The sequence below is a fragment of the Pedobacter heparinus DSM 2366 genome (assembly GCF_000023825.1).
GTDB lineage: Bacteria > Bacteroidota > Bacteroidia > Sphingobacteriales > Sphingobacteriaceae > Pedobacter > Pedobacter heparinus.
The window spans coordinates 1-57,671 of sequence record NC_013061.1; the positions used below are offsets into that span (position 1 = coordinate 1).

Sequence of the window (57,671 nt, forward strand, 5' to 3'; positions counted from 1 at the left end):
AGTTTTATGATGTTGTTAATGAGCAGGATTAATTTCGGTAAACTTATCTTATTCCAGCTTATCCTGGCCTTTCAGATCGGCATCGCAATTCCTGCCCGGGCACAGCAGTTCCATTTCACAGAAAACAAGATCAAGGATGCTATCCGGTTTACGATGGTAAAGAACCTGGTGATCATCCCAGTTTACCTGAACGGCCAGGGGCCCTTTAATTTTATTCTAGACACCGGCGTTGGCCCGCTGATCATCACCGATCCGGCATTGATTGATAGTCTTGGCCTGAAGGTTTCACGTTCCATTAAAATCTCGGGCCTGGGAAAGGGGGAAGAAATTGATGCATTTGTTTCAAACGAAATCTCTGCAAACGTGGGGAAGGCGGCGATTGAGCATATCCCTGCAGCGATCTTAAAAAAGGATATTTTCGGTTTATCCAATTACCTGGGCACAAAGATCTACGGACTGCTGGGGTATTATTTTTTTAAAAGTTTTTTGGTACAGATCAGGTACTCCCAAAAAAGGTTATTGTTTAGCTACCCTGCTGCGGTCCGTAAAATCAAGGGAGAAAGGGTGTCCATTGAAATTGTAGGTTATAAACCTTATGTCAATATTGACATGGAGACCGCTGACCATAAAAATATAACGATAAAAATGCTGGTAGACAACGGGGCAAGTCATGCCATATCTTTGGAAAGGCTCAATGAGCGCCCTTTCCCCGTGCCTTCAACGTCTATTCCCGCCAGTCTTGGTGTAGGCATGAGCGGGCCTATCGACGGCAGCATTGGCCGGATCCCTTCCTTAACCATTGGCGGGGTTGTGCTCAAAAATATTTTGGCATCTTACCCCCACTACGATGATGTAGCTGCCAAAGTGATACTGAAAGACCGCAATGGTAATTTAGGGGCCGATGTATTGAGCCGTTTTAACATCACTTTTGATTACGAAGACAATTCTGTATACCTGAAAAAGAACAGCCTGTTTAACCGGCCTTTCGAACATGACATGTCGGGCATAGAGGTATACCTTCAGGAGGGCAAGAAAAAACATTATTTCATCAGCAGGATCGAACCCGGGTCACCAGCCGAAAAAGCGGGGATACAGGTAGATGACGAGCTCATTTCCATCAATCTTATGCCTGTTATGAGTTATAAACTGGATGAAATCAGCAACCTGTTCAAAGCTGCCGACGGCAAACAGATGATCCTCACCATTGTAAGGAACAATGAGCTGATGATTAAGGTTTTTAAGCTTAAACAAAGAATTTAAAGGATTATTTTACCTTTGTGTATATGCTTAAAAAATCTTTCCTTACTCTTGTTGTGCTTTGTGGCTACGGTTTAGCTTTTGCACAAAATACAGACTCACTTAACCTGGTCCATACCAAATGGGATAAACAGCGCCTGGCCCGGAAAATCAAACTGGTTACCCACCATTTTAATGCTAAAGATCTTTTTCTGGCCAACCAGAACATCAGCTACCTGGAAATTAAAAACAAAGGCAGATCGCCTGTACTGGCCATCTCCGCAGAAGAAAAAGTGTTAAAAACGACCAGTACCTTTGGCACAGAAAACAATGCGCTGGCCGCTGTTAACGGTTCTTTTTTTGATGTTAAGAATGGCGGGTCGGTAGATTTTATAAAAGTGGGGGGCAAAGTGCTGGCCGAAAACCGGCTCGAAAAAAATGATAGCCGCGCAAGGCACCAGCAGGCAGCTGTAGTGATCAGCAATGGTAAACTGGCCTTAAAAAAATGGGACGGTACTGCCGACTGGGAGCAACGCTTAACAGAAGAAAATGTTTTGCTGAGCGGCCCCCTGCTGATGTTAAACGGTACGGACGAGGCGCTCGACTCTACCAGTTTTTCACGGTCACGGCATCCGAGAACTGCCATCGGCATTAAGCCGAACGGAAGAATCCTTTTACTGACGGTTGACGGCAGGAACAGCAACTCGGCAGGAATGAGTTTAACAGAACTGGCCAAAACGATGAAATGGCTGGGCTGTACCAGCTCCATTAACCTGGATGGCGGGGGCTCTACAACCTTATGGGTAAGTGGTTTTCCCGGGGGTGGAGTGGTGAATTACCCAACGGACAATAAACTTTGGGACCATGCCGGACAACGGAAAGTAGCAAATGTGATCCTGGTGAAAAAGACGCGCTGATATGACAAAAACCAGTATCCTGAATGTGCTGGCGGTTGTGGCGCTACTGCTTGGCAGCTGCAACAGCGCAGGGGACAAGCCTGCAAACAGCAAAAAAATTACCGGGAAGCAGCCTTTTGATGCCGTTATTGGCATTAAATATTATGAAGTAAAGCGTCGTTTTAGTACCGGCCTCTCTTTTAATGAACTTGGCTTTCAGCAGGAACCTTCCTGGATCATACAGTTCAAATCCAGGGACACGATAATGGCTTATAGCCCTCAGTATAAAAGGATGCAGTCCTTTTACCTGCATTACGACCATGGTGATGTGTATAATTTTGCCAAAGAGTGGTTCAGGATCAAGAAGGTAAGTAAAGACAGCCTGGTCTTTCAGCGCCTTCATTTAACGGCAAGGGAGATTTCTAAAGACATCCGTTCTGACGTAAACCTGACCTGGTATGCTGAAGATTATATCAACAAGACACTTAAAACGTCGGTAGAAAAGCTGCAACGCCCTACCAGGGCAGATACGCTGTACATCCAAAAGCTGGCAGAAAAAACGAACAGGAATCCCGACAACCGTGACAGTGCCTTTGGGGCCCGGCAACCCGTGGAATTGATCCCCCTAAGTAAAATGATTAAAGTAGAAAAGATCAGCAGTGTGGATAAGCTTTTGGGCAAGACTGAGGCTTATGATTATCTTTTCCCGAGATACCGGGTCGACATTTCAAAAGCTTACGCCGATTTTGGCTACGATTTTTCGGCTGTAGTTGATGCAAAAGGCCGCATACATTTAGGCGCTTTTCATACCAATTTTCCGGAGAATTATGAGCCGCGTAAAAAAACGCTGGAGGCCATTATTGATGTTTATTTTCAGCATCTTTTAAAGGTTGTTCCGGGAAAAACACTCGGAATTCCGCATTCAAGTGAAATAAACTTCTCGGTAATAGGCCGGAAAAACAGCAAATAAAGCCTGTTTTATTTTATATTTATCAAAAAATGAAGCATTTGCATATTATAAAAAAATATTATGTACCTTGCACACTTAATTTTTAATAAATAATACAATGCAAGAAGGAACAGTAAAATTTTTTAATGTAACTAAAGGTTTCGGTTTTATTATCCCAGCTAATGGAGATAGCGAAATTTTTGTACATTCAACAGGCCTTATCGACGAAATTCGTGAAAACGACAAAGTTGAATATGACGTTGAAAGCGGCAAAAAAGGGTTGAATGCGATTAATGTTAAAGTAATCTAGATTATTAAAAACATAAATTGTACAGCATCGCGGATAACCCGCGATGCTTTTTTGTTTATAAGCCTTTTCTATTTGTGGTTTTTGATCACCTCGAAAAGCAATTCCGGCTCATTGGTGGTAATGAACTCTACCTTATTGTCGAGCAGCCATTTCATATCCGCTTCCGCATTTACAGTCCATGCGTTAATGGTCAGGCCCAGCGCTTTAGCTTTATTAAACCACTCCCCTTTCTGATAAACGCTGTAATTATAATCAGCACCATAAAAACCATCCTGCTTCATCTTTTCAAGCGAAACATCTCCTTTTAAATAGGCGACATGTGCATCGGGCTGGATCTGTAATACCTGTTTCAGGATGTCGTAGCTAAAACTGATATAGTCTACCCAGGCAGTAGCATTCAGTTTGTGTACCATAGCCACTACTTTAGCTGTTAAGATCTTGTCAAACTCTGCCCCTGCCTTAGAGGGTTTGACCTCAAGGATCAGCCGTGTTGTTTTTTGCTTCATTCCAGCTTTTAAATAGGCTTCTAAGGTTGGGATGCCCTCTCCATTGGAAAGTTTTTTACCCAGCAGCTCCTTATAGGTAGATTTTTCAATATGCATGCCCTGAAAATCAGGATCGTGGTTCACCACCAGCACACTGTCCAATGTCATATGTACATCAAATTCAGATCCGAAACAACCGATTCTTATGGCCTCTTTTAAAGATGCGATAGAATTTTCAGGAAGATTGTTCTTCTTCCAGGCCCCCCGGTGTGCAATAACCTGATTCTTGTTCCAGCTGTTGATCGTTTTGATTTTCTTTTGTGCAAATGCGCCATTTAATGTCATCACCATAAGGACAATGAGTAAAGATACCTGTTTCATATTGTTATGTTTTTTTACTAAAGTAAAAATTATAAAAACAAATCGAAACATTGTTGTTGTTAATAAAATGTAATCCCTGCATAAAGCCAGGGTTAATGTTCGTATTTTTATTAAAAAACGTGGCTGATTCTTATCTTTAAGCTATATTCACCAGCAATGAGCAGCAATTACGAACTTTTAATTTCTAAAATTAATGAGTTTACGCAAAAGTTTTACCTCAATAAACTTTTGCGGGGCAGCATTTATACGGCTGCGCTCCTGCTGGCTTTATACCTGGTACTGTTTGTCCTGATCTATTATACCCAGCCTGGCACAGCTACTAAAACCGCCTTGTTTTTTGGATACATTGCCCTTGGCCTCCTCGCCATTGTACTGCTGGTGATCAGCCCTGCCCTGTCCTATTTTAAACTTGGTAAAAATTTAAGCATAGAACAGGCTTCGGCGCTTATCGGCGATCATTTTTTTAATGTGAAAGATAAGCTGCTCAATACCCTTCAACTGAAAGCAATGGCCGAAAAATCGCCCGGTAACAGTCAGCTCATCCTTGCCGGGATAGACCAGAAGATTTCAGAACTGAAGCCCATTCCCTTTTCGAGTGCCATTAAACTGGCAGACAACAAAAAATACATCAAATATTTTCTGGCGCCAGCTTCCCTTATTCTGCTGATTGCGATCATTGCCCCGGCCATATTGCGGGAAGGTACAAGCAGTTTTGTCCAGTACAATAAGGAAATTTTGCCAAAAGCCCCCTTTAATTTTGTGCTGCTCAACTCCGGGCTCAGGGTGGCGCAGGGCGATGATGTAAAGCTGCAGCTCAAACTTACCGGCGATGAAATTCCACAGGAAGTCTATGTCTCGGACGGAACAAACACTTATAAACTGGAAAAGGAAAGCACTACAAGGTTCAGTTATACATTTAAGAACATTCAAAAAAGCCAGAAAATAAGTTTCATGGCCGGGGGCTTTAATTCGGCAGCCTTTGCCATTGAGGTAAAGCCAAGGCCATCCATCCTTGCCCTGACGGCCCGGTTGCTTTATCCGGCCTATCTGAACAAAAAGCCCGAAAGCATTAAAAATGCGGGCGACCTGCTGCTGCCTGAAGGAACAAATGTAACCTGGACAATGGAAACGCAGCACAGCGACCAGCTTACTTTTACATTGGGCAACAAATCGCAGGTTTTAAAGGCCATCAACAATTCCTTTTCCTATACGGGCACCATCCGCGAAAATTCGACCTACCGTATTGTACCCAGAAACAATTTTGTAGTCAGTAAAGACTCCCTGACCCATCAGTTAAATGTAATCAAGGATGAGTTTCCCGCCATTTCTGTTACCGAAACACCAGATTCCCTGAGCAGTAAGGCGCTTTATTTTTCAGGCAAGATCAATGACGATCACGGTTTTACTTCACTAAAATTTAAATACAGCATTAGGGAAGGCGACAAGATAAAAAGTACTGTCAGCAGCCTGGTCCCGTTCAAAAATGGACGACAGGACTTTGCCTTCTTCTATTTCTGGGATTTAAAAACGATAGCCGTAAAACCTGACCAGCGTATGGAGTATTACTTTGAGGTTGCCGATAATGATGGGGTAAACGGACCAAAGACCACAAAATCAGAAATTAAGGTCTTTACCCCCCCTTCTTCTCAGCAGGTTGCCGAGAAAATAAACGAAAGCAGCCAGGTACTCAAACAGAAAATGGGAAAAGCAATTAAACTGGCCGCACAGATAGAAAAAGAAAGTAAAAAGCTGGGGGAAATCCTGCTGGACAAGAAACAGCTTACTTATGAAGATAAAAAGCAGGTTGAACAGCTGCTGGACAAGCAAAAGCAATTGGAAGAGGCCGTAAAAGAAATCAACAGCCTGAACAAAAAGAACACTTTTGAAAAAGAAGAAAATAACATTCTTAAACAGGAACTTGCCGAGAAACAAAAGCAGATCGACGACCTGTTTAACCATGTTCTGGATGAAAAAACGAAGACCCTGCTGGAAAAGCTGCAGCGCCTGATGGACCAGAACAACAAGGACCAGACCCAGAATGAATTGTCTAAAATGCAGCTGGACAATAAATCGCTTAAAAATGAGCTGGACCGAATCCTTGAACTTTACAAACAGCTGGAATTTGAACAAACCCTTCAACAGACGACAGACCGGCTGAAAGAACTGGCCAAAGCACAAAAAGAACAGGCCGACAAGAGCCTGGCCAAAGATGCAGGGCTAAACGAACTGAAAAACAAGCAGCAGCAATTGTCGGAATCTTTTAACGACCTGAAAAAAGAAATGAAAAAGCTGGACGAAAAAAACCAGCAGCTTGAACGGCCCAACCCTTTTCAAAACCCTGAAAAAGAAACCAAGGACATTGAACAACAGCAAAAAGGGGCTGAAGTGCAGCTGGATAAAAACGACCGGAAAAAAGCTGCTGAACAACAGCAAAAGGCGGCCGACCAAATGGAGCAGCTGGCCCTTAAAATGAGTGAAATGCAGCAGGAATCGGCCGAAATGGAAAATAACCTGAATGCAAAAGAACTGCGCCAACTTTTGGAAAACCTGTTAAAGACCTCATTTGACCAGGAAAAAGTAATGTTGAATTTAAGACGCTTAAATAGCAATGATTCCCAATATACCAGCAATGTTCAGCAACAACGCCTGATCAGAGACAACATGAAGACCATTGGCGACAGCCTATTTTCGTTGAGCAAACGCGTACCACAGATTGAGACTGCAGTAAATGAGGAGCTACAAAAGATCAATTTTAATATGGACAAGGGGCTGGAAAACCTGGGTGAGCGGAACACAGCCGCTGCAAATAAAAACCAGCAGTATGCGATGACCTCTATCAATAACCTTTCTTTAATGTTAAATGAAGCGCTGGACCAGTTACAGAAGAGCAAAGCAGGCAAGGGGGCTGGAAAAGGAAAGAAACAAAGCCTTGGGCAGTTACAGAAAATGCAGCAGCAACTGAATGACAATATGCAAAAGGCCCGTGAGCAGATGCAAAAGGGAGGCAATAAAGGCAATGTCCCAAAAGGCGCGATGAGTGAGGAATTTGCGAAAATGGCCCAGCAGCAGCAAATGATTAGGGAAGCTCTACAGAAAATAAACAGTGAAGAAAACAAGGATGGAAAAGGAAAGCTCGGTAACCTCAACAAAACCATTGAAGACATGAAGGCTACGGAAACGGAACTGGTGAACAAACTACTGGAACAGGAAACCCTGAACCGCCAAAAGGAAGTGTTGACCAAGCTGCTGGAAGCGGAGAATGCCGACCGGGAACAGGACGAAGATGCCAAAAGAGAAAGCAAAGCAGGTAAAGACCTGCCTCCTTCGTACAGACAAATGCTGGAAAAGTTTAAAACCCTGCAAAAAAGCGAGACCGAATGGCTGCAAAAAATGCCCCCCAGCTTAAACCACTATTACAAAAATAAAATTGCAGAATATTTTAAATTGTTAAATTCGGGGCAATAATTCTGATCAGATGAGTAAAGCCAGCATCCATTTTTTTACTGAAGACACCAGTTATCGCCTCAAAAATAAAACACAGATCAAAGACTGGATCCGATCGGCCATTGCCGAAGAAGGTTATGTCTTAAGGGAACTAAATTTCATTCTTTGCTCTGACGAATATTTATTGCGTATAAACCAGGATTACCTTCAACATGACACCTATACCGATGTAATTACTTTTGACAACGCTGAAGAGCTTAAAACAATTGTGGGCGATATATTTATCAGCATAGAGCGGGTCCAGGAGAACGCCCGGGCGCTAAAGCTGCCGGTAGCCGAGGAATTGTGCCGGGTGATGATCCATGGCACATTGCATTTACTGGGTTATAAAGACAAGGGGAAAGCAGCGAAAGCAACCATGACAACACGGGAAGATCATCATTTGGCCAAACTTTCCTGAACTGCTTATCAATCTGCAATTTACCTGCTGCTGTCAAATTCCGCCTGCGGTAAAGCGATGCAAAAGAATTAATGTTTACTTTTGTGGTAATTTCTTATCTATAATATCTTAAACACAGAATTGAGCACACTTATTGCAGCCGAAAACTTAGGCCATGCTTATCACGACGAATGGCTATTCAAAAATTTAACCCTGGGTATCCAGACCGGGCAACGCGTAGCGTTGGTAGGAATTAATGGTGCCGGAAAAAGCACCTTACTGAAACTCCTTGCGGAAAGGTTCTCTCCTCTTGAAGGAAAAATTGTAAAGAACAAATCTGTAAAAATTGGCTTTCTGGATCAGGAGCCCAGTTTTCCGGAGAATTATTCTATCAGCGATTTCATCTTTTCCCTCGAAAACAAACAGCAGCAGCTGATCAAAGAATATGAGGAACTGATAGAAGATCCGAACCCTGATGAAAAGACTTTAAACCGTTTATATGAGGAGCTGAGCGAGCACAATGCTTGGGAATACGAGCATGAGATCAAAACCATTCTGAGCAGAATGGGCATTAACCACCTGCAGCAAAAGATCGCTACCTTATCAGGCGGACAAAAGAAACGCCTGGCATTGGCCAAACTTTTGATTGAAGACCCTGAGATCTATGTACTGGACGAACCCACCAACCACCTGGACATTGATACCATAGAATGGCTGGAGAAATTACTAACTTCAGGCAACAAGACCATTCTGCTGGTTACCCATGACAGGTATTTTTTAGACAATGTATGCAATACTATTGTAGAGCTTGACCGGGGGAAGATCTACAACTATAACGGAAATTATGCCTATTTCCTGGAAAAGAAATCGGAAAGGGAGGCTGCGGATGAAAGCACATTTCAAAAAAACAAAAACCTGCTGAAGAAAGAGCTGGAATGGATGAGAAGGATGCCGGCAGCACGTACCACCAAATCGCAATCCAGGATAGATGCTTTCTATGACTTAGAGGAAAAAACGAAACAAAGAACTGATAATCAAAAGGTTACATTAAATGTAAAAATGTCCAGACAAGGTAATAAAATACTTGAACTGGATCATATCGGGCAGTCCTTTGATGGCAAAAACATCATTAACGACTTCAGTTATACTTTTAAACGCGCGGATAGAATTGGACTGGCTGGTAAAAACGGGACCGGAAAATCAACTTTACTGAACATCATTACCGGATACTTGCAGCCTGAAAAAGGAAAGGTTAGTACCGGCGATACAACCGTGTATGGTTATTACAAACAGGGCGGACTCGCATTTAATGAAAAAGAGCGTGTAATTGATATTGTGAAATCAGATGCAGAATATATTAAAATGGCCGATGGGCAAACCATCTCTGCTTCGCAACTGTTAACCCTCTTTCTCTTCCCTCCTAAAAAACAACATGGGATGGTAGAGAAGCTGAGCGGTGGTGAAAAGAAAAGGTTGCACCTGATGAAGGTGTTGATGCAAAACCCGAATTTCCTGATCCTGGATGAGCCGACCAATGATCTGGATATTGATACCTTAAATGTACTGGAAGAATTTTTGGAAAACTTTCCGGGCGTATTGATCCTGGTTTCTCACGACCGGTACTTACTGGACAAAATGAGCGAACAATTGTTCATCATGGAAGGCAATGGAGCGGTAGCCATTTACAATGGAAATTATTCGGAATACAGAATAAGTTTAGATATACCTAAAGAAAAACCAGAACAAAAACAGAAACAAACTACAGCCAGCCCCGCTCCTGCAGCTGCAGTAAAAAAATTAAGTTATAAAGAACAACGGGAACTGGAAGAACTGGAGAACAGAATAGCAGCAGTGGAAACTGAGCTCGGTACACTGAATGCTTCCCTGTTGAAAACAGATACATCAAACTATCTAAAGCTGCAGGAACTGACTAAAACTATAGAGACGTTAAACGCGGAGCTGGAAGAAAAAACAGAACGGTGGTTAATACTTTCTGAAGCATAAATCAAATTAATTATTTAAATTAAAACAAATGTTCCACGTGAAACAAGACCAACAAGAGTTCAATACTAAGCTACTGTTTCACGTGGAACATCTATAAATAAAAACAAAATGTTTAAAGAATATGATGTAATTGTGGTGGGCGGAGGCCATGCCGGTTGCGAGGCGGCAGCGGCAGCGGCCAATCTTGGATCATCTGTTTTATTGATTACGATGAACATGGAAACCATCGCGCAGATGAGCTGTAATCCGGCCATGGGCGGCGTTGCCAAAGGTCAGATTGTACGTGAAATTGACGCTATGGGGGGTTACTCTGGTATCATTAGCGACAAAACAACACTCCAATTCCGTATGCTCAACCTTTCTAAAGGACCTGCTATGTGGAGTCCAAGAACGCAAAACGACAGAAAAAGATTCGCAGAAGAATGGAGGCTTGCGCTGGAACGCACGCCGAACGTAGATTTCTGGCAAGATATGGTTGGTAGTTTACTGATCAAAGACAATAGGGTTATTGGGGTTAAAACGGCAATAGGTGTTGAAATAAAAGGTAAAGCCGTAGTGCTTACCAATGGCACATTTTTAAATGGGCTGATCCATATAGGAGAGAAAAAGTTTGGCGGCGGCAGAACAGGAGAAAAAGCTGCAACCGGATTGACTGAACAACTTACAGCATTTGGGTTTGAGGCCGGGAGAATGAAAACCGGTACCCCACCCCGTGTAGATGGACGGTCGTTAAATTATAGTTTGATGGAAGAACAATGGGGAGATGAAAATCCTGGTCGTTTCTCCTTTACAAATGCAGAACTTCCAAAAGAACAGCGCTGCTGCTGGATCACCTATACCAATGCAAATGTACACGAAACTTTAAAAGAGGGATTCGAAAAATCGCCCATGTTTACCGGCCGGATCAAAGGTCTTGGGCCAAGGTATTGCCCTTCTATAGAAGATAAGATCAACCGCTTTGCTGAACGGGAAAGACACCAGATCTTTGTAGAGCCCGAGGGCTGGAACACCTGCGAGATTTACGTAAATGGGTTCTCTACTTCATTACCTGAAGATGTACAATACAGGGCGCTTACCCAGATACCTGGTTTTGAAAATGCCAAAATGTTCCGCCCGGGGTACGCCATAGAATACGATTATTTTCCACCTACGCAGCTGTCTTTAACGCTGGAGACCAAATTGATCAGCAATTTGTTCTTTGCAGGTCAGATAAATGGCACAACTGGTTATGAAGAGGCTGCTAGTCAGGGTTTTATAGCCGGAATCAATGCCCATCAGAAGGTAAGTGGCCAGCAGGAACTCATCATGAAGCGTTCAGAGTCGTACATTGGTGTATTGATCGATGACCTGGTCACTAAAGGGACGGAAGAACCTTACAGGATGTTTACTTCAAGAGCAGAACATCGCTTATTGCTGCGCCAGGATAATGCCGATATCCGCCTCTCTCCTATTGCGCATAAACTGGGTCTGATCAGCGATGAGCGGTTGGATATCGTAAACCAGAAAATAAAAAATTCAGATACCATTGTAGCTTTTGCCAAAAAACAGGGAATTGAAATGAATAACGCAAACTCCATGCTAGAAGAATTGGGAACTACTCCATTAAACCAGAATGTAAAGTTATTCAGCTTACTGAGCCGGCCACAGGTTGGCATGAATGATGTAAGAAAAGTAAGTGAGCCGCTGGAAGGATTACTGAAACAATTTGATAAAGAAACCATAGAGCAGGCAGAAATCAAAATCAAGTATGAAAGCTATTTTGAAAAAGAACAGGAAATTGTGAATAAAATGCAGAAAATGGAAGATAAAGATATCAATCCCAATTTCGATTATTCACAATTGGTATCTTTATCAAAAGAAGCCAGAGAGAAATTGCTTAAGATCAAACCGAGAACATTGGGACAAGCCTCCCGGATTTCAGGTGTTTCACCTTCTGATATCTCTGTTTTAATGGTACACATCAGTAAATAACATTCAACTCATTGATTTTTAAATAATTAGAGGTAAATAAGCAATATTTTAAACAAGGCTATTTAAATGCGATCTAAGCGACTTTTAATTTTTTTTAATGATATGGGTTAAAAAAGTATATAAATTAAATATAGCGCATATAAATGGCTAAAAAACGAATTGTAATAAACTCGCTGAATTTTTCCCTGCTTATTTTCATAAGTATGCTCTTTTATGCCTGTGCAAGTATGCAGCAACCACAAGGAGGACCGAGAGATACGGAGCCCCCAAAGATTTTAAAAATGAGCCCTAAAAATTTGACCGTCAATTTTACTGCCCCTAAAATTGTCATTGAGTTTGATGAATATTTTAAAATTCAAAATGAGTTTAAGGAATTTTCCGTTTCACCTGAAATGGAAAAAGCTCCACAGCTAAAAGTCAAAGGTAAAAAACTGGAAGTAAGTATTCAGGACAGCCTGGAAAAGAACACCACCTACACCTTAAATTTCGGCAAGGCCATAGGCGATGTAAATGAAGGCAATACCGTTAAAAACTTTACCTATGTTTTTTCTACCGGCCCCCAGCTTGATTCTTTAAGTATTAAAGGAAAAGTTACCAATTCGGTAACCGGACTGCCTGAACTGGATGCGCTTGTATTTATACTTCCTTTAAAAAGAGATACCCTATTTGGTAAAGGTAAACCATCCATATTTACACTGACAGACAGTAGTGGCAATTATGCATTAAACAACCTGAGAAAAGATACTTATAAGATCTATGCCCTAAAAGAAAAAGGGGGAGATAAGATCTATCAGCAGGCTTCCGACGAGATCGGCTTTTTAAAGGACTCAATTTTTTTAGATAAGGTTCTGGATAACATCAATTTAAGTATTTTTAAAGAAGATGCGGAGACTTTCAGGATATTGGACAGAAAGTTAAATGCAGACGGAAGCATTTCTTTTGCTTTTAACCAGAAACTAAAAAAACCGGAAGTGGTGGTTACAGACCCCCCTGCACTAAATGAGGGTAAACTGATCAAATTTAGCCGGAACAATGACTCATTAAAAGTCTGGCTAAAGGACCTGAGCTTTGATTCTACCAAAATAACCATTAAAGACCAGGGGAAGGAACTGCAGACGGTAAACATTACCCGGGGTAAAAAAGAAACCTATACCCGCAACCTAACGGCCACCGACAATCTTGAGGGACGCCTTTTAAACCCAAACAAGCCATTAAAACTGAGTTTTAATTTTCCCCTGGAAAGCACAGATATCACCAAAATAAGTTTACTGGAAGATTCCGTTGAACGTACAGGATTTACATTGTTAAAAGACAGTGCAGACTTTCTCTCCTACTATTTCAGGTATCCCTGGAAACCCAAAAAGACTTACGAACTAAAATTTGAAGCAGGGGCTGCAACTGCTATATTCAACACCAAGAACAAAGAATTTATCAAAACGTTTGAGCTGGCAAATAAAGACGATTATGGAACATTAATTGTAAAAATAGTTCCGCCCGAGACCGATAAAAGTTACATTCTTGAAGTTATAAATGAAAGCAAAAATGTAGCCAATACCCTGGTGGTGACCAGAGATACGACAGTCAGGTTTGCCAATTACAAAGCAGGCAAATACTGGTTGCGCATTACTTACGACACCAATAAAAACGGAGTATGGGATACCGGAAATGTAAAACTTGGCCGGCAGCCCGAAAGGATCTGGAATGAACCCAAAGAGCTCTCTATAAGGGCCCTCTGGGAAAGGAACGAAACTGTAACTATTCCTAAGGAATAACTATTTGAACCATTCCGCATATAAGTTATAATTGTCTGGTAATCTTTTCAATAAGTCTCTTTGCTCCTCTGTAATGGGCTTTATTTTCTTTGCGGGCGTGCCTGCATAAATATAACCGCTTTCGCAGCGGGTATTTTCAAGCACCACCGAACCGGCAGCAATAATGCAATACTCCTCTACCAATGCATTATCCATGACAATAGCGCCCATGCCCACCAATATATTATCCTTCAGGATGCAACCATGAACAATCGCATTGTGACCTATAGATACCCTGCTACCTATAATGGTAGAAGCTTTGAGGTAAGTAGCATGGATTACTGCACCATCTTGTATGTTGGTCTCATTTCCTATGGTAATGCTGTTTACATCCCCTCTGATCACGGCATTGAACCAAACTGAACAATTGCTGCCCATCAGCACATCACCAACAATAGTTGCATTTGGTGCGATAAAACAATCACTTCCCCATTTGGGCTCTTTATCTTTAACTGGCAATATAACTGGCATAATCTAAAAAATAGTATCTGTTAACTGTGTGGAATGATTTGGATAATCAGTTGTATAATGCAGTCCCCTGCTTTCCTTTCTGACCATAGCCGCTTTAATCACTAAAAAAGCTACCTGTATTACGTTTCTAAGTTCACAAAGTTTCACCGAAACTTTATTGGCTTTATAAAATTCTTCTGTTTCCTCATGGAGTAAAAAAAGCCTTCTCATTGCCCTCTCCAGGCGGAAATCTGAGCGTACAATACCTACATAATCGCTCATAAGTTTTTGTGTTTCCCTAAGGTTGTGGGTCACCAAAATATCCTCATTGGACTGTGTTACCCCTTTTGCATTCCATTCGGGTATATTCTCAGGTATGACATTGTCTTTAAATGCTTTAACGGCATCTTCATATATTCTGTGGGCAAACACCGGCGCTTCAAGAAGGGAGTTTGAGGCCAGTCTGTTTGCCCCATGCAAACCTGTTGAAGAGCATTCGCCGCAGGCATACAGATTTTTAATAGAAGATCTACCATACTCATCTACCATAATGCCCCCACACATATAATGTGCTGCGGGTGTAACGGGGATCAGGTCCTTTGTCATGTCAATGCCAATAGATAAACACTTGGCATATATATTAGGAAAATGTGCTAAAATATCAGATTTTTTCCTGTTCCTGATATCAAGGTAAACAAAATCATCTCCTGATTTCTTCATTTCCGCATCTATTGCACGGGCTACTATATCACGCGAAGCCAGAGAGCCCCGTTTGTCATACTCGTACATAAATTCTTCTCCATTCTTACGTCTCAGCACGCCTCCAAACCCCCTTACCGCTTCCGAAATTAAAAAAGCCGGATATTCACCGGGGTGATACAAAGCTGTAGGATGGAACTGTATAAACTCCATATTCCTAACTTTTCCTTTTGCACGATATACCATAGCCATTCCGTCGCCTGTGGCAATTACAGGGTTTGTAGTACTTGAATAGATATGTCCGGCCCCTCCGGAAGCCATGATAGTCACATTCGCCAATATCTTTTCCACATCGTTACACTCTGTATTAAAGGCATATATACCATAACAGTTGATATCTTCAGAACTCTTATCCACATGCTGGCCCAGGTGGTGCTGGGTAATCAGCTCCAGGCAAAAGTAATGTGTTAATATCTCTATATTCTTATTCTGATGGATTTGCTTTAGCAATACACTCTCAATTTCATAGCCGGTAACATCTTTATAGTGCAAAACACGGTGTTCTGAGTGCCCACCCTCTTTAGCCAGATCATAAACACCTGTTCTGTCTTTATCAAAATTTATCCCGTAATCTATAATCTCCTGTATTCGCTGGGGTCCTTCTTTTACTACAATCTCTACTATCTTCTTATCACACAGGCCATCACCGGCAATCAGTGTGTCTTCAATATGTTTTTCAAAAGAATCATGCTTATCTACCACAACAGCTACCCCACCCTGTGCATATTTAGTATTTGACTCATCTTCATTTGATTTGGTAACAATTAGTACTTTACCGTGCCTGGCCGCCTTTAAGGCAAAACTTAAACCGGCAATTCCAGATCCGATTACTAAAAAATCTACTTTTCTCATTTCTGTGCTGTTGTATTTCAATATATTAGATACACCTCTTGTCTTCTATCAGCCAATTTAACCCTTTCAACATATTTAAAATATACGAATTATCAGGCTTTGTTAACAACGTTAATATAATTGTTAATTACATGTCTAAATAAAAAGAACAAATATTTTTGAATGTTTAAAGCTAACCTAAAAAGCTAATTTGCCACAATATTTTATTTATTTTTAAGCAGCATCACCTGGTTTATCCACTTTTTTTGCAGCCACTAACAATACACATATTTATATGGATAAAAAAATGGGCTTAAAAATATCTCACTGTAAATCAGCCTTTATTTTAAATGAAAATGTAATCTAAATGTTAGTAAATTATTAATAACTCATATAACCGAACAGAAAAAGGATATTTATACACAGTATCCACATGCTAATAAACAATAGAAATCTATTTATATTAAATTAATTATAATTTATTGAAGTGTGGAAACTCCGTACATTTACAAAAGTTAAAATAAACTCATTCTGATGAAAACGGAAACTTTAGAGGAATTAAACAGAAAAGGTTTTATAGAAGAAAGCATTGATCCTACCCTAGATCTCTTTGAGGAAATTGAAAGATTAAAAAAGGAAAAAAATGCCATCATACTGGCTCATTATTATCAAGAACCTGATATTCAGGATATAGCAGATTATATAGGGGATAGTTTAGGCCTTTCACAGGAAGCTGCAAAAACAGAAGCCGATGTAATTGTGTTTGCTGGGGTACATTTTATGGCAGAAACAGCCAAAATACTTTCTCCTGAAAAAAAAGTATTACTGCCGGATTTAAAAGCAGGTTGTTCACTGGCCGACAGTTGTCCGCCTCACTTGTTCAGAAAGTTTAAAGAGAAATACCCTGATCATCTGGTCATTACTTATGTAAACTGTACTGCAGAACTGAAGGCTTTGAGCGACATTGTCTGTACTTCAACAAATGCCGTTCAGATAGTTGAAAGTTTACCTAAGGATCAGAAGATCATATTCGGACCAGATAAGAATTTAGGGGCTTGGGTGGCCAAAAAAACCGGCCGCGATATGGTCTTGTGGAACGGGGCCTGTATGGTACATGAGATATTTTCAAGAGAAAAGATTACCAAACTGAAGGAACGTCATCCGCAGGCCAGGTTTATAGCGCATCCCGAATGTGAAGATGCAGTATTGAAAATGGCAGATTATATAGGTTCTACTACTGGTTTATTGAAATATACCATCAATAATGACGCAAAGGAATTTATTGTAGCTACCGAAAGTGGAATTATCCACCAAATGGAAAAGGCCAATCCGGATAAAACTTTTATTCCTGCACCTCCAAATAACAGCTGTGCCTGCAACGATTGCCCTTATATGAAAAGAAATACACTGGAAAAGCTGTATTTATGCATTAAAAATGGCTTACCGGAGGTTACAGTGCCTGCCGATATTATTGTACAGGCCCGTAAACCTATTGAAAGAATGCTGGAAATATCGGCAAAGCTTGGCTTGTAATGTGATTTTTAACAGCAGATAACGCTGTTGGGTACTGCACTTGGATGTGGATAACCTGTTAATTGACTGTAAAAGAAGAAAATAATGTTTGAAAATAAAGAACGCACGGATATAGCAGAATTGGGAGAATTTGGCCTGATCAAACACCTGACTGATCATTTTAAAATTAGACATGAAAGTAGCATAAAGGGCATTGGTGATGATGCTGCTGTATTAAATTTTGGAAATAAGGAAGTTTTGGTTTCTACAGACCTGTTACTGGAAGGTATCCATTTTGACCTGGCTTATGTACCGCTCATGCACCTGGGCTACAAGGCTATACAGGTTAACCTGAGCGATATTTATGCTATGAACGGCATTGCCAGTCAGGTAACGGTTTCGATTGGTTTATCCAGTAAATTTCCGCTGGAAGCGGTAGAAGAAATTTATAAAGGGATAGCGCTGGCCTGCGATAAATTCAATATAGACCTGGTGGGTGGTGATACTTCATCCAGCAAACAGGGACTGGTGATCAGCGTAACCAGTATCGGCTATGCGGATAAAAAAGATGTAGTGTATAGAAATGGGGCACAGGAAGGTGATCTTTTATGCGTTTCAGGTGATTTAGGGGGTGCTTATGTAGGCCTGCAAATCCTGGAAAGGGAAAAACAGATATTTTTAGAACATCCTGATATTCAGCCTGATCTGGAAGGTAAGGATTATATTATAGAGCGGCAGCTTAAACCTGAGGGAAGAAGGGATATTGTTGATTTGCTTGCCCAGATGGACATTGTGCCAACCTCTATGATCGATGTTTCGGATGGCCTGGCCTCTGAAGTGATGCACCTTTGTCAGCAATCCGAAAAAGGAGTGACTTTGTACGAAGAAAAGCTGCCTATTGACCCGATGACCTATGAAACTGCGCGGGAACTAGGGCTTGACCCAACCGTATGTGCTTTAAATGGCGGTGAAGATTATGAGTTGCTGTTTACCATAAAACAAGCCGATTATGATAAACTGAAACACGATGTGGACATCAGTATCATCGGACACATAACAGATAAAAATTCGGGCTGTAAAATGATATCCAAATCCAATGTGGTACACGAACTGAAGGCCCAGGGCTGGAATGCCTTTAAACTATAAACCCTCTTCTTCAGGTAAAACAGAATCTAAAAATTTGGTGTCAATCTGCTTTGTTGCTTTGGCACCTAATTTTTTTATCTTTTCTGAGGTATTGGACAGGTTCCCGGTACCTGTCGATAACTTGTTAATGGCCTTATCATAAGCATCCTGGCTCAGTTTAATGTTCCGGCCTATACTTTCCATATCGGTTAAAAAACCTACAAATTTATCGTACATACTTCCACTTAAACGGGCTATTTCCAACACGTTCCTGTTTTGTCTTTCCTGTTTCCAGATGCTGGCAATGGTACGTAAGGTAGCCAGTAAGGTAGAAGGGCTTACCAATACAACTTTACGGTCCCAGGCATAATTAAAAAGTTCGGCATCCTGTTGTACAGCAATACCAAAAGAAGATTCAATAGGAATAAAAAGCAATACAAAATCAGGTGAATTGATCTGATAAAGCTCCTGGTAGTTCTTTCCTGACAAACCCTGGATATGTGTTTTTATAGAAATTAAATGCTGTTTGAGCTGTATTTCCTTTTCTTCATCTTTATCTGCTGTTACCAATCGCTCGTAAGCTACTAAAGAGACCTTGGCATCAACGATAATGTGTTTATCATCCGGAAGGTCAATAATTACATCCGGCTGCATCCTGGAGCCTTCAGACGAGCTTAAACTGCTTTGTATCCTATATTCCCTATCCTTGGTTAAACCGGAGCGCTCCAGGACACGTTCCAGTATCACTTCTCCCCAGTTGCCCTGTTTTTTACTGTCGCCTTTAAGGGCCCTGGTTAAATTGCCGGCCTCTTCCTGGATCTGTTTACTCTGGTCCATCAGCTGTGCAATTACCCCTTTTAAAATGTTGCGTTCATCAGATTCGGCTTTATACACTTTTTCAACTTTGTCTTCAAAAGCTTTGATGTTTTCTTTAAGGGGATTTAAAATGATATCGAGGTTTGCCTTGTTTTGCAGGGTAAATTTTTCCGATTTTTCGTCCAGTATTTTACCGGCAATATTTTCAAATTCCAGTTTAAAGCGTTGCTGAAGTTCGGCTATAGATTTTTCTTGTTCAGCATACCTTTCCCTCTGGGCCATTAAATTTTCTTCTGCCTTGATCACTTTGCTGCGTTCTGCAATAAAATTCTGACGAAGATCGTTCAGTTCATCTTCCAGCTTTTGTTTTTCGTCCCTTAACCAATTTAAGGATTTTTGGTGTTCTGTTTCTTTTAGTTCTAAAAGTAGCAACTGAGTATTATGGGCAGCGGGCTTTTTAAACAATAAAAAGAGAAGACTGGCCAGAATGATGATCAATAAAACTATTCCTGTTATTTCCATACTAATATTGTTATCAAATGTCATGATAATAAGTAATTTTTGCAAAAGAAAATAGTATTTGGTTTAAAAGCATTGCTGCTCAGTTTATACTACAAATCAGAAAGCATTCTGATTTAATTACATTAGGTTGTTGGATATCCAGGGCCTTTTTTGGTTTAAAGATAAATTAGGAACGCTTTTTGATTAAACAATTGTGGAAAAAACATTCTTAAAGAAATGGGAACTTATTTTGTTTTGATAATCCCGATACTGATAATTAGCATGTTTGTGCAGTGGCGTTTTAGAAACAGATTTTCTAAATATGCAGAGATGCAGTTAAATTCAGGGTTTTCGGGAAAAGAGGTGGCTGAGAAAATGCTGCAGGATAATGGGATTTTTGATGTAAAAGTGATGAGCACAGACAAGGCCTTATCCGATCATTACAATCCTGAAGATAAGACAGTCAATTTAAGTACTGACGTATATTACGGAAGAAGCGTTGCGGCAGCTGCAGTGGCAGCACATGAATGTGGACATGCGGTACAACATGCCCGATCCTATCATTGGTTACAATTGAGATCAAATATGGTACCTGTAGTCAGCATCACTTCAAATTTGCTGCAATGGGTATTGATTGTTGGTGTATTGCTGATTGCTTTTACCTTTAACCCAATCGTATTGGGCATTGGTGTACTGGGTCTGGCCTTAATTACCATATTCAGCATCATTACTTTGCCGGTTGAATTTGATGCCAGCAAAAGGGCTTTATTGTGGTTAAAAAACAATAAAAGTGTGTTGTATACTACTGAAGAACATGTTCAGGCAAAAGATGCCCTTTGGTGGGCCGCTATGACTTATGTGGTTGCGGCAATGGGTGCCCTGGCCAATCTGTTTTACTATGCTTCTATTCTTTTTGGCAGGAATAAATAGGCGCTTAATTTAAGCGGTAAGGTACAATCAATTCAAATTCGGGGATATCTACAATAAAGTCCCTGTCATCGGCAATCCGGTACATCAGGTAATTACCACTCATGGTACCCATATCCGTGTTTAAATTACAGCCTGATACATAAGAATGGCTGGCCCCAGGTTCTATTACGGGTTGTTCACCAACAACGCCCTCACCTTCTACTTCTCTTTGTGTACCATTAGAGTCAAATATAAACCACTGCCTTCTTTTAAGCTGTACGGCATAGTCGGTCAGGTTTTCAATTGTAATGCGGTAAGCAAACATAAAATGTGCGTTAGCCGGATTAGAATGTTCTTCCTGGTAAGTTGTTTCAACTGAAATCTTAACGCCTAATGTAATAGCTGTAACCATTTTAACTTATATTTAATAAATAGTTTTCAAAAATCAAGCCATTTCACCGGCCGGGTAAATATGTTGATATTTTTCAGCTATTTCATCTAAAATACTGTGAATAGTATCTATATTTTCTTCTTTAACCAATTGCATCCTGTAGCTTTTAAAATCGGGTATGCCTTTAAAATAATTGGCATAATGACGCCTCATTTCAAATATACCAACTCTTGGTCCTTTCCAGGCAATGGATTTTTCAAAATGTGTACGGCATACGGAAACCCTTTCTTCTATGCTCGGACCCGCCAGGGTTTTCCCTGTATTAAAGAAATGTCTGATCTCTCTGAATATCCAGGGATACCCAATGGCGGCCCTGCCGATCATGATGCCATCTACCTCATATTCCAGGCGCCAGTCGGCCGCTTTCCTGATGCTGTCCACATCCCCGTTTCCAAAAATCGGGATTTTTATCCTGGGGTTCCTTTTGATCTGACGGATCAGTGTCCAGTCGGCTTCTCCCTTATACAATTGTGCCCTGGTACGGCCATGAATGGTTAAAGCCTGGATACCTATATCCTGCAAACGTTCTGCCACCTCTTCCACATTTTTGGTGTTGTCGTCCCAACCCAGCCTTGTTTTAACCGTTACAGGTAAATGTGTGGCTTTTACAACGGCTTCAGTCATCCGTACCATTTTATCGATATCCTGGAGCAAACTGGCACCAGCGCCCCTGCAGGCTACGTTTTTAACCGGACAGCCATAGTTGATGTCCATTAAATCAGGCCCAGCCAGCGTAGCAATTTCAGTAGCCTCACGCATGTGGTCTATTTCGCTGCCAAAAATCTGTATGCCTATTGGTCTTTCATATTCAAAGATATCCAGTTTTGCCCTGCTTTTAGCCGCGTCCCTGATCAGTCCTTCCGATGAAATAAACTCTGTATACATCATATCCACCCCACTTTGTTTACATACAAAACGGAAAGGCGGATCGCTTACATCCTCCATCGGTGCAAGCAATAAGGGAAATTCTCCCAGATCAATATTTCCTATCTTTACGGACATTTTTCTATCTTCAACCCAAAATTCAGGGTACAAAGGTACGAAACTTAGCTAAAATTTGCATAAATGGGTTCTATAGAAGAAATTAAAGAAGAGAACACCCCCTTTGTACAGCTGTTGATGTTGTGCTTTTATGCTTTTTTAGGCCTGTTTGTATTTTTAGCTATAGGTTTTGCAGTGATCTATTTGAAATATGGCGGGAGCCTGGTGCAAAATATGGACTGGCTGAGTAGTACTGAAGCAAGTTACTTGCCCGCACAGAGAATACTGATAACAGCCCAGCAAATCGGTTTATTTTTAGTGCCCGCCCTGCTGCTTGCTAAAATTGAAGGCGGCCGAATCAATGGTTTTTATGGATTTAAAAGACCTGATGCAGGGCTGTTGTTGCTGGTATTGCTGATGATGGCCGGTGCCCTGCCCTTGCTGGAATGGGTGACCCAGTTGAACCAGAAAATGAGCTTTCCTGCCGCTTTAAAAGGTGTAGAAAACTGGATGAAAGCAGCGGAGGACCAGGGTATGAAAATGACCATTGCCTTATTAAAAATGGAGAATATAGGGATGTTCCTGTTGAATATAGGAATGATTGCCCTGCTACCGGCTGTGGCCGAAGAACTGATGTTCAGGGCAGGCCTGCAGCGTATTTTTGGCAGAATGTTTAACAATCCACACCTGGCGATCTGGTTTTCAGCTTTTGTATTCAGTGCCATACATATGCAGTTTTACGGGTTTTTACCCCGATTGCTGCTGGGGGCAACATTTGGGTATATCTATTTCTGGAGCGGCAGCTTATGGTATGCCATATTTGGACATTTTTTAAATAATGCCTATGCGGTATGCGCAGCATGGTATATGCAAAAAAACAATATACCTTTGTCGGAGGCCGATAAAACGATGGACATTGCCTGGTATGGTTATGTGATCAGTGTCGGATTGACCTTTTTGCTGTTCCGATATTTTAAAAAACAAACTCAATGAAGACAAGAGCAATAACTGCTTTCTTTTTTACCATTGTAATGTTAGGTTCTATATTTTTAGGGGCCTATACCTTTACTTTTTTTTACCTCATTTTAAGTCTTGCCGCTTTATTTGAATTCTTTGGTATGATTAAGACTGCAGGCATCCGTCCGCACAGAAATATTGCGCTGGTTGCAGCAGCACTTATTTTTTTGATGACGGCAGGCTATCACTTACTACAATTTGAAACTAAGTTCATGCTGCTCATTGTACCCTTAATTTTCTCGGTATTCATCAGTGAGCTGTATAAAAAGGAAAAAATACCTTTTTCTAATATTTCCTACACATTTGTAGGGTTTATCTACGTTACAGCACCCTTTTGTTTCTTTTATTCCTTAGGTTTTATACAGGAAACAGCCACTTATAATTTTCATTTACCACTGGCTTTTTTATTGATGTTATGGGCCAGTGATACTGGAGCGTATCTGTTTGGGATGAAATTCGGAAAAACACGTTTGTTTGAACGCCATTCGCCTAAAAAATCATGGGAAGGCTTTTTTGGTGGTGTCTTTACCAGTGTACTGGTGGCTTATTTAATTTCTTTATGCTTTACGGAGATCAGTCCATTCATATTTGGTGGAATGGCGGTCTTGATCGTCTGTTTCGGTACACTTGGAGATCTTGTCGAATCCATGCTTAAACGAAGTTTAAATGTAAAGGATTCCGGTAATATACTGCCAGGCCACGGAGGTTTTTTAGATCGCTTTGACGGACTTTTAATTGCTGCGCCGGTAGTTTATGCTTATCTGTACCTGATACTGAATTAACCGCATTTTCTCCCTTTGGCTATACCTGTGTAAGCAATTAATTTTGCTGTAGGATAGATTCATATCACCTAAATAATAAATGCTATATAAGTCCAGGTTTTATAGTAAAAACATGGACTTGATATGGAATTGAGCCCTTATTTTCTCTTCTTTAAGGGTTCCAGAAGGTATTCCAGTCCGTTTAATTTGATTTCATAAAGTGTTGCGATCATCTCGCCCAGTTTTCCTGGCGGAAATCCTTCCTGATGAAACCAGACCAGGTAAGATTCTGGCAGGTCACAGATGATCCGGCCTTTATATTTGCCGAAAGGCATTTGCATGGTAACCAGGTCTTGTAACAGCTGTGGGTTCATCTTGATCTGTTTAATTGACCACCATTTCCAGCATTTCTACAGCTTCATCTATGGTATTGAGGTTGTCGAATGAAATGCGGAGTGAATCTTTAACTTCTTTAAGATTGCATAAACGCGGGTGGATCTGTGCAAAATGCAATATTTTATTGAACATAATAGAATCAAAAAAGGCAGATTGTTTGTCGGTAATGAAATAACCGCGCAATACACCTTTTTTGAAACTTATTTTTTCGAAAGCCAGTTTTTTGGCTATCCATTGCAGCCGCAATACATTCAACATGGTTTTTACCGGATGAGGAACAGGACCAAAACGGTCTTTTAAACTCAGTTCAAACGCCTTTAGCTGGTTTTCATCCTCAATTTTTGAAAGTTCGGTATAGAGGTTATACCTTTCGGTAATGTTGGTTACATAATCATCCGGAATATACAGCTCCAGGTCGGTATCCACTTGTGTAAAATTCACAAAGGGGCGTAAGGGCTCATCCTTAAACAGGTCTTTAAATTCATCTGTTTTCAGTTCCTGTATGGCTTCATCCAGTATTTTGTGGTACATCTCGAAACCTATTTCGGCAATGAAGCCACTTTGCTCGGCGCCTAAGAGGTTTCCGCTACCCCGGATGTCCAGATCCCTCATGGCAATGTTAAAACCGCTTCCAAGGTCTGAAAACTCTTCAATTGCACTCAGGCGTTTGCGGGCTTCCGAAGTAAGCGTACTTAAAGGCGGGCTAAGCAGGTAACAGAAGGCTTTTTTATTGGACCGGCCTACCCTGCCTCGCATTTGGTGCAGGTCGCTCAGGCCAAACATATGCGCATGGTTGATGATGATGGTATTGGCATTTGGGATGTCAAGACCGGCCTCGATAATGGTGGTGGCTACCAGGACATCCTTTTCTCCATTGATAAAATCGAGCATCACATCTTCCAGCTGATCGCCATCCAGTTGTCCGTGTGCAATACCAATACGGGCTTTTGGGACCAGCGTCTGGATCAATCCCCCCAGTTGAGGGAGGTCGTGCACCCTGTTATGGATAAAAAACACCTGTCCGCCCCTGTCCAGTTCAAACTGAACGGCTTCCTGGATCAGTTTATCGTTAAAAACATGTAATTCTGTATTTACAGCCTGCCGGTTTGGTGGCGGGGTACTCATGATGGAAAGGTCGCGGGCCCCCATTAAAGAGAAGTGCAGTGTTCTGGGTATGGGGGTTGCGGTAAGGGTTAAGGTATCTACATTTACCCTTAAAGCCCTTAATTTCTCTTTGGAAGATACCCCGAATTTCTGCTCCTCATCGATGATCATGATGCCCAGATCTTTAAACTTCACATCCTTACTGAGCAGGCGGTGCGTGCCAATGATGATATCTACTTTGCCTTCGGCCACTTTAGCCAGCGTTTCTTTGATCTGCTTGCTTGTTTTAAAGCGGTTGATGTAATCTACGGTGCAGGGAAAGTCCTTTAATCGACCGGTAAAAGTTTTAAAGTGCTGGAGGGCAAGAATGGTGGTTGGCACCAGTACGGCCGCCTGTTTGCCATTGGCAACCGCCTTAAAAGCAGCTCTGATGGCAATTTCCGTTTTACCGAAGCCCACATCACCACAAACCAGCCGGTCCATGGGATGTGGCGCTTCCATGTCCTTTTTTACATCGCTGGTTGCCTTTTCCTGATCGGGCGTATCTTCATAAATAAAGGAGGCTTCCAGCTCGGTTTCAAGATAGCCATCGGGCGCGAAAGCTGTTCCTACCTGCGATTTTCGCAGGGCATACAGCTTGATCAGGTCTCGGGCAATGTCCTTAACTTTTTTTTTAGTTGTTTTTTTGAGCTTATCCCAGGCCTCTGTGCCCAGTTTGTTCATTTTTGGAGCAGTACCATCTTTTCCACTGTATTTGGCAATGCGGTTAAGGGAGTTGATGTTGACATACAGCAGGTCGTTATCGGCATAGACCAGCCTGATCATTTCCTGGGTTTTACCGTTTACCTCTACCTTTTCCAAACCGGCATATTTACCTATCCCATGGTCTATATGGGTTACAAAATCGCCGGGCTTCAGGTCCCTCAGTTCTTTTAAGGTGATAGCCTGACTGCGCTGATAGCCTCTTTTGAGCTTATATTTATAAAAACGGTCGAAAATCTGGTGATCGGTATAAAAGGCCACTTTCTGCCCCCCATCTACAAAACCCTCCCTGAGCGGGATATTTACCGGTGTAAATTTGACAGATTTGTCGATATCGTCCAGGATGGCATATAAACGTTCCGTTTGTTTAACTGAAGCGCTGAAAATAAAGTTATGCAGGCCCTGTTTTTCGTTTTCTTTAAGGTTGTGGATCAGCAGGCTGAAATCTTTGTTAAAAGAGGGTTGGGGTTTGATTTCGAACTGAAAAACCTGATCTGTTTTATAAAAGAACTGCTTTCCAAATTCTACAAGCGGAAAATCGTGGAACATATCGCCCATCATTTTCTCGTCTGTAAAAGCAAATTTAGGATCTATCCAGTCCTGGTTTTCCTGTTTTTCTTTTGCGGGCAGGGCTTTCCATAGTTCAACCGCTTTTTTATATCCACTTTTAACAATGTCCAAAGTGAATTCTACGTCCTTAAACCAAACCTGGGTATCCTTTTCAATGTAGTCGAGGATACTGATGTTGGTTTCGGTAAGGTATTTTGATTGTACATTGGGAATGATGGTCAGTGTTTTTACATCTTCAACGGAAAGCTGGCTTTCAATTTCAAAAGTACGGATACTTTCCACGATATCGCCAAAAAACTCGATGCGGTAAGGCAGGTCGTGCGAGAAGGAAAAGATATCGACGATACCGCCACGGATGGAAAACTGTCCGGGTTCATATACAAAATCTGTACGGTTAAAATCGTAGTCGATTAGAAACTCATTGATAAAATCGATGCCCAGTTTGGCATTTAAACTGATCTCCAGCGTGTTTTTTTCCAGCACGGTGCGGTCTATCACCTTTTCGGCCAGGGCCTCAGGATAGGAAACCACAATTTTGCCGTATTCTGACTGGTGGTTCAGTTCGTTCAGTACTTCGGCACGCGCCAGCACATTGGCGGTATCCACTTGTGTAAAATCAAAGGCTTTACGGAAGGAAGAAGGAAAGAGCAGTACCTCTTTATCGAGGATACTTTCCAGGTCGGCCAGAAAATAGGCCGCCTCTTCCCTATCGGGAAGTACAAATAGCTGGGGTTTATGTAACAGGAAATAGATGGCCACAGCAATTGTTGCATCGGCAGAACCTACTAGACCCTTTAGTTGAAGTTTAGTGCCTTTACCGGCGTTTAGTGCCTTTGCCAATGCTACAATACGCTCATCTGTCTTGTATCTGCTGATCAGGTCGCGAATATTCACCTTGCAAAGGTAAGATTTATGAAGGGCATTAAATGTAACAAAATTTCAACCAATTGATCTAAAATTAAAATTTATGCACAAAACGGGCTTTTGCAGGATGTTTGATGGAGAAGTGCCTATATTTAGCCATTAAGAGAAAATAAAATGAAAACGCTGAAGCATATCCCTTTTGAACTGATCTTCTGGATTGGGGCGATGATATTGCTGGCGACAGCAAATCCAGATAAGCATGGGGATGCGCAGCATTTTACGCTTTGTCCACTGGCCAATATGGGTTTCAGCTGGTGTCCCGGATGTGGCATAGGGCGTTCTATCACCCAGGTGTTCCATGGAAACTTTGCAGAAAGTTTTGCCCATCACTGGTTTGGCGTTCCTGCTTTGCTGATTATATGTTGGCGGATCGGGGTTTTGATACGTACAAATTTGATAAACAATAAGTTATTAATTTAAAATACAAGGAGGAAAGCTATGTTTGATTCACCATTTATGTCGCTACCAGGCATTACGCCACAGGAATATTCGTACTTGCAAAGTGCAACTACCGGATTTAGCGAGCAACAGTTAAGGGGCTTTTTAATGATTTATGGAGGTAAAAGAAGGAACCCTGATGATATGGTGCTGTACTGTATCCTTGGTTTTTTTGTACCGGGACTGCCCAGGTTTTTAGTGAACCAGATTGGTATGGGTATTTTGTATTTCTTTACAATCGGTTTGTGCTTTATAGGCACGATCATCGACCTGATCAACCATAAAAGCCTTGCTTATGAATACAACCAGCGGATGGTGTTTGAAAGTCTGCAAATGGTAAAAATGGGTAATTTACAGTAATTAAAATCGTCGTATATTTACGGGATGAGGTTATCTGTTTTAATAAAGCACCTGGAGGCGTTTGCGCCTTTAAATTACCAGGAGGATTATGACAATTCGGGCCTGATTGTTGGCGATCCGGAGCAGGAGGTACAGGGGGCTGTTGTTGCGCTCGACTGTATGGAAAATGTGGTTGACGAGGCTATTTTGCATGGCTGTAACCTGATCATTACCCATCACCCGATTGTTTTTAAGGGCCTGAAAAAGATTACCGGGAAAAATTATGTAGAGCGGGTGGTCCTGAAGGCGATAAAAAACAACATCGCCCTGTACGCCATACACACGAATCTGGACCATGTACAGCATGGGGTAAATGGGGTGATTGCGGAAAGGCTGGGCCTGAAAAACAGAAAAATACTAAGCCCGAAAGCTTCGGTTTTGAAAAAACTGGTTACTTTTTGTCCGGTTGAACAGGCAGGAGTATTACGGGAAGCCTTGTTTGCTGCAGGAGCGGGGCATATTGCAAATTATAGCGAATGCAGCTTTAATGCGGAAGGTTTTGGCACTTTTAAAGGAGGAGAAGGTACAGATCCTTATGTTGGTGAAAGGGGGATACAGCACCAGGAACCGGAGGTGAGGATAGAAACCATTTTTAAAGTTCAGGACGAACGGAAGGTGCTGCTGGCCCTGTTTGAACACCATCCTTATGAGGAAGTGGCCTATGATATTTATGTGCTGGAAAACAAGCTGGAAACCGTTGGGGCCGGAATGATTGGCTGGCTGGAAGAGCCGCTGGATGGCCCTGAATTTTTGAGGCGGGTAAAAAACAATATGGATGCGACAGTGATCAGGCATACGAGACTATTGCCCAAAAAGATCAGGAAGGTTGCCGTTTGTGGAGGATCGGGAAGTTTTTTATTGCGGGAAGCGATAGCTGCCGGAGCAGATGCTTTTGTGACAGCAGATTTTAAATATCATGAGTTTTTTGATGCAGACGAAAAAATAGTTATCGCAGATATCGGACACTTTGAGAGTGAACAATTTACATCTGATTTGTTGATAGATATTATTCAAGAAAAATTTCCTAACTTTGCAATCCGTTTAACGGAGCATAATACAAACCCCATAAATTATTTCATTTAATGGAACAAACTGTAGAGCAAAAGCTAAAAGCTTTATACGAATTACAAACCCTGCATACTAAGATCGATAAAATACGTCAGATACGTGGTGAACTGCCAATGGAAGTTGCCGATTTAGAAGATGAGGTTGCAGGACTGGAAACACGTATACAAAAATTCAAAGGCGAATTGGATGATACTGAAGATGCCATTGTAACGCGTAAAAATATGATCAAGGAAGCTCAAAACCTGATCAAGAAATATGAGACCCAATTAAAAGATGTTAAAAACAACCGGGAGTACGATGCCCTGACTAAAGAGGTAGAGATACAAACACTCGAAATCCAGGTTTGTGAGAAAAAGATCAGGGAATTCGGATTTGACATCGCCCAGAAAACGGAAGTTTATGATAAGGCGCTTGCTGATTTAGAATCAAGGAAAAAAGATCTTGAGATAAAAAGGGGAGAGTTGCAGACCATTACTGCCGAAACAGAAAAGGATGAGCAGGGCCTGCTTAAAAAAGCAGAAAAAGCAGAAACCCAGATTGAAGAAAGGCTATTGGTGGCTTACAACAGGTTAAGAGGGAATGCCAACAATGGTTTAGCGGTAGTAACAATTGACCGTGACTCTTGTTCAGGCTGTTTTAACCAGATTCCGCCCCAGCGCCAGCTGGATATCCGTCAACGCAAAAAAATCATCGTTTGCGAACATTGCGGAAGGATTTTAGTAGACGAAGCACTTACTCAGGAAGTCGTTCCTGCTTAAACATTTAAATGATATAGAAGAGGCCAGAAATTCCATCTGGCCTTTTTTTTGTGGTTAAATTTGCACAAAATGAAATTATGCACAAGATCAGTTTAGCGAATAAATTTTTTTTAGCCCTCAGCCTGTTGTTTTTACCCGGACCTTTATTTGCCAAATTTGATTTTAATGCAAACTGTCTAAAGGCTTATCAGCTGATTTTTGAGCTTAAACTGAACCCGGCAAGACAAATGGTCGCTTCAGAGAAGAAAGCTAATCCTAACAATGCTATTGTGCCTTTACTGGAAAATTACATCGATTTCTTTTATTTGCTGACAACAGACAGTAAGGATGATTTTAACCGTTTGAAAGGCAATAAAGGGAGCCGGCTGGACCAGATTGCAGATGATGACAGCAATTCTCCGTATTATTTATATGCACAGGCAGAGATCAATTTACAATGGGCGCTCATTCGTGGGCGTTTTGGCGAACAGTTTAATGCTGCGCTGGAAATTAAAAAAGCCAACAGCTACCTGCAGGAGAACGCGAAGAAGTTTCCCGGCTTCCATTTAAATTTAAAAGGGATAGGCCTGATCAATGCCGTCCTGGGCAGCCTGCCGGATGGTTTCATGAAGAAAACACTATCCACCTTTGGAATCAAGGGAAATGTAAAAACCGGCCTGGCCATGATGCAGAAGCTGGCAGAGGGCTTACCTAAATCTACCTACGAGCCATTTTATGAAGAGGCTGTATTTTATTATTCATTTGTACTGGTAGATGTAGCCCATGCGGAAAATGCCTATGCCGAAACCATGAAATATGCGGCCAGGGTTTCGGACAACAGTTTGTTAAAATCCTACCTTAAAGCTTATGTAAGTGCCAAAAGAGGGCATAATGAGGAAGCGATTGGCGTTCTTGCCGAAAGGCCTTCCGGGGGACAGTACCAGGCTTTTCCATACCTGGATTACCTGATGGGGATTGCAAGGCTGAATAAGCTTGATTTTAGTGCTGCAGCTTATTTCAATAAATTTTTGCAGAGCAATAAAGGGGTAAGCTATGTAAAGGACAGCTACCTGCATTTGGGATGGATCGAATTGATCTCGGGCGATATAAAGGGGTATCAGGCTTATGCTGAAAAAGTTAAAGGTATGGGCTATGCGATTAACGAACGCGACAAGCAGGCGCTGAACGAAGTGGCTTCAGGAAGTCCGAATGTTGGTCTTTTAAAAGCCAGGTTGTTATTTGACGGAGGCTATTACAGCAAATCGTTGGAAATATTGGGAGGAATAAAGGAGGGCGACCTGAGCCTGGTAAAAGACCGGACGGAATACCATTACCGGCTGGGAAGGAACAATGATGAACTGGGAAAATGGGATGCTGCACTGGAGCATTACCAGCAGGCAGTAAATTATGGAAAAAGCCTGAAGGCGTATTTTGCGGCCAATTCAGCTTTGTGCATGGGAAAGATCTATATGAAGAAAAAGGCCTATACGCAGGCCAAGGCCAGCTTTAATACCGCGATAAACATGAAAGACCATCAATATGAAAACAGTATTGAAAGTGAAGCAAGGGACAGCTTAAGAAGGATCAATTAAAAGCGATAGACAAAAGCATTGATGTGCATCCCTGCCCCAACAGAGGTAAAAACGGCATATTCTCCCTTTCTGACCTGGTAACCTTTTACTTTGTTTTTCATGACCAGGTCTAACAGCGTTGGAATGGTAGCTACCGAACTGTTCCCTAACCATGAAATGGTCATAGGCACAAGGTTTTCGGGAACAGTATCCTGTCCGTAAAGTTTAAAAAGCCGCTTCATGATGGCATTGTCCATTTTTCCATTGGCCTGGTGGATGAAGACTGTTTTAATATCGGTAATGCTGATTCCGGCTTTATCTATTGCAGTTTTCACAACCTGTGGTACGGTAGTTACGGCAAATTCATAAAGCTTACGGCCATTCATTTTAAGGTAAGCATTGCCATTGCATTCATCCGGATTATTGCTTTTCCCCATGACCAGCAATGAACCGTAATCAACCGCATAGGTCTGTGTTTTATGAGCGATGATACCAAGGGCTTCTTCACTGTTTTGGGCTTCAAATATAACTGCGGCTGCCCCATCAGAGAAGATCATGCTGTCGCGGTCGTGCGGGTCAATAATCCGGGACAATGTTTCTGCGCCTATGACCATTACCCGGCCGGCATCACCACTTTGGATCAGATAATTGGCCTGGATGGCTCCCTGTACCCAACCTGGGCAACCAAAGATGATATCATAAGCCACACAGTCCGGATTTTTAATCTGCAGGGTCTGTTTTACTTTAGCGGCAAGCGAAGGCAGGATGTCCATGCGGTTGCTGCCTGCTTTTACATCCCCGAAGTTGTGGCAAAAAATAATGTGGTCAAGGCTTTCCTTATCGATTTTTGCGCTGTCGATGGCCCTTTGTGCAGCAATGGCAGCAATATTACTGCTCACCAGATTGACATCAATATATCGGCGCTCGTTGATCTCGGTAATTTCTGAGAATTTGCTGATGATCTCATTGATGTCCTTATCCAGCTTTACCCCATTTTCGTAAAAGGATGCGTTTAAAAAGGCATTTCCTGAGATAACATTTTCGGGGATATAACTTCCCGTGCCAGTAATAACCGAGTGTATTGTTGATTTAATGCCCATTTTGTACCGTATACTGTTTTAGTGTACAGTATAAAACTAGAATAAAATAATTAGATTATGAAAAATCGTCGATTAAAAATACAAATAATTCTTTAGGTCCGTGTGCACCCAGCACTAAAGTCTTCTCAATATCGGCTGTACGGCTTGGTCCGGTAATGGTGCTGATCATAGAGGGAATCTGGCTGCCGTATTTGTCGCGGATCAGTTTAAAAGCATCTTTCAGATCCATTACCAGTTGGCCGGTACGGGCAATAACGATATGGTGATGGGGAAAAATACTTAACCTTCGGCCGGCTGCATTCTGATTGGAGACCATTACAGATCCATTACGGGCAATTAAGGCTTCACACAGGGTAATGCCTGCTTCGGCCATTTCAAAATCCTTGTCGGTCTGATAAAAAGGGAATTCGTAGGTGGAAAGCAATTCCTGGAGTTCGGGTTCCCAGCAGTATATTTTTCTCCAGTTAAACTTTTCGGCCAGCTGAAGGATATTTTCAATGAATTCTATTCCGTTTTCACAGTAAATAAAATTTCCGGAGACCGCGGTAAGTTGTTCTGCAAACAACACCTCGGGATATTCTGTATTTTCAGCGTAAAGGGGGCCGTCTTCTAAGTTGGGATAAGGGTTGTCTCTTCTTTCCAGAAGGGCTTTTCTTATCTTTTTTAGCATGAGCTCTTTTGAGGAAATGTTTTCTTGCATAGGTAATGGATTTGCTGCCGTTCTATAAAGAAACGGCAGCTCCATAAAATTGTTATTAAGACTCTGTTTTAGCCGGGGTTATAGGCGTTGCAGGATCTGCGGGCTGGCTAACGCCATCGTGCAGCAATCCTTCGGCTGCCGGTTTCTGGTCACCTGTGCCATTTACAAACTCATCATAAGTGGTGCGGTTGTCGAAAGGGCGTTTGCCCAGGATCTCTTCTAAATCTGCCTGGAAAAGGATCTCTTTCTCTATCAGCTTTTGGGCCAGTTTTTCAAGACCTTCCCTTTTATCTGTTAACAAGGACTTTGTTCTGGTATAAACTTCCGAGATCAGGATACGTACTTCATTGTCGATCATTTCCGATGTTTTTTCAGAATAAGGTTTATTGAAGTTGTATTCATTCTGAGGATCGTGGAAAGAAACATTTCCAATAGTGCTGTTCATACCATAAATGGTAACCATGGCGTAAGCCAATTTAGTAATGCGTTCCAGATCGTTCTGTGCACCGGTAGAGATTTTTCCGAAAACAATGTCTTCTGCGACGCGGCCACCCATGGTCATACACATGCCATCGGTTAACTGCTCTGTAGTATACAGGAACTGTTCTTTAGGCAGGTATTGCGCATAGCCTAAAGCTGCTACCCCACGGGGAACGATAGATACTTTTACCAGAGGATCGGCATGTTCAAGGAACCAGCCCGCAATGGCATGACCAGCTTCGTGGTAAGCAACGATGCGTTTTTCTTCAGGAGAGATGATTTTGTTTTTCTTTTCTAAACCACCAATAACACGGTCTATCGCGTCCTGAAAGTCCTGCATATCTACAAACTCCTTATTGCGTCGGGCGGCAATTAATGCGGCCTCATTACACACATTGGCAATTTCAGCTCCTGCAAAACCAGGGGTTTGTGCAGAAAGCTTTTTGGCATCTACAATTTCATCGGTTTTGATGGGTTTCAGGTGAACTTTAAAGATCTGTTCACGGCCCACCAAATCTGGCTTATCGATAGAGATCTGCCTGTCAAAACGTCCGGGTCTCAGTAAGGCTGAGTCCAGTACGTCAGGACGATTGGTAGCGGCAAGGATAATGATTCCCGAATCTGTACCAAAGCCATCCATTTCAACCAGCAACTGGTTAAGCGTATTTTCACGTTCATCGTTTCCGCCCATCATACTGTTTTTACCACGGGCACGGCCAATGGCATCTACCTCATCAATAAAGATGATACAAGGGGCTTTATCTTTCGCCTGTTTAAACAGGTCGCGTACACGGGAAGCGCCTACACCGACAAACATTTCTACAAAGTCTGACCCTGAAAGGGAGAAGAAAGGCACCTGGGCTTCTCCGGCTACAGCTTTGGCCAGTAAGGTCTTACCGGTACCCGGTGAGCCTACCAACAGCGCCCCTTTAGGGATTTTACCGCCAAGATTGGTGTATTTTTTGGGGTTTTTAAGGAAATCTACGATTTCCATTACTTCCTGTTTGGCTTCTTCAAGGCCGGCTACATCATTAAAAGTAACATTTACCTGGCTTTCTTTATCAAAGAGGGTCGCCTTGGATTTTCCGATATTAAAGATCTGACCGCCCCCACCACCGGCACCACCGCCCATGCGGCGCATGATAAAGATCCAGAAGGCGATGAACAATAATACAGGGAGGATAATGGTAAAGAACCAGGAGTTAAAGGTACTTTGTCTGGTCTGTTTTTCGGCAAGGATCTGCTGATCTTCAGGAATGTTCTTTTGGGACTCCTTCAGATCAGTGTCCAGCCTGTCCATTGAGCCTGCATTAAAGTAGACGGTAGGGCCGTCGCTGGCACCAAAGTTGTTTCTGCTGATATACTGTTTATATTTTGCTTCTTTTAGCCTGTCCTTTTTAATAAAAACTTCTACTTTAACCACATCTTCATGTTTGTAGGCGATCAGTTTCTCTACATCACCAGGTAAGAGCATCTGGGTTTCAAAGGTACGGTAAGAGACTGTTTTGGTCGCGTCGGCACTAAACAGGAACTGTAATAAAATAAGGCCTAAAATAATAGCAGCATAAACCCAAAATATGTTAAACTTTGAACCTTTTTGAGGTTTCTTGGGAATATTTGGAATTCTCTTTATCAATTTGGGTTTTGTATTTGGGTTCTCTTTCATTGTAAAATCAAAAATGGGGTGAATGATTAAGCACTTTGATAGGAAGTAGACTGGGCATCGCCCCAAAGGTCTTCAATTCCATAAAATTCGCGCTTTTCAGTTTTAAATATGTGAACTACGATATCAAAATAATCAAGAATGATCCAGTCGGCATGTTCCAGTCCTTCTTTTCTCCATGGATTAGTTTGAGTTTTTTTATAGATTTCTTCCTCTACACTATCGGCAATTGCTTTAACTTGTGTTGCGGAATCTGCATTGCAGATGATAAAGTAATCAGAAACAGAACTATTGAGCGCTCTTAAGTCCAATCTTACGATGTCGTTTCCTTTTTTTTCCTGGATGCCGTGTACAGCGATCTCTGAGAGGTATGTAGAAAGGTTTCCAATTTTCTTTTTTACCATTAAAATGTTTTAATTTTGATAAACAAATATACAATCAACACTTGCAAAATAACACTTTTTCAACATTATTTGTTGGTCAAAATTTGATCAGATTATCTGAGGTTGATTCTACCAATAACTTTTTAAAAGCTAAGGCGTCAAATTCCGAGCCATTACCCGAAGGAACTGTTATTATGGCAGATAATCAATTTGCGGGGAGGGGGCAGCAGGAAAACACCTGGTATGCAGAACCTGGGGCAAGCCTTACTTTCAGCATTTACCTGTGTCCGCTTTTCTTGCCTGTTTACAGCCAATTTCTGTTGAATATGGCAGTCAGCCTTGGGGTTAAAGAGGCGCTGGCAGGCTTTCTGGGCGATTCCCTGAAAATAAAATGGCCTAACGACCTGTATGATAACGATCAGAAAGTTGCAGGGATTTTGATAGAAAACATCATTTCCGGATCTCAATATAAGGCCAGCATTGTAGGCATAGGGGTTAACGTGAACCAGGTAAATTTTGATCCTGTGCTGTTAAACAGAGCGACGTCTTTAGCTAAAATTTTACAGCGGGATGTTAATTTAATGGAAGTATTGGCAATTATTTGCGAAAACATCGAAGCAGAATACCTTAAATTAAAAGCAGGGAATTTTAAGATGTTGCAATACAATTACATTAATGGCCTGTATAAATTCAATCAACCGGCGTTTTACCGCCATAATGACGAACAGTTTGAGGGGACGATAACAGACGTAACCGGGAACGGACAGCTGGTAATCTTATCGGAGGGGACTGAAAAGCAGTTTAATTTTAAAGAAGTAGAATTTTTAAATAACATTTAAAGATTATAGCTAATTTCACGGCCTTGTAGAATACTGTTTAAAACCGGCTGAAAACTAAATGAACAAGATTAAAAATATAGGAGTATTAACTTCCGGCGGTGACGCCCCGGGAATGAATGCTGCCATTAGGGCAGTTGTTAGAGCGGCAATTTACTATGATTTGGAAGTTACAGGTATTTTAAGGGGTTATGAAGGCTTGGTTCATGGCGATTTTATCGAAATGAACAGAAAATCGGTAGCGAATATCATTCAACGGGGCGGAACTATTTTAAAAACTGCCCGTAGTGAAACGTTCAAGACCGCGGAAGGTCGTGAAATGGGATACCAGCAATTAAAAAAACACCATATAGATGCCCTGATCGTGATTGGTGGTGACGGGACTTTTACCGGGGCAAATTTATTTACGAATGAGTTTGATTTTCCGATAGTGGGCCTTCCGGGTACCATAGATAATGATTTACAGGGAACAGATTTTACGATTGGATATGATACGGCCATTAATACAGTCGTAAATGCGGTTGACAAAATAAGGGATACTGCTGAATCGCATGACAGGCTGTTCATTGTAGAGGTGATGGGCCGGGATTCGGGACTGATTGCTTTGAGAAGCGGTATAGGAGTGGGCGCTGAAGCGATCCTTATCCCGGAAGCGAACATGGGTGTGGAAGGCCTGATCCAGCGCCTGGAGAACGGGCGTAAAGACAAGGCCTCAAAAATTGTGATCGTTGCTGAAGGTGATGAAGTTGGCGGGGCTTTTAATGTTGGAGAAGCACTCAAACAAAAATTCCCGAACTACGACATCAGAGTCTCGGTACTGGGACATATACAGCGTGGTGGGAAACCAAGCTGTATGGACCGGGTTCTGGCAAGCAGGTTTGGCGTGGCCGCCGTTGAGGGGGTTTTGGCCGGACAGTCGGGCGTAATGGTTGGACAGGTAAACCGGGAGCTCATTTTTACCCCATTTGATCATGCCATAAAACATATTGATGCACAGCAGGTTAGTCCGGCCTGGTTAAAACTAGTAGAAATTTTATCTTTATAAATAAGAAATGGCCAGTTAACTGGCCATTTCTTATTCTTCTATAATCACAGCAGTACCTGTTGCAGCAACCATGAGCATGCTGCCGCCGCTGCCAACGGTTTCATAGTCCAGATCGACCCCGATAATTGCATTGGCACCCATTGCCGCTGCATATTGCTGCATCTCGTTTACAGCGGTATTTTTACCTTCGCGGAGAACCTGTTCGTAAGAGCCTGACCTGCCGCCAACAATATCACGGATGCCAGCAAAAATATCTTTAAAAATGTTGGCGCCAATAATGGTCTCGCCGCTTACAAGGCCGATGTATTTAACTACTTTTTTGCCTTCTATAGAGTTGGTGGTTGTGATTAGCATAAATTATTTTTTAATTGTTTGACTGCCATACAACCCGGATGTTACAGGGAATAATGGGTTTTTGCAATATAATGTGGAATTTTAAAACAGTGCATCTTGTTAATCATTAGTATTTTACTTACTTTTGCAGCCCCGCAAGCATAAAGCTCCGGGAACTATGTTGAATACATAAATTAAAAGACGAAATGGCAACTAAAATCAGATTGCAAAGATTCGGTAAAAAAGGAAAACCTTTTTTCCACGTAGTGGTAGCGGATTCCCGTTCACCAAGAGATGGTAAATTTATTGAGCGTTTAGGTTCTTATAACCCAAATACCAATCCTGCTACCATTGACCTTAATTTTGATAAAACTTTAGACTGGGTAAACAAAGGTGCTGAACCTACGGATACTTGTCGCGCTATCCTTTCTTACAAAGGTGTTTTGTATAAAAAACATTTAGAGGGCGGTGTTAAAAAAGGTGCTTTAACCGCAGAACAGGCAGAAGCTAAATTTGCTGAATGGTTAGGCGCAAAAGGTGAAAAAATTGAAGGCAAAAAAGACAGCTTAACTAAATCTAAAGATGAAGTTAAAAAAGCTGCTTTAGCTGCTGAGGCTAAGAAAAATGCTGACCGTGCTGCTGCACTTGCAATTAAAAATGCACCTGTAGAAGAAGAAGTAGTAGAAGAGGCTCCTGTAGCTGAAGCTGCAACTGAAGAAGTAGCTGTAGAAGAAAGTCCTGCTGTAGAAGAAGCCCCTGTGGCCGAAGCTGCTGCTGAGGAAGCTCCTGCTGCTGAAGAAAGCAAAGAAGAAGAAGCATAATATTTTTGTTATGCTGCAGGATAGCGAAGGATTCATTTCATGATTCTTCGCTATTTTTATTCATAGGTATTTATGACACAGGAAGAAACATTTTATATAGGGTATATTACCAAAACAAAGGGGCTAAAAGGAGAGGTTCAGTTATTTTTTGAATATGATGAGCCAGGCTTGCTTGATCTGGATGTGGTTTTTGCAGCTATCAATGGCAAAATGGTTCCTTTTTTTGTCTCTTCTTATAAACTACAGAACAACAATACGGGGAATTTCTATTTTGACGACATTGATCATATAGACAAGGCACAGCCCCTGGTGAAAAAAAAGATATACCTGCCCCTGACTAAAATGCCGGACCGTTCGGACGAGGACTTTCATTATAATGACCTTAAAGGCTTTATGGTCTCAGATGAAAACAAGGGCGAACTGGGTGAGATTATTGAAGTAAACGAATACCCCCAGCAATTTGTGGCAACGGTTTTATATAAAGGAACAGAGATCATGTTTCCTTTAAATGAGGACATGATTGTTGAAATAGATGAGGAGGAGGAAACATTACTGGTAGATTTACCGGAGGGCCTGCTTGATATTTATCTGTCAAATTAATTTTAACTTTATACCATGCGTTTCGACATTATATCCGTCTTGCCCGATCTGCTGAGCAGTCCTTTTGCCCATTCTATTTTACAGCGGGCACAAAAGAAAGGTCTTGCAGAAATTGTGCTGCATAACCTGAGGGATTATGCCAGTAATAAGCAGAAAAGCGTTGACGATTATCCTTATGGGGGAGGCAGTGGCATGGTGATGTCTATAACGCCTTTTGCCTGCTGCATTGAAGCGCTGAAGGCTGAAAGGGATTACGACGAGGTTATTTTTATGAGCCCGGATGGGGAAACATTCAACCAAACTATCGCCAATGAGCTGTCGGGGAAAAAAAATATTATGATTTTATGCGGGCACTATAAAGGGATCGACCAGCGGATCCGCGATCTTTTTGTAACCCGGGAAATATCGATCGGGGACTATGTGCTTTCGGGAGGAGAATTGCCCGCCGCAGTATTGGTGGATGCAATTGTACGCCTGATACCAGGTGTACTGAATGACGAAACTTCGGCCCTGTCCGATAGTTTTCAGGGCGAATTGCTGGATGCGCCAGTTTATACCAGACCGGCCGACTGGCGGGGGCATAAGGTTCCGGATATTTTATTGAGCGGCCATGAGGCGAAGATCAATGAATGGCGACATGAACAGGCCTTAATACGCACGCAATTGCGCAGGCCGGATCTGCTGGAGGATTAATTTTCTATTTAAGTACCCCTTATTCATCTTTTGAAAGGAGTAAGTCCCGTATTTAAGCGGATCCAGCTTACATACGGGACCACTGTTTGGTTATTTTCTTTTTAAATAAAAATATTTTTTGTTGGGTTGTGATTATTTTTTAAGTAGATTTACGCTAAAAAAATTATGATTGTATCGGTTTTTTTTGATAAAAAATCATAAAAATATAATTAAAAACAAGCTAAATATACCTTTATGAGCGACAAAGCAAGAAAATACAAGATCAATGATTGTTTGTTGCGGTTGCCAGTGCCACAGTACCGGGAGGCCGTAAAAATTATTCCTAAGATTTTAGGTGTTTCATTAAATACCTTTCATAATTACCGGAATATTTTATTTGATGACAAACAGGACATTCCATATGAAAAAGTGATCATGTTTGAAAAATTATTTGAAATGAGGACAGGTGAGCTGATCAATAAAGAGGTGCAGTGCAAACCTTTAAAAGTGCTTATGGGAAAAGAGTTGCTCACCAGCAGGTTTACGAAGAGGAATTAAAGCAAATTAATTTTATTAAAATGTACAAGTATAAAATCAATGAGTATTTATATGGCCTGAATGTGGTAGAATATTCGGCTGCAAGAAAGATCATTCCCCAGGAACTGGAAATATCGTTAAATACCTTTCATAACTACCGGAACATCCGGATTGATTCTGAAGCAGATATTCCCTATTGTATGATCAGAAAGCTGGAGATTCTTTTTAAGATGAACCGGGGCGGGCTGGAAAATTTTAAAATTAAGGGAGAGGACCTGCAGTCACTAATCTATAAAAGGAAAGGAAAAAAATGATTGGCAGCTCAGATCAGCCACTCTGGTTTTGTGGAAATATTAAAGAATGTGGAAAAAAATAAAAAACGTTTTTATTTTTGAAATAATATTCCTAATATTGCAGTCCGATTTTAAACAACAAAAAATCGGCTTAATAGCTTAAAATCATGGATTTAGTAAAATTTGTTGAAGAGCAGGTAATCGCAAAAAATGAGTTTCCTGCATTCAAATCAGGAGATACAGTGAGTGTTCACTATAAAATTCGCGAAGGTAATAAAGAACGTATTCAAATTTACCAGGGCGTAGTATTACAACGTAACAGCGTAGGCGCAAACGAAACGTTTACTGTTCGTAAAATGTCTAACGGTGTTGGTGTAGAGCGGATATTCCCTATTAACTCTCCAAACATTGCCAAAATCGAGGTGAACAGCCATGGTAAAGTTCGCAGGGCGAAACTATTTTATCTGCGCGAATTAACTGGTAAAGCAGCACGTATAAAATCTAAAAGGGTATAACATTCTTTCAAAAAAATATACGAACCTCCCCGATCATATCGGGGAGGTTTTTTTGTTTGTATATCTTTGCGCCAACTAACTTATTATAAATAATGAAAGAACTGTTAAAAAAATTCGAAGAGAAGCGGCCGGAGATCGTTTTTGAGTGGAAGGATAAGGATTCTGAAGCTGAAGGGTGGGTGGTGATCAATTCGCTTCGCGGAGGAGCAGCAGGTGGAGGGACCAGGATGCGCAAAGGCCTGGACAAAAGAGAGGTTGAATCTCTGGCAAAAACAATGGAAGTAAAATTTACCGTATCCGGCCCACCGATAGGCGGGGCAAAGTCGGGCATCAATTTCGATCCTGCAGACCCGAGAAAAAAGGAGGTTCTGGAGCGCTGGTATAAAGCGGTAATGCCCCTGCTAAAAAATTATTACGGTACGGGCGGCGATTTAAATATTGATGAGATCCATGAGGTGATCCCTATTACTGAAAACTACGGGTTATGGCACCCTCAGGAAGGCGTAATCAATGGGCATTATCAGGCAAGGGAAAATGAAAGGATCCACCAGATCGGGCAGCTGCGCTACGGGGTCTCCAAAGTGCTGGAGGATTTAAATTATACGCCAGACATTAAAAGAAAGTACAAGGTTGCTGATATGATCACCGGTTATGGTGTGGCGGCATCTATCGGCCATTTTTACAGCATCTGGGGTGGGAAGTTGTCAGGAAAAAGAGCGGTTATCCAGGGCTGGGGAAATGTAGCGGCAGCAGCAGGGTATTACCTGACACAAAATGGTGTGAAAATTGTTGGGATCATTGACCGTGTTGGTGGATTGATCTGTAAGGATGGCTTTACACAGGAAGAGGTCATTAGCCTGTTTAACAACAGAACAGGAAATACGCTGGTATCGCCCGACCTGATTCCTTTTGAACTGGCCAGTAAAGAGATCTGGGATATTGGCGCCGAGATATTTGTTCCCGCTGCAGCTTCCAGACTTGTTCAGCAAAACGAAGTGGATCAGTTGATACATGGGGGGCTCGAAGTGATTGCCTGTGGTGCAAATGTTCCTTTTGCGGATAAAGAGATTTTCTTTGGGAGCATTATGGAGCATGCAGATAAGCACGTTGCAGTGATACCGGATTTTATATCAAATTGTGGTATGGCCAGGGTTTTTGCTTACCTGATGCAGAGAAATGTAGAAATGAGTGACGATGCGATATTTACGGACGCGTCACAGGTGATTTATAAGGCACTGAAAGCGGTTCATGAGGAATCTCGGGAAAAGAAGGAACTCTCTAAAACGGCATTTGAGATTGCGCTTAAACAATTAGTATAATTATGATGATGGACTATCAATTTTTTGAACAGGTTTTTTGGGGAAACACCGTTAAGCAATATTGCGTTTTTGTAGTTATTATTTTACTTGGATTGCTGTTTAAAAGATTGGTGTCCAGGTTGTTTAGTCTGGCCCTTTTTAAGGTGTTCAGCAAATTTGCGGAAGAGGTCAGGGGAGAAACCTTTGTTGCGCTGCTGGTAAAGCCTATAGAGTCTTTCATTACTTTTTGCACCATTTATCTGGCGATCAACAATTTAACCCACCCCCTTAACCTTGTGCTCTGGCACAGGTCGAAAACTAAGATTGGGGTTACGATAGGGGATTGCCTGGATAAGATCTTTCTTTTCCTGATTATTCTGTCCATTTTCTGGATCATCCTGAGGATCATTGATTTCATCGCTTTTGTATTAAAACACAAGGCAAGCATAATGAATAACCGGGCCGATGATCAGTTGGTCCCTTTTTTAAAAGAACTGACCAAAACCTTGATCTGTTTTCTTGGTTTTTTTGTGTTACTGGGCTTTGTTTTTGAAATCAATGTGCTTACACTGATCACGGGATTGGGTATAGGGGGTATTGCGATTGCACTGGCTGCAAAAGAAAGTCTGGAAAACCTGATCGGTTCATTTACGATATTTTTGGACAAGCCCTTCACGGTTGGCGATGTGGTAAAGGTGGATGGTATTGAAGGTACAATTGAGAAAGTGGGCTTCAGGAGTACCTGGCTGATCAGTCCGGATAAAACAACTATTGTTATTCCAAACCGGGCAATGATAGATGGTGTGCTTGAAAATGTGACGTTAAGAAATTACAGAAGGGTTAATTTTTTTATAGGAATAGTCTATGAGACGGCGCCTGAGGATATTAAAAAGATCCTGTCTGCCATTGCTGCTTTTCTTGAGGCCCATCCTGATACTAAGGACGGATATGCCACATTTGATAATTTTGGCGATTCTGCCTTGCATATCCAGGTTGTTTACCTGGTGATCAATATGGAGCACAGTAAATATGTAAAAGTAAAAGAAGAGATCAATTTTAAACTAATGGAGATTGTAAAAGAATTCAGGTCTGGGTTTGCCTATCCGACCCAGCGCTCTATCAGTGACAGCTTTCCGCAGCAAAACAGTTAAATAAAAAAGACCCGGCATTACCGGGTCTTTTTTATAGTGTATAGGTTCATCCCTTATGCCAGCTCAGCCAGCACTGTAATCCCGCCTTTTACGACCTGATTGAGCTCGAGGTTAACCTTCGTGCCCAACGGCAGGAAAATGTCCACCCTAGAGCCAAATTTAATAAATCCGAATTCTTTATTCTGGGTTACGGTATCGCCTTCCTTAATGTACCATACAATTCGTCTGGCAAGGGCCCCTGCAATTTGTCTGAACAGGACCGGGGTGCCATTTTGGTGTTCTACTACAACCGTGGTCCTTTCATTTTCTGTAGATGATTTAGGGTTCCAGGCGGCCAGGTATTTGCCGGGATGATATTTAAAGAATTTAACTACACCGGAAATGGGGTTTCTGTTGATGTGTACATTTACAGGCGACATAAATATCGAGACCTGTAGTCTTTTATCTTTAAAATATTCTCCTTCCAGCGTTTCTTCTATCACCACTACTTTTCCGTCTGCCGGACAGATCACAAGGTTCCCGCCACTTGTAAATGACCGGGATGGGTTCCTAAAGAATTGTAGGACCGTGATAAACAATAAAAAAGATAAAATGTAGATCAGCCACTTTAACCAGGTCATATCTGCAAATCTGTAATCGATGAATGCGTTGAGTACAAATATGAAAAGAACAGATAGTGCTATGGTGGTGTAACCCTCTTTATGTATGGTCATTGATATGGTATAATATGTTTGCGCAAAATTGGGAAAAAAAAATTACATTTTTGCCCTGTAAATGTCTTTAAGGTTTCGGCCAAGGCCAATATAATCCAGGCCATATCCTACTACAAATTCATTGGCAATTTCAAAACCTACGTATTCCAGTTCGGCAATTTCTGTTTTTAATGCTGCGGGTTTAAACAATAAAGCGCATACCCTAACTGAAGCGGGCGCTTGTTTGTGTACCTCATTTAAAATATGGCACAGTGTAAAACCGGTATCTACAATATCTTCCACAATGATGACGTCACGATTGTGCAGGTCCTCAGGTAAACCAAAGGCCTGTTTCATAGTTCCACTGCTTTCTGTACCCTCATAAGAAGAGACCCGGATAAAGCCGGCTTCGCAGGGCCCGTCAAATTCTCTCAGCAGGTCGGCCATAAAGAGGAAGCTGCCATTGAGTACGCCGATAAATACCGGGCTGCGGTTTTCGTAATCAACATTTAACTGTATGCCGATTAAACGGATACGTTTGCTGATGTTGTCGTTGTCCAAAAGGAGCTCAAATTCTTTACCGGCGATTTGAATTTTATTCATGGTATGGGTTTCATTAAAGCTGTCCTGTTTTCTCCTTCTCCTTTTCTTTCCGGCGTTGTTCGCGGCGCTCCTGCCTTAATTCTTTTTTTGTTTTTTGCGCTGTATCTAGCTTTGCCGGCTGGGTGGTTGTAGTATCTTTTTTATTGCGCCCAAATAAGCGGTCAAATAAGTTCTTTGAAGCGTCCTGTGTTTCAACAGCAGGCAGCGGGTCGTCGTTATCGAAAGCATTGGTGTCAATTTTAGCAGAGTCGGGCAGCAGATATTGCCGCAAACCTTCACGAAGGCGTACATTGTAGAAGCCATATCCGCTGGTATCGGCAGGGGTAAGTCCCCTTCTGGCCATAATGTTACCAATGTATTTGAAATAGGGATACAGGTAGTCTTTCAATCCGCCATCACCCCGGAACTTAAAGAGGGCAATTTTAGGGCGGGGGACAATATTGGCCAGAAAAATGCCTTCTCCTATGTTCAGGTCAGACGGTCTTTTGCCAAAATAGTATCGTGTAGCTTCTCCTATGCCATAAATGTTCTGCCCCATTTCGATAATGTTGAAATAAACCTCAAGCATACGATTCTTGCTGACCAGGTGGTTGTTTTCTATCAGCCAGACAATAAGGATCTCTTCAGCCTTTCTTGCGAGCGTTTTCTGACGGCTGAGGAAAACATTTTTAACCAGCTGCATAGAAATGGTGCTGCCGCCGCGTACAAACTTCTTTTCTTTAAAGTTTACGGCAAACGACTTGCGGATGGATTCCTGAACAAAGCCCTTATGTGTAAAAAAAGAAGGGTCTTCAGAAGTTAAGATCGCATTTTTAAAATTGCTTGAAACATCAGAAAGGGGCGTAAAGTTGGGATTGGAAGGCCCGATCATAATGTCGCGCATGGGTTTGCCCCGTTCATAGGGGGTATAAATAAAGTCACTGTTGATCTTTTGCAGGTTTGTTTTGCCCCATTTCAGGATCTTAAAGTTCATTGGTGTTAACGAGGAATTGAATTGCACGCTGTCGGGCAAAGCGCTATCCAGGTAAAAATTCAGGTCGTACCGTACTTTTCCGCTTACCTGCATCCCCTCAAGCGATTCAAAGAGTCCTTTAGGAAAGGCGCTCAATACTTCCTGGGCATCCTGGTCAGGAGCATGCAGCTGAAGTTCATAAATTTTGTGGGGTGAAAGGGTGTATTTTAAGTAAGGATGAATAGCGGCGTTTTTCAGAAATATAGTGGATGAGCTGTCAAGGGCCACAAAGTTTTTTCCGATCAGCATATCTGCATCAATTTTTGCATCCGGAACGATGATATCGTTCGAAGCGATCTTAGGATGGTTGATGAGCAGGTTTTTTACCGACCAGGAGCCTGAGATCTTAAAATTATCCCCGCTGTAATCGGCATTTTTCATTTCTGTCCTTACCGTATCAAAGCTGAACCTGGCCTGCAGTTTTCGCTCCAGATAGGGCAGCTCAACTTTTTTATTGTCGGCAAAAAGCATAACGTCCAGTTGTTTTTTGCCCGGTTTTACCGTTCCCTTGATGTGCCAGGTTGCTTCATTCCCATTTACTAGAATGGTCGAGTTCAGGTCGCCATCATCTATCGTGGCTGTTGTGGTCAGGAAAGTTAATTTTGCTGTGTCGTTGTCATTTACGTTCAGCAAAAAGTCTTTGACCTCCATGTTATCCGGAATTTTGTACAAAACCTGGTTTAAAAGGTTATGTGCAAGATCGCCAAGGCCAATTTTTGATTTATTTTCTGTGCTGTCTTTCTTTTTGCGTTTCAGGAAGAAATCAAGGTTGCTCAGGGAGTCCCTGAACACAATGTTGACTTTCCCGCTGTTTAAATTGATCTCCGAAAGCTTTACATCTCCAAAAATCAGAGGAAAAAGCTTTACCCCAATGGTCATATCGTTAATAGTCGTCAAGGTATCGCGGTCTTTGGGTACCACAGAAATACCTTTCATCTGAACGGTATTGAGGCCGTTAAAGCCATATTCTCCGATTTTTATATCGAGTCCATAATCCTTATCTGCTTTTGCAATGGCTTTTGCCATCATTTTTTCCAATAACGCTTCTCTTTTGTTATAGGCAATAATGCCTCCAATAACCAGGACGAGCAGAAAACCCCCTAGTACCCACGCGCCAATCTTAATGTACTTTTTAGGGATGTTAATTTTTGGAAGATGCATGCTATAAAACAGATATTATTGCTAAACGTTAAACTCAAATGTTTATTTCGTGTTAAAATTACAATAAAAAGGGGCATTTAAAATTAATTGTGGCGGTCTTTTGTTAAATTTGACTAATGATGATTAGCCAAGAACAAGTTCTAGCCGCTTTAAGGAATGTTGAAGACCCAGATCTGAAGAAAGACCTGGTGACCCTAAACATGATCAAGGACTTAAAAATAGAAGACAAACACATAAGTTTTACCTTAGAACTGACCACTCCGGCCTGTCCGATGAAGGATATGCTTAAAAATGCCTGTTTAAATGCCATTAAGCATTTTGTGAGCAGAGAGGCAGAAATAGAGATCAACATTACCTCGAGGGTAACCAGACCTATGGATACCACGCAGCTTAAGGCCATCCGGAATATTATCCTGGTCTCTTCAGGCAAAGGGGGGGTAGGAAAATCAACTGTAGCCAGTAATCTGGCCATTGCACTGGGGGCCGATGGGGCAAAAGTAGGGCTGATAGACGCGGATATTTATGGGCCTTCGGTACCAACTATGTTTGGCCTGGTTGGGGCAAAACCAGGTGCAAGAGAAACAGCAGAGGGTAAAACGCTGATTATACCTATCGAAAAATATGGCATAAAACTATTGTCTTTAGGCTTTTTTGCCGATCCTGACCAGCCTGTGCCCTGGCGCGGACCAATGGCTTCCAATGCGGTAAAGCAGCTGTTTAATGATGCCGACTGGGGCGAGCTGGACTACCTGATTGTAGACCTGCCACCGGGGACGGGCGATATCCACATTACGATTACCCAAAGTTTTCCTATTGCCGGGGCTGTAATTGTGACCACACCCCAGCAGGTAGCGCTTGCCGATACACGAAAAGGGCTTGCCATGTTTAAAATGCCATCCATTAACATCCCTGTATTGGGTGTAGTGGAAAATATGGCTTATTTTACACCGGCCGAGCTGCCCGAAAACAAATATTATATTTTTGGAAAAGATGGCGGAAAAGAACTCGCAAAATCATTTGGTGTGCCTTTCCTGGGCGAAATCCCGATTGTACAAAGCATTACTGAAGGGGGCGATAGCGGCGTTCCGGTAGCTATGGATACACACAACAGTGTGGCCCGGTCTTTTGCAGAAATTGCAGGTAAAGTAGCCCAGCAAATTGCTATAAATAATGCCCAAAGTGCAGGTAATGTTTCCCCTGTCGTAGAAATTGATACGAATTGAGGAAAAAAATTACTATTTTTATATTTTAATAATTTACCAAAATGAATTTAACAGAACAAGTAGAGCAGGCACTGGAAACCATCAGACCTTATTTAATAGCTGATGGAGGAGACGTAGCCATAGAAGAGATTACGCCGGAAAATGTAGTTAGATTGAAATTATTAGGTAACTGCGGATCCTGCAAAATGAGTTTTATGACCATGAAAGCAGGGATTGAACAGGCCATCATGAAGTCTGTTCCACAAATTACTGCTGTTGAAGCCGTTAACCTTGCCGAACCGGTATAAAATGATTTAACACAATTTAACTAGCCGTTTTAATCTTAACCGCTATTTTTGCAATATGAAGTATGCGCTGACCATTTTATTGTTTCTTTTCGTTTCTCCGTTATTTGCGCAGCAAAATACGACGGAGCGGCCATTGATCCAATTTACAGGTATCATTACCGATGTGGATAGCAATACAGTGGTCCCTTACGTTACGGTTACAAATTTAACCAATAAGGGGCAGCGCTACGCTGCCAATTATAAAGGGTATTTTTCTTTTATAGCCCATCCGGGCGATACCCTACTGTATACTGCAATTGGGTACAAGGACCTGCTGTTGGCCATCCCTTCGCAGATCAATGACAGTAAGTATACGGCAATGGTCAAAATGAAAGCCGAGATTGTAAACCTGCCTACCGTGCGTGTTTATCCCTGGGCTACTGTTGAAGAGTTTACCCGTGACTTCATGTCGATGAAGATTGCAGATGATGACTATGTCATTGCCGCCAGAAATCTTTCGCAGGAAAGTCTTAGCGGATTGATCCAAACCCTCCCAAGGGATGGTGGTGAGATCCAGAGCATCAACAACCGGCTTAACCACGACCGGGCATTAAATAAGAATATGGTTCAGACCAACCCACTTTTAAATCCTTTTGCCTGGGGCAAACTCATGCAGTCCATCTTTAAAGGAGATAAAGCCCGGAGTGAGAGCAACTAGCGTTTTTTGCTTTGTTTCGGAAAGCGCATCTTATAATCGGCCTTTACATTTCCTTTAGAAATGGCATCCAGCTTGCTTTTAAGCATTGTTTTACGCAGCAGGCTTAAAGTATCTGTAAACAGCTTGCCCTCTATGTGGTCATATTCATGCTGTATTACCCTTGCCGGCATTCCGCTTACTTCTTCTTCATGCAGCTCCCAGTGCTCATCGTAATATTTAATACGGATATTGGGCTTGCGCATAACGTCTTCCCTGATGTCGGGAATACTCAGGCAACCTTCATTAAATGCCCATGGCTCACCTGTTTCTTCCAGAATTTCGGCATTGATGAATACTTTTTTAAACTTGTTCTTATCCCCCTCATCGGCCCCTGTATCTACAATGAACAGGCGTATAGGCAGGCCCACCTGCGGTGCCGCCAACCCAACGCCGTGCGCGTTATACATGGTTTCAAACATGTTGCTGATCAGTTGTTTCAGATCCGGGTAAGTTTGTTCAATGGGTGTACATACTTTTTTTAAAACCGGGTCACCGTAGGCTATAATGGGTAGTTTCATGCGGCAAAAATACGAATATTACGCTAAAGGATAAAAAGTTAGGGAAGTAAGATTACTTTCGTCCAATATTTCATGCGTAATATTAGCCATATCAGTAGTGCTAACCGCCTGTATTTTCCTGAAAACGGTTTGCAGATCGTCAATTTTATCATAGTCGATCAGGCTTTTTGCCATAGATATGATCAGGCCGATCCGGTTTTCCTCGCCAAGGGCAATTTGTCCGATGAACTTGTTTTTAGCTTTTTGAAGCTGTACTTCAGTAAGGGGTTTGTCTTTAAGCTTTTTAAACTCTTTAAAAATGAGCGCCCAGGCCTTGTTTACCTTTTCTTTATCTGTTCCGAAATACAGGGTAAAAATACCGGTGTCACTTAAAGGGCTGTAGCCCGTTTCAATGGTATAGGCAATGCCGTATTTTTCCCTGATCTGAAGATTCAGAACAGAACTCATTCCGGTGCCTCCTAACAGGTTATTTAACAATAAAAGACCTGTTTTGTAAGGGTGTTGCAGGGAATAGGCCTGCGCACCCAGCATGGCATGCGCCTGCTGAATGGGCTTTTGAAATGTTTGGGTAATAGGCTCTACTTTGAGCGGTGCAATCCTTGTTGCGGTATGCAGGTTGGCAGGAATGTCTGAATAATGCTTAGAGCCAATTTTTACCACCTTGTTTAGAGAATAATTTCCCAATACGGCAACCACTATTTTGTCGGTATGGTAATTGGTTGCAATGAATTGCAGAATGTCCTTTTTATTCAACTTGCCCACGCTTTCGGTAGTACCCAGAATGTTCCTTCCTAAGGGGTGCCCGGCAAATACAAGGTCTTCAAAATCGTCGTATATGGCCTCTTCTGGCTGGTCAAGGTAAGAGGCAATCTCATCCAGCACTACACTTTTCTCTTTCTCTATTTCCTCTTCGGGGAAAGTAGAGTGGAATACGATATCGTTAAACAGGTCCAGCGTCCGGTCTAAATAGGGATTCAGAAAAGAAGCGTGGATACAGGTATACTCTTTGGTGGTATACGCATTCAAATCGGCACCCACACTTTCCAGCCTGTTCAGGATCTGGTTGGTATTGCGCTTCTCCGTACGTTTGAAAATCAGGTGCTCGATGAAGTGGGCCAGTCCGGATTTGCTTTCTTGTTCATCCCTGGAGCCACTGTTAACAATAATACAGGCATGAGATATGGCAGATGCGGCCGGCACATGGAGCAGACGGATGCCGTTGGGTAAAGTATGAACGTTGTATTTCATTAAGGGGCAAAGGTACGGAGAAATATATCATGGCATTATAATTTTATTGTACTGTCAATTTGACAACAAAACCAATTTGGAATGCCCCTTGATATGTAGCTGATGTACTTAAAAATGAGTTAACATATGAGCATAGAAGAAAAAGGAACGATATCCATTCACACGGAGAACATTTTCCCAATCATCAAGAAATTCCTGTATTCAGACAACGAGATCTTTTTAAGAGAGCTGGTTTCCAATGCCGTTGATGCGGTACAAAAAATTAAACGCCTGGCAGCACTGGGCCAATACAACGGTGAACTGGGCAACCCACTGGTTGAAGTTGCGGTGGATGAAGAAAAAAAGACCATTACCATTACCGATAATGGCTTGGGTATGACCGCCGAAGAGATTAAAAAATACATCAACCAGGTGGCATTTTCCGGCGCCAGCGAGTTTGTAGAGAAGTTTAAAGATGCCAAAGATGCCAACGAGATCATCGGTAAATTTGGCTTGGGCTTCTATTCGGCCTTTATGGTTGCAGATCTCGTAGAGATCCAGACACTTTCTTATCAGGAGGGTGCCGAACCTGCCCGTTGGGTATGTGATGGCAGTACTGAGTTCGAAATTACGGCAGGTAACAGGACCAGCAGAGGTACCGAGATCATTTTACACATCAATGCAGAATCGGAAGAGTTTTTAAGCAAACACAAGCTGGAAGAGATCCTGGATAAATATGGCAAGTTTTTGCCTGTACCCATTAAGTTTGGTACCAAAACCATACAGGAACCGGATGGGGAGGATGAAGAAGGAAAACCGAAAACCAAAAGCGTTGAGACAGACAACATCATCAATACCACCAACCCGATCTGGACCAAGGCACCTGCAGATTTGTCAGACGAAGATTACCTTGACTTTTATAAGCAATTGTATCCTTTTTCGGAAGATCCGCTTTTTTGGATCCACCTGAATGTAGATTATCCTTTTAACTTAACAGGTGTATTGTACTTCCCGAAAGTGAAGAATGATTTTGATATGCAGCGCAATAAGATCAAATTGTTCTCACGTCAGGTATTCATTACCGATGAGGTGAAAGACATTGTGCCGGAGTTTTTAATGTTGCTGCATGGGGTGATCGATTCACCTGATATTCCTTTAAATGTTTCCAGAAGCTTTTTACAGGCCGACAGCAATGTGAAAAAGATCAACAGCTACATCACTAAAAAAGTTGCTGATAAGTTACAGGAGCTGTTCAATAAAGACCGTAAAGGTTATGAAGAAAAATGGGGCGATATTGGCCTGTTCGTAAAATACGGAATGGTGAGCGAAGAGAAATTTTATGAAAAAGCTAAAGACTTTGCCTTACTGACCAATACAAAACAAGAAAACTATACCCTGGAAGAGTACCGCGATAAGGTGAAAGACATCCAGACCGATAAAAACGGGCAGCTGGTTTACATTTACGCGAACGATCCGTCAAAACAGGATAGCTTTATACAGTCGGCCAATAAAAAAGATTACGACGTATTGCTGATGAATTCCCCAATCGATAACCACTTTGTACAGCACCTGGAGCAGAAGCTGGAAAAAACATCTTTAAAACGTGTAGATTCAAGCGTGGCCAGTAAACTGATCGAGAAGGATGATAACCTGGAATCGGTTCTGTCAGAAGAACAAGCTAAAAAAGTTGCAGCTATATTTGATAAGGCGATCAATAAGCCGGGATACCATGTTGAGGTTGTAGGCTTAAATCCTGATGAACTACCTGTAACCGTAACCATGGATGAATTTATGCGCCGGATGAAAGATATGGCCGCTATGAGCGGTGGAATGGGTTTCTATGGCAATATGCCGGATAGCTATAAAGTCGCCATTAATGGAAACCACAAGCTGATCGGAAAAATTATAGCTGCTGACAATGAAGAAGAGCAGGGCTTGCTGGCCAAACAGGCTGTAGATTTAGCATTGCTTGCACAAGGCATGCTTACCGGAGCGGAACTGACAGCCTTTGTGAGCAGAAGTGTAGAATTGATATAGCATATAGCTGATGCTTTTCTGAAGAAGATAAAAAGGCCTGGCTACTGCCAGGCCTTTTTATTTATAGCATGCTTTTAAGATCAGCAGGCGAATAATTGATGGATTTTAAGGTCTTGTCGTCATTGGACCTGTATACCAGGAACAATTCTTCTTCTTCCTTATGATAAGCATCGCACTGGTGGTTTTTTCTGTAATGCGCTATTGTTTCATTCGCTTCTTCAAGCGATTTACAGGCTTTGCTCATGTTGGAACGGTGGACTTCATCAAAAAGAGACTTGAACTTATCACCCAGTCCGAATTCGAGAATGGCACCAGCCAGCACATATTGCAGGTCACATAGTGCATCGGCAACTTCTACAAAGTCGTTCGCCTCAATCGCCTGTTTCAATTCATGGAGTTCTTCAGCAAGTAAAGAAACCCTTAAATTGGCCCTTTCCCGGGAAGGAATGCCTGGTGTTTCTTTTATGGGGTGCTTAAAGGTTTTATGAAATTCAGCAACCTGGTTTAATGAATTCGGCTCTTGCATAGCTTTATAGAGTTGTTAGTGATCTGATTAAATTACTTCCGGGCAAAATTAAGTATTCCCGCTTAATATTTCGGTCCCCAGGCTACATCCTTAAAAAAAATATACGCTGCTGTAGCGTTTTTGATGCGGCCATCGTTTTAAGAAGAAAAATAGTTAATGGCCATTAACCTATTGTTGTGTAAAATTTAATAAAGACTCTTGTCGGGCCCTGTCTGACAATTAAAAACAAAAAAGATGAAACTAACAATTAATTTAAAAACGATATTCAAAACATTTATAGCTGCGGTTACCTTATCAGTAGTTTTTGTGGCCTGTTCAAAAGACAGGAGTGAGCCTCAGCAGGTAGCGGGGCTTTCTATTATCATGGCCTATCCGGATACCACAACTTTAGATTTTATCGTCGATCAAACAAGGGTAAACAATGCTAAAGGGTTGAACTTTAACGGAAAAATTGATTATTTAAACCTATTTCCCGGAAACAGAAGGCTGGGCATCACCAAAAGAAATTCCAACAGGTTAATCATGTCCGAGAACTTTAACCTGCTTTCAGGGGTTGGCTATTCTATTTTTGTGGTAGATACCGTTAAGGATAATACCAAAAGATTTCTTTTGACAGAGGACGATCTGAGTGCTCCTGCTGCAGATAAAGCAAAAATCCGCTTCATCAATTTAAGCAAGGATGCCCCTGCATTGAGCCTTAGGATACATGGAAAAGATGCAGACCTGTTTACCGGTAAAGCATTTTATGAGTATACCAGCTTTTCTGCTGTTGACCCGGGCGAAAGTGTAACCTTTGATGTCAACGAGGGAACAACACTTAAAACCAGTTTGCCGAATGTTAAAATAGAAAAAGGGAAAATTTATACCATTTACGCCAAAGGGTTTCAGGCTGCTGCAATAGATAGCTTAAAACTGCGTGCTGCAATTTACACACACAAATAATATCTGTTTATATTTGAGGATGTTCTGTAATTTTATACGGGACATCCTCTTTTAAAATTCAGCTGAGGTCTATGAAAAACGTATAAACCCCTAATTGCCTAAAAAGGAATGCTCAAGTTTGAGGACGCTATAGCGGGGTGCTTAAGGAACGACAATAAGAGTAAAGAGATGGTGTATAAATCATTCTATGGATATTTAATGGGCGTAACTTTACGGTATGTTGAGGATAGGAATGATGCGGAAGAGCTTGTAAATGACAGTTTTATAAAGATATTTAAGAACATCTCCCAGTTTAGCGCACCTAAGTATAATGACCAGATGCAAAAAGCCTTTAAAGGCTGGATTGCCAAAATTTCTTCCCGTACGGCAATAGATTTTTTGAGGGGCAAAAGAACATTTCTATACGTTGATGACATGACTGAACTGCAGCAGCCCATTACCGAGCTGAATGCGGTTTCGCAGCTTAATGTGCAGGATATGATGAAGATGCTGAATAAATTACCGGAAACACACAAACTGGTTTTTAATATGTACGAAATTGAAGGCTTTTCGCATGAAGAGATTTCAAAAATGATGAATATCCCGGAAAGTTCCTGCAGGGTTTACCTGACAAGGGCAAAGAACAAGTTGAGAGAACTTTATAAAAACTCTTTGTTAAATGCATACGAACCGACAACACAAATCCGCAAAACATGAAACCGGAAGATGACGGGCTGATTGCCCATATAAGGGAAAGTTTGACGGAACACGAGGAGGCCTATAATCCTGGTGCATGGGAGCGCTTTGAAAAGAAAGAGCGTAAAGGGAAAGGTCTGCTTTGGCTAACAAGTTTAGCTGCGGCAGCAGTGGCCCTGATGATTGGTTTTGCTTTATTTTATACCAGCCATAAAACACTGCATAAAAACCCGGACCTGTATACTAAAATCAGTAAGCCGGTACAGGATACTATCGCTGTGTTGCCGGTCCCGGCAAAAGAAACAGCAGCTGCTCATGGCATAGCCGAAAGACTGAATACTGGAGTTGCACATAACCAGGCGGTAACTAAACAACGCAGCAACAATAACATCAGCAGCAGTCCTTTAATTGTGAATACACAACAGCCTGTGGCACCGATTAGCGCTGTAAGCCCCGTAAAAGAGCCGGCCGTTCAGGAGCCTAAAACAAGTACAGCACCTGTTGCGGTGACTATTGAGAAAAAAGAGGTTATTGTAACTGCTGCAGATTCGGGAGTTGTGGCTAAAACCCAGGAAAAGACAAATAAGCCACTTAGTTTTCAGGAGTTTCTGAACGCAGAAGTAAAGACCAACCCGCAGGTTGCCCAAACAAAATCGGTCGCCAAAAAGAGCGATAAATGGGAAATGGGAGTTGTTGTGGCCCCGTCTATAGGCAACGGTAAAAAACTGAACATGGGTTATGGTGTAAGCATGGCTTATGCATTGTCCAATAAAGTATCTATCAGTTCTGGAATTTCTTACAGTGAAATGGGCGCATCTAAAGACCTCACAAATAATGGTGAAAGAGCATTTAACAGTCCCGGTCCGGCCTCGGCAATGGTTAGGGAAACAAAAAGCCTGCAATCTGTTGATGCCAACCTGGTAGGACTGGATATCCCGATAGAGATCAAATATTACTTCAATAAAAAATTCTATACCAATGTCGGGCTCTCTGCCTTTGCCGTATTAAGCCAGAAACAAAGTAACAATTACCTGCAGGGGGTGGTAGAAAATGACCTGAGCAACCAATCGGGGTTTTCGGCTGTTTATACCACGAAAAGTGTTTCTGAGGCAGTTCCATCGGCTGAAGTGAGGAACGACAAATATCTCGGCTTTTACAACATCTCCTTTGGCTATAAGCAAAAAATATCCGACAAACGTGCTTTTGCTGTAGAACCCTTTCTGAAGCTGCCGGTAAAAGAATTTACAAAAGAAAACCTATACCTGCTGGGTACAGGTATAAGGTTAAAGTTTGATTTCTAATGGCGGGGGCCTTTCTTTTCCGGCATTAAGATAAATTCGGCCAGATTTTCGCCACCGGCATATTGCCGCGCAGCAGTGCGGACACTTTCAGGGCTTACTTCACCAAGAAGCTTATTGTAGGACGGTTCTGTTTCGGGTTTATCCCTGTTCATGTACTGGTTTCTCAGGTAATATACCCACCAGGTATTGCTTTCCACCTGCGTTTCGCGCATGCGCAGTTGCGCTGCCATAAACTTCTGTATTTCTGCCGGTTCGGGCCCTTCTCTTTTTAAGCGCTCCACTTCTTCTTTGCTGGC

56 protein-coding genes (1 of these 56 running past the window's edge) are annotated in these 57,671 nt (G+C 41.9%); 36 read left to right on the plus strand and 20 right to left on the minus strand.

Annotated elements, in window-relative coordinates:
- Positions 1-18 precede the first annotated feature (18 nt).
- The 4 genes from PHEP_RS00005 (at position 19) to PHEP_RS00020 (ending at position 3,391) form a co-directional block, all read left to right on the plus strand.
- Positions 19-1,260: an aspartyl protease family protein gene (locus PHEP_RS00005; protein WP_162141678.1), complete on the plus strand. Its 1,242-nt coding sequence runs from the start codon at positions 19-21 to the stop codon at positions 1,258-1,260.
- A 23-nt stretch (positions 1,261-1,283) separates the two neighbouring features.
- Positions 1,284-2,153 carry a phosphodiester glycosidase family protein gene (locus tag PHEP_RS00010; protein WP_012780183.1) on the plus strand — a complete coding sequence of 290 codons (870 nt, stop codon included), beginning with the start codon at positions 1,284-1,286 and terminating at the stop codon, positions 2,151-2,153.
- Position 2,154: 1 nt separating this feature from the next.
- Positions 2,155-3,102, plus strand: a complete 948-nt coding sequence (locus tag PHEP_RS00015) for a hypothetical protein (RefSeq protein WP_012780184.1) — start codon at positions 2,155-2,157, stop codon at positions 3,100-3,102.
- Between the two features lie 97 nt (positions 3,103-3,199).
- Positions 3,200-3,391: a cold-shock protein gene (locus PHEP_RS00020; protein WP_008241764.1), complete on the plus strand. Its 192-nt coding sequence runs from the start codon at positions 3,200-3,202 to the stop codon at positions 3,389-3,391.
- Positions 3,392-3,459: 68 nt separating this feature from the next.
- Here the strand turns inward: PHEP_RS00020 and PHEP_RS00025 are convergent, their stop codons facing one another.
- Positions 3,460-4,257 carry a glycerophosphodiester phosphodiesterase gene (locus tag PHEP_RS00025; protein WP_036675351.1) on the minus strand — a complete coding sequence of 266 codons (798 nt, stop codon included), beginning with the start codon at positions 4,255-4,257 and terminating at the stop codon, positions 3,460-3,462.
- Between the two features lie 156 nt (positions 4,258-4,413).
- Between PHEP_RS00025 and PHEP_RS00030 the strand changes: the two genes are divergently transcribed.
- From PHEP_RS00030 to PHEP_RS00050, 5 genes are all read left to right on the plus strand, one after another.
- On the plus strand, positions 4,414-7,722 hold the full coding sequence (locus PHEP_RS00030; protein ID WP_012780186.1) for a coiled-coil domain-containing protein: 3,309 nt from the start codon (positions 4,414-4,416) through the stop codon (positions 7,720-7,722).
- A 10-nt stretch (positions 7,723-7,732) separates the two neighbouring features.
- Entirely contained in the window at positions 7,733-8,161 is a 429-nt protein-coding gene (gene ybeY, locus PHEP_RS00035) for an rRNA maturation RNase YbeY (RefSeq protein ID WP_012780187.1), read from the plus strand.
- Between the two features lie 120 nt (positions 8,162-8,281).
- Positions 8,282-10,144 carry an ABC-F family ATP-binding cassette domain-containing protein gene (locus tag PHEP_RS00040; protein ID WP_012780188.1) on the plus strand — a complete coding sequence of 621 codons (1,863 nt, stop codon included), beginning with the start codon at positions 8,282-8,284 and terminating at the stop codon, positions 10,142-10,144.
- A 108-nt stretch (positions 10,145-10,252) separates the two neighbouring features.
- Positions 10,253-12,115, plus strand: a complete 1,863-nt coding sequence (gene mnmG / locus PHEP_RS00045) for a tRNA uridine-5-carboxymethylaminomethyl(34) synthesis enzyme MnmG (protein WP_012780189.1) — start codon at positions 10,253-10,255, stop codon at positions 12,113-12,115.
- Positions 12,116-12,318: 203 nt separating this feature from the next.
- A complete protein-coding gene (locus PHEP_RS00050) occupies positions 12,319-13,887 on the plus strand; it encodes an Ig-like domain-containing protein (protein WP_262495148.1) in 1,569 nt (522 codons plus the stop codon).
- Here PHEP_RS00050 and PHEP_RS00055 read toward each other — a convergent pair whose 3' ends face one another.
- Together PHEP_RS00055 and nadB are read right to left on the minus strand one after the other, a co-directional pair.
- Positions 13,888-14,397 (minus strand): gamma carbonic anhydrase family protein, encoded by a 510-nt coding sequence (locus PHEP_RS00055; RefSeq protein ID WP_012780191.1) that lies wholly within the window; start codon positions 14,395-14,397, stop codon positions 13,888-13,890.
- Positions 14,398-14,400: 3 nt separating this feature from the next.
- A complete protein-coding gene (gene nadB, locus PHEP_RS00060; protein ID WP_012780192.1) occupies positions 14,401-15,987 on the minus strand; it encodes an L-aspartate oxidase in 1,587 nt (528 codons plus the stop codon).
- Positions 15,988-16,500: 513 nt separating this feature from the next.
- On the opposite strand from nadB, the gene nadA reads away from it, so the two are divergent.
- Positions 16,501-17,499 (plus strand): quinolinate synthase NadA, encoded by a 999-nt coding sequence (gene nadA / locus PHEP_RS00065; RefSeq protein ID WP_012780193.1) that lies wholly within the window; start codon positions 16,501-16,503, stop codon positions 17,497-17,499.
- 84 nt (positions 17,500-17,583) lie between these two features.
- The gene (gene thiL / locus PHEP_RS00070; RefSeq protein WP_012780194.1) at positions 17,584-18,624 is read left to right on the plus strand and encodes a thiamine-phosphate kinase; all 1,041 of its coding nucleotides are present in this window, start codon (positions 17,584-17,586) and stop codon (positions 18,622-18,624) included.
- Here thiL and PHEP_RS00075 read toward each other — a convergent pair.
- Positions 18,619-19,941, minus strand: a complete 1,323-nt coding sequence (locus tag PHEP_RS00075; protein ID WP_036675353.1) for a DNA recombination protein RmuC — start codon at positions 19,939-19,941, stop codon at positions 18,619-18,621. The genes thiL and PHEP_RS00075 overlap by 6 nt on opposite strands.
- Before the next feature lie 216 nt (positions 19,942-20,157).
- Here PHEP_RS00075 and PHEP_RS00080 point away from each other — a divergent pair, with 216 nt between their 5' ends.
- The gene (locus PHEP_RS00080) at positions 20,158-20,850 is read left to right on the plus strand and encodes a zinc metallopeptidase (RefSeq protein WP_012780196.1); all 693 of its coding nucleotides are present in this window, start codon (positions 20,158-20,160) and stop codon (positions 20,848-20,850) included.
- A 4-nt stretch (positions 20,851-20,854) separates the two neighbouring features.
- Here the strand turns inward: PHEP_RS00080 and apaG are convergent, their stop codons facing one another.
- Both apaG and dusB read right to left on the minus strand, forming a co-directional pair.
- Positions 20,855-21,241: a Co2+/Mg2+ efflux protein ApaG gene (gene apaG / locus PHEP_RS00085; protein WP_012780197.1), complete on the minus strand. Its 387-nt coding sequence runs from the start codon at positions 21,239-21,241 to the stop codon at positions 20,855-20,857.
- 33 nt (positions 21,242-21,274) lie between these two features.
- The gene (gene dusB, locus PHEP_RS00090; protein WP_012780198.1) at positions 21,275-22,282 is read right to left on the minus strand and encodes a tRNA dihydrouridine synthase DusB; all 1,008 of its coding nucleotides are present in this window, start codon (positions 22,280-22,282) and stop codon (positions 21,275-21,277) included.
- 63 nt (positions 22,283-22,345) lie between these two features.
- Here dusB and PHEP_RS00095 point away from each other — a divergent pair, with 63 nt between their 5' ends.
- Positions 22,346-23,254 carry a CPBP family intramembrane glutamic endopeptidase gene (locus PHEP_RS00095; protein WP_012780199.1) on the plus strand — a complete coding sequence of 303 codons (909 nt, stop codon included), beginning with the start codon at positions 22,346-22,348 and terminating at the stop codon, positions 23,252-23,254.
- Positions 23,251-24,060 carry a phosphatidate cytidylyltransferase gene (locus PHEP_RS00100; protein ID WP_012780200.1) on the plus strand — a complete coding sequence of 270 codons (810 nt, stop codon included), beginning with the start codon at positions 23,251-23,253 and terminating at the stop codon, positions 24,058-24,060. The genes PHEP_RS00095 and PHEP_RS00100 overlap by 4 nt, the downstream gene beginning before the upstream one ends.
- A gap of 137 nt (positions 24,061-24,197) precedes the next feature.
- Here the strand turns inward: PHEP_RS00100 and PHEP_RS00105 are convergent, their stop codons facing one another.
- A complete protein-coding gene (locus PHEP_RS00105) occupies positions 24,198-24,413 on the minus strand; it encodes a DUF3820 family protein (RefSeq protein WP_012780201.1) in 216 nt (71 codons plus the stop codon).
- A 10-nt stretch (positions 24,414-24,423) separates the two neighbouring features.
- Complete coding sequence (gene mfd, locus PHEP_RS00110) at positions 24,424-27,765, minus strand: transcription-repair coupling factor (RefSeq protein WP_012780202.1); 3,342 nt, start codon at positions 27,763-27,765, stop codon at positions 24,424-24,426.
- Between the two features lie 144 nt (positions 27,766-27,909).
- Here mfd and PHEP_RS00115 point away from each other — a divergent pair, with 144 nt between their 5' ends.
- The 5 genes from PHEP_RS00115 (at position 27,910) to PHEP_RS00135 (ending at position 32,029) form a co-directional block, all read left to right on the plus strand.
- Positions 27,910-28,215, plus strand: a complete 306-nt coding sequence (locus tag PHEP_RS00115) for a DUF2752 domain-containing protein (protein WP_012780203.1) — start codon at positions 27,910-27,912, stop codon at positions 28,213-28,215.
- An 18-nt stretch (positions 28,216-28,233) separates the two neighbouring features.
- Positions 28,234-28,593 carry a TM2 domain-containing protein gene (locus PHEP_RS00120; protein WP_012780204.1) on the plus strand — a complete coding sequence of 120 codons (360 nt, stop codon included), beginning with the start codon at positions 28,234-28,236 and terminating at the stop codon, positions 28,591-28,593.
- A 24-nt stretch (positions 28,594-28,617) separates the two neighbouring features.
- On the plus strand, positions 28,618-29,715 hold the full coding sequence (locus tag PHEP_RS00125) for a Nif3-like dinuclear metal center hexameric protein (protein WP_012780205.1): 1,098 nt from the start codon (positions 28,618-28,620) through the stop codon (positions 29,713-29,715).
- The gene (locus PHEP_RS00130) at positions 29,715-30,458 is read left to right on the plus strand and encodes a zinc ribbon domain-containing protein (RefSeq protein ID WP_012780206.1); all 744 of its coding nucleotides are present in this window, start codon (positions 29,715-29,717) and stop codon (positions 30,456-30,458) included. Before PHEP_RS00125 ends, PHEP_RS00130 begins: the two co-directional genes overlap by 1 nt.
- A gap of 77 nt (positions 30,459-30,535) precedes the next feature.
- Positions 30,536-32,029 (plus strand): tetratricopeptide repeat protein, encoded by a 1,494-nt coding sequence (locus PHEP_RS00135; protein WP_012780207.1) that lies wholly within the window; start codon positions 30,536-30,538, stop codon positions 32,027-32,029.
- Here the strand turns inward: PHEP_RS00135 and PHEP_RS00140 are convergent.
- From PHEP_RS00140 to rsfS, 4 genes are read right to left on the minus strand one after another with little or no spacing between them, the layout of a single operon-like run.
- Positions 32,026-33,108 carry a 3-oxoacyl-ACP synthase III family protein gene (locus tag PHEP_RS00140; protein ID WP_012780208.1) on the minus strand — a complete coding sequence of 361 codons (1,083 nt, stop codon included), beginning with the start codon at positions 33,106-33,108 and terminating at the stop codon, positions 32,026-32,028. The genes PHEP_RS00135 and PHEP_RS00140 overlap by 4 nt on opposite strands.
- A 55-nt stretch (positions 33,109-33,163) precedes the next feature.
- On the minus strand, positions 33,164-33,808 hold the full coding sequence (locus tag PHEP_RS00145; protein WP_036675026.1) for a LutC/YkgG family protein: 645 nt from the start codon (positions 33,806-33,808) through the stop codon (positions 33,164-33,166).
- 55 nt (positions 33,809-33,863) lie between these two features.
- The gene (gene ftsH / locus PHEP_RS00150) at positions 33,864-35,954 is read right to left on the minus strand and encodes an ATP-dependent zinc metalloprotease FtsH (protein ID WP_012780210.1); all 2,091 of its coding nucleotides are present in this window, start codon (positions 35,952-35,954) and stop codon (positions 33,864-33,866) included.
- Between the two features lie 26 nt (positions 35,955-35,980).
- A complete protein-coding gene (gene rsfS, locus PHEP_RS00155; RefSeq protein ID WP_012780211.1) occupies positions 35,981-36,355 on the minus strand; it encodes a ribosome silencing factor in 375 nt (124 codons plus the stop codon).
- 83 nt (positions 36,356-36,438) lie between these two features.
- On the opposite strand from rsfS, the gene PHEP_RS00160 reads away from it, so the two are divergent.
- Both PHEP_RS00160 and pfkA read left to right on the plus strand, forming a co-directional pair.
- On the plus strand, positions 36,439-37,173 hold the full coding sequence (locus PHEP_RS00160; protein ID WP_238326523.1) for a biotin--[acetyl-CoA-carboxylase] ligase: 735 nt from the start codon (positions 36,439-36,441) through the stop codon (positions 37,171-37,173).
- A gap of 58 nt (positions 37,174-37,231) precedes the next feature.
- Positions 37,232-38,215 carry a 6-phosphofructokinase gene (gene pfkA, locus PHEP_RS00165; RefSeq protein WP_012780213.1) on the plus strand — a complete coding sequence of 328 codons (984 nt, stop codon included), beginning with the start codon at positions 37,232-37,234 and terminating at the stop codon, positions 38,213-38,215.
- A gap of 30 nt (positions 38,216-38,245) precedes the next feature.
- On the opposite strand, the gene PHEP_RS00170 is transcribed toward pfkA, so the two are convergent.
- A complete protein-coding gene (locus tag PHEP_RS00170) occupies positions 38,246-38,569 on the minus strand; it encodes a YbjQ family protein (protein WP_012780214.1) in 324 nt (107 codons plus the stop codon).
- A gap of 185 nt (positions 38,570-38,754) precedes the next feature.
- Between PHEP_RS00170 and PHEP_RS00175 the strand changes: the two genes are divergently transcribed.
- The 8 genes from PHEP_RS00175 (at position 38,755) to PHEP_RS00210 (ending at position 44,435) form a co-directional block, all read left to right on the plus strand.
- Complete coding sequence (locus tag PHEP_RS00175; RefSeq protein ID WP_012780215.1) at positions 38,755-39,369, plus strand: 30S ribosomal protein S16; 615 nt, start codon at positions 38,755-38,757, stop codon at positions 39,367-39,369.
- A gap of 72 nt (positions 39,370-39,441) precedes the next feature.
- The gene (gene rimM / locus PHEP_RS00180; protein WP_012780216.1) at positions 39,442-39,969 is read left to right on the plus strand and encodes a ribosome maturation factor RimM; all 528 of its coding nucleotides are present in this window, start codon (positions 39,442-39,444) and stop codon (positions 39,967-39,969) included.
- A gap of 15 nt (positions 39,970-39,984) precedes the next feature.
- Entirely contained in the window at positions 39,985-40,662 is a 678-nt protein-coding gene (gene trmD, locus PHEP_RS00185; protein ID WP_012780217.1) for a tRNA (guanosine(37)-N1)-methyltransferase TrmD, read from the plus strand.
- 234 nt (positions 40,663-40,896) lie between these two features.
- Positions 40,897-41,199, plus strand: a complete 303-nt coding sequence (locus tag PHEP_RS00190; RefSeq protein WP_012780218.1) for a hypothetical protein — start codon at positions 40,897-40,899, stop codon at positions 41,197-41,199.
- Positions 41,200-41,219: 20 nt separating this feature from the next.
- Complete coding sequence (locus PHEP_RS00195) at positions 41,220-41,492, plus strand: hypothetical protein (protein WP_012780219.1); 273 nt, start codon at positions 41,220-41,222, stop codon at positions 41,490-41,492.
- Positions 41,493-41,638: 146 nt separating this feature from the next.
- Entirely contained in the window at positions 41,639-41,986 is a 348-nt protein-coding gene (gene rplS / locus PHEP_RS00200) for a 50S ribosomal protein L19 (RefSeq protein ID WP_008241658.1), read from the plus strand.
- Positions 41,987-42,078: 92 nt separating this feature from the next.
- On the plus strand, positions 42,079-43,305 hold the full coding sequence (locus tag PHEP_RS00205; RefSeq protein ID WP_012780220.1) for a Glu/Leu/Phe/Val dehydrogenase dimerization domain-containing protein: 1,227 nt from the start codon (positions 42,079-42,081) through the stop codon (positions 43,303-43,305).
- 2 nt (positions 43,306-43,307) lie between these two features.
- Complete coding sequence (locus PHEP_RS00210) at positions 43,308-44,435, plus strand: mechanosensitive ion channel family protein (RefSeq protein ID WP_012780221.1); 1,128 nt, start codon at positions 43,308-43,310, stop codon at positions 44,433-44,435.
- Between the two features lie 53 nt (positions 44,436-44,488).
- Here PHEP_RS00210 and PHEP_RS00215 read toward each other — a convergent pair whose 3' ends face one another.
- Genes PHEP_RS00215 through PHEP_RS00225 form a run of 3 tightly spaced genes read right to left on the minus strand, consistent with a single transcriptional unit; the run spans position 44,489 to position 47,903 of the window.
- Entirely contained in the window at positions 44,489-45,148 is a 660-nt protein-coding gene (locus tag PHEP_RS00215) for a phosphatidylserine decarboxylase family protein (protein WP_012780222.1), read from the minus strand.
- Between the two features lie 42 nt (positions 45,149-45,190).
- Positions 45,191-45,730 carry a hypoxanthine phosphoribosyltransferase gene (gene hpt, locus PHEP_RS00220; protein WP_012780223.1) on the minus strand — a complete coding sequence of 180 codons (540 nt, stop codon included), beginning with the start codon at positions 45,728-45,730 and terminating at the stop codon, positions 45,191-45,193.
- Positions 45,731-45,743: 13 nt separating this feature from the next.
- Complete coding sequence (locus PHEP_RS00225) at positions 45,744-47,903, minus strand: transglycosylase domain-containing protein (RefSeq protein WP_012780224.1); 2,160 nt, start codon at positions 47,901-47,903, stop codon at positions 45,744-45,746.
- A 119-nt stretch (positions 47,904-48,022) separates the two neighbouring features.
- Between PHEP_RS00225 and PHEP_RS00230 the strand changes: the two genes are divergently transcribed.
- The 3 genes from PHEP_RS00230 to PHEP_RS00240 are packed head-to-tail and all read left to right on the plus strand — an operon-like array spanning position 48,023 to position 50,110.
- Entirely contained in the window at positions 48,023-49,126 is a 1,104-nt protein-coding gene (locus PHEP_RS00230) for an Mrp/NBP35 family ATP-binding protein (protein ID WP_049772195.1), read from the plus strand.
- Between the two features lie 41 nt (positions 49,127-49,167).
- Positions 49,168-49,413, plus strand: coding sequence for a NifU family protein (locus PHEP_RS00235; protein ID WP_012780226.1), 246 nt, complete (start codon positions 49,168-49,170; stop codon positions 49,411-49,413).
- Between the two features lie 55 nt (positions 49,414-49,468).
- Positions 49,469-50,110, plus strand: a complete 642-nt coding sequence (locus PHEP_RS00240) for a peptidase associated/transthyretin-like domain-containing protein (protein ID WP_012780227.1) — start codon at positions 49,469-49,471, stop codon at positions 50,108-50,110.
- On the opposite strand, the gene def is transcribed toward PHEP_RS00240, so the two are convergent.
- Together def and PHEP_RS00250 are read right to left on the minus strand one after the other, a co-directional pair.
- Positions 50,107-50,667 (minus strand): peptide deformylase, encoded by a 561-nt coding sequence (gene def / locus PHEP_RS00245; RefSeq protein ID WP_012780228.1) that lies wholly within the window; start codon positions 50,665-50,667, stop codon positions 50,107-50,109. The genes PHEP_RS00240 and def overlap by 4 nt on opposite strands.
- Before the next feature lie 18 nt (positions 50,668-50,685).
- Positions 50,686-51,915 carry a M16 family metallopeptidase gene (locus tag PHEP_RS00250; RefSeq protein WP_012780229.1) on the minus strand — a complete coding sequence of 410 codons (1,230 nt, stop codon included), beginning with the start codon at positions 51,913-51,915 and terminating at the stop codon, positions 50,686-50,688.
- A 126-nt stretch (positions 51,916-52,041) separates the two neighbouring features.
- On the opposite strand from PHEP_RS00250, the gene htpG reads away from it, so the two are divergent.
- Complete coding sequence (htpG, locus tag PHEP_RS00255) at positions 52,042-53,931, plus strand: molecular chaperone HtpG (RefSeq protein WP_012780230.1); 1,890 nt, start codon at positions 52,042-52,044, stop codon at positions 53,929-53,931.
- Positions 53,932-53,992: 61 nt separating this feature from the next.
- Here the strand turns inward: htpG and PHEP_RS00260 are convergent, their stop codons facing one another.
- Positions 53,993-54,457 (minus strand): pyrophosphohydrolase domain-containing protein, encoded by a 465-nt coding sequence (locus tag PHEP_RS00260; protein ID WP_012780231.1) that lies wholly within the window; start codon positions 54,455-54,457, stop codon positions 53,993-53,995.
- A 234-nt stretch (positions 54,458-54,691) separates the two neighbouring features.
- Here PHEP_RS00260 and PHEP_RS00265 point away from each other — a divergent pair, with 234 nt between their 5' ends.
- From PHEP_RS00265 to PHEP_RS00275, 3 genes are all read left to right on the plus strand, one after another.
- Positions 54,692-55,399, plus strand: a complete 708-nt coding sequence (locus PHEP_RS00265) for a DUF4397 domain-containing protein (RefSeq protein WP_012780232.1) — start codon at positions 54,692-54,694, stop codon at positions 55,397-55,399.
- Between the two features lie 108 nt (positions 55,400-55,507).
- On the plus strand, positions 55,508-56,095 hold the full coding sequence (locus PHEP_RS00270) for an RNA polymerase sigma factor (protein WP_012780233.1): 588 nt from the start codon (positions 55,508-55,510) through the stop codon (positions 56,093-56,095).
- On the plus strand, positions 56,092-57,375 hold the full coding sequence (locus tag PHEP_RS00275) for an outer membrane beta-barrel protein (RefSeq protein ID WP_012780234.1): 1,284 nt from the start codon (positions 56,092-56,094) through the stop codon (positions 57,373-57,375). The genes PHEP_RS00270 and PHEP_RS00275 overlap by 4 nt, the downstream gene beginning before the upstream one ends.
- Here the strand turns inward: PHEP_RS00275 and PHEP_RS00280 are convergent.
- A protein-coding gene (locus tag PHEP_RS00280; protein WP_012780235.1) for a M16 family metallopeptidase crosses the window boundary here: on the minus strand, positions 57,372-57,671 show its 3' end. 2,517 nt of this gene lie beyond the right edge of the window; 300 of the gene's 2,817 nt are visible here — the last part of the coding sequence; the start codon falls outside the window, past its right edge; the stop codon is at positions 57,372-57,374. The two genes, PHEP_RS00275 and PHEP_RS00280, sit on opposite strands and share 4 nt — an antisense overlap.

Bases quoted from the DNA above. Each gene is read 5' to 3' on its own strand.
- PHEP_RS00005 (WP_162141678.1), top strand. From the start codon at position 19: ATGAGCAGGATTAATTTCGGTAAACTTATCTTATTCCAGCTTATCCTG.
- PHEP_RS00010 (WP_012780183.1), top strand. From the start codon at position 1,284: ATGCTTAAAAAATCTTTCCTTACTCTTGTTGTGCTTTGTGGCTACGGT.
- PHEP_RS00015 (WP_012780184.1), top strand. From the start codon at position 2,155: ATGACAAAAACCAGTATCCTGAATGTGCTGGCGGTTGTGGCGCTACTG.
- PHEP_RS00020 (WP_008241764.1), top strand. From the start codon at position 3,200: ATGCAAGAAGGAACAGTAAAATTTTTTAATGTAACTAAAGGTTTCGGT.
- PHEP_RS00025 (WP_036675351.1), bottom strand. From the start codon at position 4,257: ATGAAACAGGTATCTTTACTCATTGTCCTTATGGTGATGACATTAAAT.
- PHEP_RS00030 (WP_012780186.1), top strand. From the start codon at position 4,414: ATGAGCAGCAATTACGAACTTTTAATTTCTAAAATTAATGAGTTTACG.
- ybeY (WP_012780187.1), top strand. From the start codon at position 7,733: ATGAGTAAAGCCAGCATCCATTTTTTTACTGAAGACACCAGTTATCGC.
- mnmG (WP_012780189.1), top strand. From the start codon at position 10,253: ATGTTTAAAGAATATGATGTAATTGTGGTGGGCGGAGGCCATGCCGGT.
- PHEP_RS00050 (WP_262495148.1), top strand. From the start codon at position 12,319: ATGCTCTTTTATGCCTGTGCAAGTATGCAGCAACCACAAGGAGGACCG.
- PHEP_RS00055 (WP_012780191.1), bottom strand. From the start codon at position 14,397: ATGCCAGTTATATTGCCAGTTAAAGATAAAGAGCCCAAATGGGGAAGT.
- nadB (WP_012780192.1), bottom strand. From the start codon at position 15,987: ATGAGAAAAGTAGATTTTTTAGTAATCGGATCTGGAATTGCCGGTTTA.
- nadA (WP_012780193.1), top strand. From the start codon at position 16,501: ATGAAAACGGAAACTTTAGAGGAATTAAACAGAAAAGGTTTTATAGAA.
- thiL (WP_012780194.1), top strand. From the start codon at position 17,584: ATGTTTGAAAATAAAGAACGCACGGATATAGCAGAATTGGGAGAATTT.
- PHEP_RS00075 (WP_036675353.1), bottom strand. From the start codon at position 19,941: ATGGAAATAACAGGAATAGTTTTATTGATCATCATTCTGGCCAGTCTT.
- PHEP_RS00080 (WP_012780196.1), top strand. From the start codon at position 20,158: ATGGGAACTTATTTTGTTTTGATAATCCCGATACTGATAATTAGCATG.
- apaG (WP_012780197.1), bottom strand. From the start codon at position 21,241: ATGGTTACAGCTATTACATTAGGCGTTAAGATTTCAGTTGAAACAACT.
- dusB (WP_012780198.1), bottom strand. From the start codon at position 22,282: ATGTCCGTAAAGATAGGAAATATTGATCTGGGAGAATTTCCCTTATTG.
- PHEP_RS00095 (WP_012780199.1), top strand. From the start codon at position 22,346: ATGGGTTCTATAGAAGAAATTAAAGAAGAGAACACCCCCTTTGTACAG.
- PHEP_RS00100 (WP_012780200.1), top strand. From the start codon at position 23,251: ATGAAGACAAGAGCAATAACTGCTTTCTTTTTTACCATTGTAATGTTA.
- PHEP_RS00105 (WP_012780201.1), bottom strand. From the start codon at position 24,413: ATGAACCCACAGCTGTTACAAGACCTGGTTACCATGCAAATGCCTTTC.
- PHEP_RS00115 (WP_012780203.1), top strand. From the start codon at position 27,910: ATGAAAACGCTGAAGCATATCCCTTTTGAACTGATCTTCTGGATTGGG.
- PHEP_RS00120 (WP_012780204.1), top strand. From the start codon at position 28,234: ATGTTTGATTCACCATTTATGTCGCTACCAGGCATTACGCCACAGGAA.
- PHEP_RS00125 (WP_012780205.1), top strand. From the start codon at position 28,618: ATGAGGTTATCTGTTTTAATAAAGCACCTGGAGGCGTTTGCGCCTTTA.
- PHEP_RS00130 (WP_012780206.1), top strand. From the start codon at position 29,715: ATGGAACAAACTGTAGAGCAAAAGCTAAAAGCTTTATACGAATTACAA.
- PHEP_RS00135 (WP_012780207.1), top strand. From the start codon at position 30,536: ATGCACAAGATCAGTTTAGCGAATAAATTTTTTTTAGCCCTCAGCCTG.
- PHEP_RS00140 (WP_012780208.1), bottom strand. From the start codon at position 33,108: ATGGGCATTAAATCAACAATACACTCGGTTATTACTGGCACGGGAAGT.
- PHEP_RS00145 (WP_036675026.1), bottom strand. From the start codon at position 33,808: ATGCAAGAAAACATTTCCTCAAAAGAGCTCATGCTAAAAAAGATAAGA.
- ftsH (WP_012780210.1), bottom strand. From the start codon at position 35,954: ATGAAAGAGAACCCAAATACAAAACCCAAATTGATAAAGAGAATTCCA.
- rsfS (WP_012780211.1), bottom strand. From the start codon at position 36,355: ATGGTAAAAAAGAAAATTGGAAACCTTTCTACATACCTCTCAGAGATC.
- pfkA (WP_012780213.1), top strand. From the start codon at position 37,232: ATGAACAAGATTAAAAATATAGGAGTATTAACTTCCGGCGGTGACGCC.
- PHEP_RS00170 (WP_012780214.1), bottom strand. From the start codon at position 38,569: ATGCTAATCACAACCACCAACTCTATAGAAGGCAAAAAAGTAGTTAAA.
- PHEP_RS00175 (WP_012780215.1), top strand. From the start codon at position 38,755: ATGGCAACTAAAATCAGATTGCAAAGATTCGGTAAAAAAGGAAAACCT.
- rimM (WP_012780216.1), top strand. From the start codon at position 39,442: ATGACACAGGAAGAAACATTTTATATAGGGTATATTACCAAAACAAAG.
- trmD (WP_012780217.1), top strand. From the start codon at position 39,985: ATGCGTTTCGACATTATATCCGTCTTGCCCGATCTGCTGAGCAGTCCT.
- PHEP_RS00190 (WP_012780218.1), top strand. From the start codon at position 40,897: ATGAGCGACAAAGCAAGAAAATACAAGATCAATGATTGTTTGTTGCGG.
- PHEP_RS00195 (WP_012780219.1), top strand. From the start codon at position 41,220: ATGTACAAGTATAAAATCAATGAGTATTTATATGGCCTGAATGTGGTA.
- rplS (WP_008241658.1), top strand. From the start codon at position 41,639: ATGGATTTAGTAAAATTTGTTGAAGAGCAGGTAATCGCAAAAAATGAG.
- PHEP_RS00205 (WP_012780220.1), top strand. From the start codon at position 42,079: ATGAAAGAACTGTTAAAAAAATTCGAAGAGAAGCGGCCGGAGATCGTT.
- PHEP_RS00210 (WP_012780221.1), top strand. From the start codon at position 43,308: ATGATGATGGACTATCAATTTTTTGAACAGGTTTTTTGGGGAAACACC.
- PHEP_RS00215 (WP_012780222.1), bottom strand. From the start codon at position 45,148: ATGACCATACATAAAGAGGGTTACACCACCATAGCACTATCTGTTCTT.
- hpt (WP_012780223.1), bottom strand. From the start codon at position 45,730: ATGAATAAAATTCAAATCGCCGGTAAAGAATTTGAGCTCCTTTTGGAC.
- PHEP_RS00225 (WP_012780224.1), bottom strand. From the start codon at position 47,903: ATGCATCTTCCAAAAATTAACATCCCTAAAAAGTACATTAAGATTGGC.
- PHEP_RS00230 (WP_049772195.1), top strand. From the start codon at position 48,023: ATGATTAGCCAAGAACAAGTTCTAGCCGCTTTAAGGAATGTTGAAGAC.
- PHEP_RS00235 (WP_012780226.1), top strand. From the start codon at position 49,168: ATGAATTTAACAGAACAAGTAGAGCAGGCACTGGAAACCATCAGACCT.
- PHEP_RS00240 (WP_012780227.1), top strand. From the start codon at position 49,469: ATGAAGTATGCGCTGACCATTTTATTGTTTCTTTTCGTTTCTCCGTTA.
- def (WP_012780228.1), bottom strand. From the start codon at position 50,667: ATGAAACTACCCATTATAGCCTACGGTGACCCGGTTTTAAAAAAAGTA.
- PHEP_RS00250 (WP_012780229.1), bottom strand. From the start codon at position 51,915: ATGAAATACAACGTTCATACTTTACCCAACGGCATCCGTCTGCTCCAT.
- htpG (WP_012780230.1), top strand. From the start codon at position 52,042: ATGAGCATAGAAGAAAAAGGAACGATATCCATTCACACGGAGAACATT.
- PHEP_RS00260 (WP_012780231.1), bottom strand. From the start codon at position 54,457: ATGCAAGAGCCGAATTCATTAAACCAGGTTGCTGAATTTCATAAAACC.
- PHEP_RS00265 (WP_012780232.1), top strand. From the start codon at position 54,692: ATGAAACTAACAATTAATTTAAAAACGATATTCAAAACATTTATAGCT.
- PHEP_RS00270 (WP_012780233.1), top strand. From the start codon at position 55,508: ATGCTCAAGTTTGAGGACGCTATAGCGGGGTGCTTAAGGAACGACAAT.
- PHEP_RS00275 (WP_012780234.1), top strand. From the start codon at position 56,092: ATGAAACCGGAAGATGACGGGCTGATTGCCCATATAAGGGAAAGTTTG.